Source organism: Streptomyces kunmingensis, from assembly GCF_039533535.1.
GTDB classification, from domain to species: Bacteria; Actinomycetota; Actinomycetes; order Streptomycetales; family Streptomycetaceae; genus Streptomyces; species Streptomyces kunmingensis.
The window spans coordinates 653,498-711,168 of record NZ_BAAATS010000006.1; the positions used below are offsets into that span (position 1 = coordinate 653,498).

Annotated in this window: 45 protein-coding genes, 1 tRNA gene and 1 pseudogene (2 of these 47 running past the window's edge); 19 read left to right on the forward strand and 28 right to left on the reverse strand. The window is 71.4% G+C overall.

What is annotated here, in order from left to right; translation table 11 throughout:
• Positions 1-355: the end of a hypothetical protein gene (locus ABD366_RS11070; protein WP_324767851.1), read on the forward strand. 1,040 nt of this gene lie to the left of the window's left edge; the window shows 355 of its 1,395 coding nt (coding positions 1,041-1,395); the start codon falls outside the window, past its left edge; the stop codon is at positions 353-355.
• An 87-nt stretch (positions 356-442) separates the two neighbouring features.
• Positions 443-1,579 (forward strand): serine hydrolase domain-containing protein, encoded by a 1,137-nt coding sequence (locus tag ABD366_RS11075; RefSeq protein ID WP_324767852.1) that lies wholly within the window; start codon positions 443-445, stop codon positions 1,577-1,579.
• Here ABD366_RS11075 and ABD366_RS11080 read toward each other — a convergent pair.
• On the reverse strand, positions 1,545-2,570 hold the full coding sequence (locus ABD366_RS11080; RefSeq protein ID WP_344441563.1) for an acyl-CoA dehydrogenase family protein: 1,026 nt from the start codon (positions 2,568-2,570) through the stop codon (positions 1,545-1,547). The two genes, ABD366_RS11075 and ABD366_RS11080, sit on opposite strands and share 35 nt — an antisense overlap.
• Positions 2,570-3,724, reverse strand: coding sequence for an acyl-CoA dehydrogenase family protein (locus ABD366_RS11085; protein WP_324768586.1), 1,155 nt, complete (start codon positions 3,722-3,724; stop codon positions 2,570-2,572). The genes ABD366_RS11080 and ABD366_RS11085 overlap by 1 nt, the downstream gene beginning before the upstream one ends.
• A 103-nt stretch (positions 3,725-3,827) precedes the next feature.
• On the opposite strand from ABD366_RS11085, the gene ABD366_RS11090 reads away from it, so the two are divergent.
• From ABD366_RS11090 to ABD366_RS11100, 3 genes are read left to right on the forward strand one after another with little or no spacing between them, the layout of a single operon-like run.
• The gene (locus ABD366_RS11090; protein ID WP_324768585.1) at positions 3,828-4,613 is read left to right on the forward strand and encodes an SDR family oxidoreductase; all 786 of its coding nucleotides are present in this window, start codon (positions 3,828-3,830) and stop codon (positions 4,611-4,613) included.
• 5 nt (positions 4,614-4,618) lie between these two features.
• Complete coding sequence (locus ABD366_RS11095) at positions 4,619-5,254, forward strand: TetR/AcrR family transcriptional regulator (protein WP_324768584.1); 636 nt, start codon at positions 4,619-4,621, stop codon at positions 5,252-5,254.
• On the forward strand, positions 5,236-6,393 hold the full coding sequence (locus ABD366_RS11100; protein ID WP_324768583.1) for an acetyl-CoA C-acetyltransferase: 1,158 nt from the start codon (positions 5,236-5,238) through the stop codon (positions 6,391-6,393). Before ABD366_RS11095 ends, ABD366_RS11100 begins: the two co-directional genes overlap by 19 nt.
• 54 nt (positions 6,394-6,447) lie before the next feature.
• Here ABD366_RS11100 and ABD366_RS11105 read toward each other — a convergent pair whose 3' ends face one another.
• From ABD366_RS11105 to ABD366_RS11135, 7 genes are all read right to left on the reverse strand, one after another.
• Entirely contained in the window at positions 6,448-7,530 is a 1,083-nt protein-coding gene (locus ABD366_RS11105) for an NAD(P)H-dependent flavin oxidoreductase (protein ID WP_324768582.1), read from the reverse strand.
• Complete coding sequence (locus ABD366_RS11110) at positions 7,527-8,288, reverse strand: CoA-transferase subunit beta (RefSeq protein ID WP_324768581.1); 762 nt, start codon at positions 8,286-8,288, stop codon at positions 7,527-7,529. Before ABD366_RS11110 ends, ABD366_RS11105 begins: the two co-directional genes overlap by 4 nt.
• Positions 8,285-9,151 carry a CoA transferase subunit A gene (locus ABD366_RS11115; protein ID WP_324768580.1) on the reverse strand — a complete coding sequence of 289 codons (867 nt, stop codon included), beginning with the start codon at positions 9,149-9,151 and terminating at the stop codon, positions 8,285-8,287. The genes ABD366_RS11110 and ABD366_RS11115 overlap by 4 nt, the downstream gene beginning before the upstream one ends.
• Positions 9,148-9,954: an enoyl-CoA hydratase family protein gene (locus tag ABD366_RS11120; protein ID WP_324768578.1), complete on the reverse strand. Its 807-nt coding sequence runs from the start codon at positions 9,952-9,954 to the stop codon at positions 9,148-9,150. Before ABD366_RS11120 ends, ABD366_RS11115 begins: the two co-directional genes overlap by 4 nt.
• 118 nt (positions 9,955-10,072) lie before the next feature.
• Positions 10,073-11,740: a cytochrome bc1 complex cytochrome b subunit gene (gene qcrB / locus ABD366_RS11125; protein WP_324768577.1), complete on the reverse strand. Its 1,668-nt coding sequence runs from the start codon at positions 11,738-11,740 to the stop codon at positions 10,073-10,075.
• 67 nt (positions 11,741-11,807) lie between these two features.
• The gene (locus tag ABD366_RS11130; RefSeq protein ID WP_344441645.1) at positions 11,808-11,951 is read right to left on the reverse strand and encodes a DUF6886 family protein; all 144 of its coding nucleotides are present in this window, start codon (positions 11,949-11,951) and stop codon (positions 11,808-11,810) included.
• A gap of 3 nt (positions 11,952-11,954) precedes the next feature.
• Positions 11,955-12,692: a FadR/GntR family transcriptional regulator gene (locus ABD366_RS11135; RefSeq protein ID WP_324768576.1), complete on the reverse strand. Its 738-nt coding sequence runs from the start codon at positions 12,690-12,692 to the stop codon at positions 11,955-11,957.
• Positions 12,693-12,861: 169 nt separating this feature from the next.
• Here ABD366_RS11135 and ABD366_RS11140 point away from each other — a divergent pair, with 169 nt between their 5' ends.
• From ABD366_RS11140 to ABD366_RS11150, 3 genes are all read left to right on the forward strand, one after another.
• On the forward strand, positions 12,862-14,103 hold the full coding sequence (locus ABD366_RS11140) for a CynX/NimT family MFS transporter (protein WP_324768574.1): 1,242 nt from the start codon (positions 12,862-12,864) through the stop codon (positions 14,101-14,103).
• A gap of 1,303 nt (positions 14,104-15,406) precedes the next feature.
• Positions 15,407-16,780, forward strand: a complete 1,374-nt coding sequence (locus ABD366_RS11145) for a CpaE/TadZ family protein (RefSeq protein ID WP_344441569.1) — start codon at positions 15,407-15,409, stop codon at positions 16,778-16,780.
• Positions 16,781-16,897: 117 nt separating this feature from the next.
• Positions 16,898-18,370 carry an MFS transporter gene (locus ABD366_RS11150; RefSeq protein WP_324773868.1) on the forward strand — a complete coding sequence of 491 codons (1,473 nt, stop codon included), beginning with the start codon at positions 16,898-16,900 and terminating at the stop codon, positions 18,368-18,370.
• A gap of 12 nt (positions 18,371-18,382) precedes the next feature.
• On the opposite strand, the gene ABD366_RS11155 is transcribed toward ABD366_RS11150, so the two are convergent.
• The 11 genes and pseudogenes from ABD366_RS11155 to ABD366_RS11205 form a co-directional block, all read right to left on the reverse strand.
• Complete coding sequence (locus ABD366_RS11155) at positions 18,383-18,910, reverse strand: hypothetical protein (RefSeq protein ID WP_324773866.1); 528 nt, start codon at positions 18,908-18,910, stop codon at positions 18,383-18,385.
• Positions 18,911-18,982: 72 nt separating this feature from the next.
• Entirely contained in the window at positions 18,983-19,579 is a 597-nt protein-coding gene (locus tag ABD366_RS11160; RefSeq protein ID WP_324773864.1) for an MBL fold metallo-hydrolase, read from the reverse strand.
• Between the two features lie 97 nt (positions 19,580-19,676).
• Positions 19,677-20,010, reverse strand: a pseudogene (locus tag ABD366_RS11165) (beta-L-arabinofuranosidase domain-containing protein); the annotation flags it as partial.
• Between the two features lie 5 nt (positions 20,011-20,015).
• Positions 20,016-22,085: a pectinesterase family protein gene (locus ABD366_RS11170; protein ID WP_324773862.1), complete on the reverse strand. Its 2,070-nt coding sequence runs from the start codon at positions 22,083-22,085 to the stop codon at positions 20,016-20,018.
• Positions 22,086-22,190: 105 nt separating this feature from the next.
• Positions 22,191-23,276 carry an endo-1,4-beta-xylanase gene (locus ABD366_RS11175; protein WP_324773860.1) on the reverse strand — a complete coding sequence of 362 codons (1,086 nt, stop codon included), beginning with the start codon at positions 23,274-23,276 and terminating at the stop codon, positions 22,191-22,193.
• 113 nt (positions 23,277-23,389) lie between these two features.
• Complete coding sequence (locus ABD366_RS11180) at positions 23,390-25,645, reverse strand: glycoside hydrolase family 3 N-terminal domain-containing protein (RefSeq protein ID WP_324773858.1); 2,256 nt, start codon at positions 25,643-25,645, stop codon at positions 23,390-23,392.
• 60 nt (positions 25,646-25,705) lie between these two features.
• Positions 25,706-26,548: a carbohydrate ABC transporter permease gene (locus ABD366_RS11185; protein WP_324773856.1), complete on the reverse strand. Its 843-nt coding sequence runs from the start codon at positions 26,546-26,548 to the stop codon at positions 25,706-25,708.
• On the reverse strand, positions 26,545-27,555 hold the full coding sequence (locus ABD366_RS11190) for a carbohydrate ABC transporter permease (protein WP_324773854.1): 1,011 nt from the start codon (positions 27,553-27,555) through the stop codon (positions 26,545-26,547). Before ABD366_RS11190 ends, ABD366_RS11185 begins: the two co-directional genes overlap by 4 nt.
• Positions 27,556-27,567: 12 nt before the next feature.
• A complete protein-coding gene (locus tag ABD366_RS11195) occupies positions 27,568-28,902 on the reverse strand; it encodes an extracellular solute-binding protein (RefSeq protein WP_324773852.1) in 1,335 nt (444 codons plus the stop codon).
• 128 nt (positions 28,903-29,030) lie between these two features.
• Entirely contained in the window at positions 29,031-30,110 is a 1,080-nt protein-coding gene (locus ABD366_RS11200) for a LacI family DNA-binding transcriptional regulator (protein WP_344441576.1), read from the reverse strand.
• Positions 30,111-30,153: 43 nt separating this feature from the next.
• Complete coding sequence (locus ABD366_RS11205) at positions 30,154-31,152, reverse strand: acetylxylan esterase (RefSeq protein ID WP_324773874.1); 999 nt, start codon at positions 31,150-31,152, stop codon at positions 30,154-30,156.
• 299 nt (positions 31,153-31,451) lie between these two features.
• Here ABD366_RS11205 and ABD366_RS11210 point away from each other — a divergent pair, with 299 nt between their 5' ends.
• Genes ABD366_RS11210 through ABD366_RS11230 form a run of 5 tightly spaced genes read left to right on the forward strand, consistent with a single transcriptional unit; the run spans position 31,452 to position 37,736 of the window.
• A complete protein-coding gene (locus tag ABD366_RS11210; protein ID WP_324773848.1) occupies positions 31,452-32,444 on the forward strand; it encodes an ABC transporter permease in 993 nt (330 codons plus the stop codon).
• An 8-nt stretch (positions 32,445-32,452) separates the two neighbouring features.
• A complete protein-coding gene (locus tag ABD366_RS11215) occupies positions 32,453-33,325 on the forward strand; it encodes a carbohydrate ABC transporter permease (protein ID WP_324773872.1) in 873 nt (290 codons plus the stop codon).
• Between the two features lie 36 nt (positions 33,326-33,361).
• Positions 33,362-35,017, forward strand: coding sequence for an ABC transporter substrate-binding protein (locus tag ABD366_RS11220; protein WP_324773846.1), 1,656 nt, complete (start codon positions 33,362-33,364; stop codon positions 35,015-35,017).
• Entirely contained in the window at positions 35,014-35,706 is a 693-nt protein-coding gene (locus ABD366_RS11225) for a hypothetical protein (RefSeq protein WP_324773844.1), read from the forward strand. The genes ABD366_RS11220 and ABD366_RS11225 overlap by 4 nt, the downstream gene beginning before the upstream one ends.
• Positions 35,703-37,736 carry a beta-galactosidase gene (locus ABD366_RS11230; protein ID WP_324773842.1) on the forward strand — a complete coding sequence of 678 codons (2,034 nt, stop codon included), beginning with the start codon at positions 35,703-35,705 and terminating at the stop codon, positions 37,734-37,736. Before ABD366_RS11225 ends, ABD366_RS11230 begins: the two co-directional genes overlap by 4 nt.
• Before the next feature lie 16 nt (positions 37,737-37,752).
• Here the strand turns inward: ABD366_RS11230 and ABD366_RS11235 are convergent, their stop codons facing one another.
• The 3 genes from ABD366_RS11235 to ABD366_RS11245 all read right to left on the reverse strand — a co-directional run bounded on the left by ABD366_RS11235 (position 37,753) and on the right by ABD366_RS11245 (position 44,010).
• On the reverse strand, positions 37,753-39,735 hold the full coding sequence (locus ABD366_RS11235) for an alpha-glucuronidase (RefSeq protein ID WP_324773840.1): 1,983 nt from the start codon (positions 39,733-39,735) through the stop codon (positions 37,753-37,755).
• The gene (locus ABD366_RS11240) at positions 39,732-42,869 is read right to left on the reverse strand and encodes a glycoside hydrolase family 2 TIM barrel-domain containing protein (RefSeq protein WP_324773838.1); all 3,138 of its coding nucleotides are present in this window, start codon (positions 42,867-42,869) and stop codon (positions 39,732-39,734) included. The genes ABD366_RS11235 and ABD366_RS11240 overlap by 4 nt, the downstream gene beginning before the upstream one ends.
• 94 nt (positions 42,870-42,963) lie before the next feature.
• On the reverse strand, positions 42,964-44,010 hold the full coding sequence (locus tag ABD366_RS11245) for a GDSL-type esterase/lipase family protein (RefSeq protein ID WP_324773836.1): 1,047 nt from the start codon (positions 44,008-44,010) through the stop codon (positions 42,964-42,966).
• A gap of 281 nt (positions 44,011-44,291) precedes the next feature.
• On the opposite strand from ABD366_RS11245, the gene lplAB reads away from it, so the two are divergent.
• Entirely contained in the window at positions 44,292-45,347 is a 1,056-nt protein-coding gene (gene lplAB, locus ABD366_RS11250) for a lipoate-protein ligase LplAB (RefSeq protein ID WP_324773834.1), read from the forward strand.
• Between the two features lie 106 nt (positions 45,348-45,453).
• Here the strand turns inward: lplAB and ABD366_RS11255 are convergent, their stop codons facing one another.
• A complete protein-coding gene (locus ABD366_RS11255) occupies positions 45,454-46,395 on the reverse strand; it encodes an aldo/keto reductase (protein WP_324773832.1) in 942 nt (313 codons plus the stop codon).
• 84 nt (positions 46,396-46,479) lie between these two features.
• Between ABD366_RS11255 and ABD366_RS11260 the strand changes: the two genes are divergently transcribed.
• Entirely contained in the window at positions 46,480-47,172 is a 693-nt protein-coding gene (locus ABD366_RS11260; protein ID WP_324773830.1) for a TetR/AcrR family transcriptional regulator, read from the forward strand.
• Positions 47,173-47,458: 286 nt separating this feature from the next.
• Positions 47,459-48,409: a lytic polysaccharide monooxygenase auxiliary activity family 9 protein gene (locus ABD366_RS11265; RefSeq protein ID WP_324773828.1), complete on the forward strand. Its 951-nt coding sequence runs from the start codon at positions 47,459-47,461 to the stop codon at positions 48,407-48,409.
• Between the two features lie 70 nt (positions 48,410-48,479).
• Here ABD366_RS11265 and ABD366_RS11270 read toward each other — a convergent pair.
• From ABD366_RS11270 to sucC, 4 genes are all read right to left on the reverse strand, one after another.
• Positions 48,480-48,567 (reverse strand) — tRNA-Leu (locus ABD366_RS11270).
• A 168-nt stretch (positions 48,568-48,735) separates the two neighbouring features.
• Positions 48,736-50,316: an aldehyde dehydrogenase family protein gene (locus ABD366_RS11275; RefSeq protein WP_324773826.1), complete on the reverse strand. Its 1,581-nt coding sequence runs from the start codon at positions 50,314-50,316 to the stop codon at positions 48,736-48,738.
• Positions 50,317-50,501: 185 nt separating this feature from the next.
• Positions 50,502-51,398 (reverse strand): succinate--CoA ligase subunit alpha, encoded by an 897-nt coding sequence (sucD, locus tag ABD366_RS11280; protein WP_324773824.1) that lies wholly within the window; start codon positions 51,396-51,398, stop codon positions 50,502-50,504.
• 11 nt (positions 51,399-51,409) lie between these two features.
• Positions 51,410-52,549, reverse strand: a complete 1,140-nt coding sequence (sucC, locus tag ABD366_RS11285; RefSeq protein WP_324773822.1) for an ADP-forming succinate--CoA ligase subunit beta — start codon at positions 52,547-52,549, stop codon at positions 51,410-51,412.
• A gap of 189 nt (positions 52,550-52,738) precedes the next feature.
• Between sucC and ABD366_RS11290 the strand changes: the two genes are divergently transcribed.
• The 3 genes in view from ABD366_RS11290 to ABD366_RS11300 are tightly spaced (at most 15 nt apart) and all read left to right on the forward strand, a layout consistent with a single transcriptional unit that may run on beyond the window.
• Positions 52,739-54,433, forward strand: a complete 1,695-nt coding sequence (locus ABD366_RS11290; RefSeq protein ID WP_324773820.1) for a thiamine pyrophosphate-binding protein — start codon at positions 52,739-52,741, stop codon at positions 54,431-54,433.
• Positions 54,434-54,448: 15 nt separating this feature from the next.
• Positions 54,449-55,717 carry a formyl-CoA transferase gene (frc, locus tag ABD366_RS11295; RefSeq protein ID WP_324773818.1) on the forward strand — a complete coding sequence of 423 codons (1,269 nt, stop codon included), beginning with the start codon at positions 54,449-54,451 and terminating at the stop codon, positions 55,715-55,717.
• Between the two features lie 3 nt (positions 55,718-55,720).
• A protein-coding gene (locus ABD366_RS11300; protein ID WP_324773816.1) for an acetate--CoA ligase family protein crosses the window boundary here: on the forward strand, positions 55,721-57,671 show its 5' portion. Its footprint extends 203 nt past the window's final position; only the first 1,951 of its 2,154 coding nucleotides appear in the window; it begins with the start codon at positions 55,721-55,723; its stop codon lies off the right edge, out of view.

The following is a 57,671-nucleotide window of genomic DNA, read 5'->3' on the forward strand; positions in this document are numbered from 1 at the left end:
CGCCTCCATGTCGGACGCGGTCGACGCGATCGTCGAATCGAAGTTCGGCACGGGTGGCACCTACGGCGACAAGGACGTCTTCACCCGCATCTACAGGGAGGACTACGGACAGCGCTATCTCGCCGAGGCCAGTGAGTACGACGAGCGCGTCGTCGACTGCGCCCGCGACATCTGTACGTACATCCTGGCCACGCACCGCCGCTTCCCCGCGCACACGGACGCCATCCATGTGCCCGGGATCTGGCTCCAGGCCCACCACGTGGAGGGCGATTACTACGAGCGCTTCTTCACCAACGGTCTGACCGACGCGCATCGCGCGCACGACACGCTGTGGGACGGCGAACCGATGAGTTGAGAGCGGCTCGGCGGTCACCCTTCTCGTACGCATGACATCTGTTGTACGTATGACACCTGCCATCGCCTGTTCAGAAGGGTGACCCCGATGTCCGAGACCACTTTGAGCGATGTTCTGGCCCCGCACGTCACGAAGGGGCCGGTGCCGGGGGCCGTGGGTCTGGTGGCCCGCGGCGACCGGGTCGAGGTCGCGGCCGTCGGGTACGCCGACGCCGAGGGCACCACGCCGCTCGCGCGTGACTCGATCTTCCGGCTCGCCTCCCTCACCAAACCGGTCGTCGCGGCGGCCGTGATGGTCCTGGTGGACGAAGGCCGTCTCGCCCTCGACTCGCCGATCGGGCACTGGCTGCCCGAACTGGCCGCGCCGGACGTCGTGCGGGACCCGGCGGGCCCGGTCGAGGACGTCGTGCCGGCGGCCCGTCCGATCACGGTGGAGGACCTGCTGTCGTTCCGTGCGGGCTGGGGCTTCCCGTCCGACTTCTCGCTGCCCGCCGTGCAGCCGGTGTTCGCGCTGATGGACCCGCACGCTCCGCAGCGCCTGCCGGAGCCGGACACCTGGCTCGCCGCTCTCGGCCGTGTCCCGCTGCTGCACCAGCCCGGCGAGGCGTGGCTCTACAACACGTGCTCCGACATCCAGGGCGTCCTCGTCTCGCGGGTCACCGGCCGGCCGCTGCCGGACTTCCTCGCCGAGCGGATCTTCGAGCCCCTCGGCATGCGTGACACCGCCTTCGAGGTCCCGGCCGCCGAGCGCGCCCGCTTCACCAGTGCCTACGTACCCACGGCCGACGGCGGCGCCGAGCGCGTCGACACGCCGGACGGCCAGTGGAGCAGCCCGCCCGCGTTCCCCTCCGGCGCGGGCGGGCTCGTGTCCACGGTCGACGACTGGTGGGCGTTCGCCCGCATGCTGCTCGACGGCGGCGGACCCGTGCTCTCCGCCGGGTCGGTGGGCCTGATGACGACCGACTGCACGACCGCGGCCCAGCGCTCGGCGGCCGATCTGTTCCTCCAGGGGCAGGGCTGGGGCTTCGGCGGCTCGGTCGACATCGCAGCCCGTGACCCGTGGAACGTGCCGGGCCGCTACGGCTGGGTCGGCGGCACCGGTACGGCGGGCTACCTCACCCCCTCGACCGGCACGGTCTCCGTCCTGATGACCCAGCTCGCCCTGAGCGGCCCGTCACCGATGCCGTCGGTCATGCGGGACTTCTGGGCGTACGCGGGCCAGTAGCCGCCGCTGGGTGAGCGGGCCGGGCGAGGACCTGCGCCCGGCACTCGCCCGGCGTGCCCCACGCGCCGCTCAGCGCCCGTGCCTTCGTCAGCCACAGGCTCAGATCGAACTCGGCGGTGTAGCCGATCGCGCCGTGCAGTTGCAGTGCGGTGCGGGCGGCGGTGTACGCGGCCTCGCCCGCGGCCACCTTCGCGGCGGCCAGGTCAGCCGGGCGCATCGTCACGGCCGCGCCGAAGACCAGCGGGCGGGCGAACTCCAGAGCGATCAGGGTGTCGGCGAGCCGGTGCTTCACGGCCTGGAACGCGCCGATCGGCGTCCCGAACTGGGTGCGCTGCTTCACATGGGCGACCGTCCGGTCGAGCAGGGCACGGCCGACACCGAGGGCCTGGGCGGCGGTGGCGAGGCGGGCGAGCGCGGCCGCGTGCAGGACCGCTTCCCGCACGGCGGGCCCGGCGGCAAGGCACTCGCCGCCGGGCAGGGGCTCCGCGTACCGGCGGGCCGCGTCGAGGCCGGGACGGACGGGGCCGTGGCCGGGGGCGGCGCGCAGTGTCCAGGGGTCGCCGTTCTCCACGACGAGCAGTGCGTCGGCCGTGTCCGCGTCCAGGAGGTGCGGTCCTGCCCCGGGCACCTTGAGCGTGGCCAAGGCGTCCCCGGCGAGCAGCTCGCCCAGGAGGCCCTTGCCCGCGTCGACGAGGCCCGCACACAGGGACGCCGCCGCCACCGACTCCGCGTACGGTCCCGGCACCGCATGGCGCCCCAACTGCTCAAAAGCTACGGCGAGTTCTACGGGACACACCCCCGCAGCGTCGCTCTCCTCGGGGACGGCGAGCGTGAACAGGCCGGTGCCGGCGACGCGGCGCCACAGGGCGCGGCCGGGTCCGGGGTCGCCCGCGGCCCAGGCGCGCGCCGCCGCCGGGACGTCCGCCGCGCCGAGCAGCGCGTCGAGGGTGCGGCCGAACTCCCGCTGTTCGGCGTCGAGGAGGAAACGCATCAGCGCCGTCCCTTCGGCAGGCCGAGGAGGCGTTCGGCGATGATGTCCCGCTGGATCTCGTTCGTCCCCGCGTAGATCGGCCCCGCCAGGGCGAAGACGTAACCCTCCGCCCAACGACTGTCCGCCAACTCCCGTTCCAGAACATCGAGTTCGAGCGCCGTCTCGTGGAGCGCCACGTCGTACTCGGACCAGAAGACCTTGTTCAGGCTGGATTCCGCGCCGATGTCCTCCCCGTCGAGGGCGCGTGAGGCGTGGGTCCAGGTGAAGAGTTCGTAGGCACGGGCGCCGATCACGGCGTCGGCCACCCGGTCGCGCAGCGCGGTGTCGTCCGGGTCGCCCGCGTCCCGCCACTGCCGCTCCAACTCCGCGGCGCCGGCGAGGAACCGGCCCGGCGAGCGCAGGGTCAGGCCCCTTTCGCTGCCGGTCGCGGACATGGCGATGCGCCAGCCCTGACCGGGCTCGCCGATGACGTCGGCGTCGGGCACGAAGACGTCGTCGAGGAAGAGTTCGGCGAAGGCCGGTTTGCCGTCGAGGCGCGGGACGGGCCGGACGGTGACGCCCGGCGCGCGCAGATCGAACATCAGGTAGGTGAGCCCGCGGTGCGGCCTGTCGGTCCTCGCGGTGGCGGGATCGGTCCGGAACAGGCCGAACGCCCGGTCCGCGAAGGCGGCCCGCGACGACCACGCCTTCTGGCCGTTGAGCAGCCAACCACCCGGCGCGCGCACGGCAGTTGAACGGAGGGAAGCGAGGTCCGAGCCCGCCTCCGGCTCGGACCAGGCCTGGGCCCAGACGGTCTCGCCGCGCGCCATCGAGGGCAGGATCCGTGCGCGCTGCTCGTCGGTGCCGTAGTCGAAGAGGGTCGGCGCGAGGAGGCTGATGCCGTTCTGCGAGACCCGGCCGGGCGCTCCCGCCGCGTAGTAGGCCTCCTCGAACAGCAGCCAGCGCACGAGCCCGGCGTCCTGCCCGCCGTACCGCTCGGGCCAGGACACGACGGACCAGTGGTCGGCGGCCAGTTCGCGCTCCCACTCCCGGTGCGCGGCGAAGCCCTCGCCGGTCTCCAGGGAGGGCAGCGGCTCGTCCGGCACGTGCGCGGCGAGCCAGGCGCGCGCCCGCTCCTGGAACGCCGCGTCCTCGGCGTCGATCGTCAGGTCCATCGGACTCGCGCCTCCCCGGCTCCTCTTCCCTAACAAGTGTTTGGTAGATTAGCCTCCGGGTCGGACATCCGTCGAGATGCCGCCGCCCGAAGGAGGTACGCGCATGGGCACGCCGCCGCCGTACGAACCCGGTCACCAGCTGCTCGCCGGGCGGACCGCCGTGATCACCGCGGCGGCCGGAGCGGGCATCGGCGGGGCGACCGCCCGCCGCTTCCTGGAGGAGGGCGCCCGCATCGTCGTGGGAGACGCCCACGCGCGGCGCACGGCCGAGACCGTCGAGACCCTGGCAGAGGAGTTCGGCACCGACCGCGTGACGGGCGCCCCCTGCGACGTCACCGCCGAGGACCAGGTGCGGGCGCTGTTCGCGCTGGCCGAGCGGGTCCACGGCGGCCTGGACATCGTCGTGAACAACGCGGGGCTCGGCGGCACGGCCGAGCTGACCGAGATGACCGACGAGCAGTGGGCGAAGGTCATCGACGTGACGCTGACCGGCACGTTCCGCTGCACCCGGACAGCACTGCGGCTGATGAAAGCCTCGGGACGGAAGGGCGTGATCGTCAACAACGCCTCCGTGCTGGGCTGGCGTGCCCAGGCCGGGCAGGCGCACTACGCCGCCGCCAAGGCCGGGGTGATGGCGCTGACGCGCTGCGCGTCCGTCGAGGCGGCGGAGCACGGCATCCGCGTCAACGCGGTCTCGCCGAGCCTCGCCATGCACCCGCACCTCGCGAAGGTCACCTCGCCCGGGCTTCTGGCGGAGCTGACGTCCCGCGAGGCGTTCGGCCGGTACGCCGAGCCGTGGGAGGTCGCCAACGTGATCGTGTTCCTGGCCAGCGGCTACTCCTCGTACCTGACGGGCGAGGTGCTCTCCGTCAGCGACCGGCATGCCTGAGCGGCATGCCTGAGCGGGCAGCGCGCCGCGCCGAACTCCTCTCCGTGGCCGCGGGCGTCTTCGCCGAGCTGGGCTACAGCGCCACCACCGTCCGTGTCATCGCCGAGCGCGCGGGACTGCTCGCGGGCAGCCTGTACTACCACTTCGACTCGAAGGAGTCGATGCTGGAGGAGATCCTGCGGACGTTCCTCGACGCGCTGTGGACCGGCTACGACGCGATCCTCGGCGACCGCGCCCTCGGACCGCGCGAGACGCTGCGGGCGTTGGTCGTCGAGTCGTTCCGGGAGATCGACCGGCACGGTCCCGCGGTCGCCGTCTTCCAGAAGGAGGCCCGGCAGCTGGCCGCGCAGCCCCGCTTCGCGTTCCTCACCGAGGCGCAGCGGGACTTCGAGGACGCCTGGCGCACGACGCTGGAGAGGGGTGTCGCCGACGGCGCGTTCCGGCCCGACCTCGACGTGCGCCTCGCCTACCGCTTCCTGCGCGACACCGTGTGGGTGGCTGCCTCCTGGTACCGGCCGGGCGGCCGGCACACCGCCGACGCCATCGCGGGCCAGTACCTGTCGATGGTCCTCGACGGCATCTCCGTACGTTCCACCATCCCTACAGCGACCAGGAGTCGACCATGGCCGAGGCCTACATAGTGGACGCGGTGCGCACCCCGGTGGGCCGGCGCAGGGGCGGCCTGGCCGCCGTGCACCCCGCCGATCTGGGCGCGCACGTGCTCAGGGCCCTCGTGGAGCGCACCGGCGTGGACCCCGCCGCCGTCGAGGACGTCGTGTTCGGCTGCCTCGACACGGTCGGCCCGCAGGCCGGTGACATCGCGCGGACCGCGTGGCTCGCGGCCGGGCTGCCCGAGGAGGTGCCGGGCGTCACGGTCGACCGGCAGTGCGGTTCCTCGCAGCAGGCCGTGCATTTCGCGGCGCAGGGCGTGCTGTCGGGGACACAGGACCTGGTGGTCGCGGGCGGCACGCAGAACATGTCGCTGGTCCCGATCGCGTTCGCCTCGCGGCAGGCGGCCGAACCGCTGGGTCTGACGGAGGGCCCGTTCGCGGGCAGCGAGGGCTGGCGCGCCCGGTACGGCACGCAGCCCGTCAACCAGTTCCACGGCGCCCAGCTGATCGCCGACAAGTGGGGCATCTCGCGGACCGCCATGGAGGAATGGGCACTGCGCTCGCACCAGCGGGCGGTCCGCGCCATAGACGGGGGGCGTTTCGCGCGCGAGACGGTCGCGTACGGCGATGTCACCGTCGACGAGGGGCCGCGCCGGGACACGACCCTGGAGAAGATGGCGACGCTCGCCCCCGTCGTGGAGGGCGGCACCATCACGGCGGCGTGCTCCTCGCAGGTGTCGGACGGCGCGGCCGCGATGCTCCTCGCATCCGAACGGGCCGTCCGGGATCACGGGTTGACGCCGCGCGCCCGCGTGCATCACCTCTCCGTACGCGGCGAGGACCCGATCCGGATGCTGTCGGCGCCGATCCCCGCGACGGCGTACGCGCTGAAGAAGACCGGTATGTCGCTCGACGACATCGACCTGGTGGAGATCAACGAGGCGTTCGCCCCGGTGGTCCTCGCCTGGCTCAAGGAGACCGGCGCGGACCCGGCGAAGGTCAACGTGAACGGGGGCGCCATCGCCCTCGGCCACCCCCTGGGCGCGACGGGCGTGAAACTGATGACGACGCTGCTGCACGAACTGGAGCGCACGGGCGGCCGGTTCGGGCTCCAGACGATGTGCGAGGGCGGCGGCCAGGCGAACGTGACGATCATCGAGCGCCTGTAGACGGAGGGGGCAGGGACCTGTAGCCGGAGGAGAGGCACAGACCCCTGGAGGCGGCTACACCGATCGCAGCCGCTCCAAGGTCTCCCCCGCCTCCGCCACGATCCGGTCCACCAGTTCGCGGCACGACGGCAGGTCGTCGATGACGCCCGCGACCTGCCCGGAGGCCATGACACCGCCCCGCGGATCGCCGTCCACCATCGCGGACCTGAGCATCATGGGTGTGTTGGCCGCCAGCAGCACCTGGCTCCAGCTCAGGTCCTTGCCGTGCTTCATGGCGAGTCCGTCGCGTACCATCCGCGTCCAGCCGAGCCCGGACACCTTGCGGAACGCCGCCGCGTGCCGCACCGCCCGCAGCAGGGCGGCGGGCCGGCCCGCCCGCTCGAGCCCGGCGACGAGCTCGCTGCGCAGCATGCGGTGCGGCAGCCCGTCGACGGCCGTGGTGACCGTGACGTCCTGGACGCCCGCGGCGAGATAGCACGCCTTCACGGCGTGCGGCACGGTCGAGTCGGACGTGAGCAGGAAGCGGGTGCCCATGGCGATACCGGCCGCGCCGTACGCGAGTGCGGCGACCAGTCCGCGCCCGTCGTGGAAGCCGCCCGCCGCGATGACGGGAATGTCGACGGAGTCGACAACTTGCGGCAGCAGTACGGTCGTTGCCACAGCGCCGGTGTGGCCGCCGCCCTCACCGCCCTGTACGACGACCGCGTCGGCGCCCCACGCCGCGACCTTCTCGGCGTGCCGGCGCGCCCCGATGGAGGGGATGACGACGACGCCCGCGTCCTTCAGCTCGGCGATCAGCTCCTTGGAGGGCGCGAGAGCGAACGAGGCCACCTTCACGCCCTCGTCGACGATGATCCGTACACGTTCGCGCGCATCCCCCGCGTCGGCCCGCAGATTGACCCCGAAGGGCTGGTCGGTACGGGACTTCACCTCCCTTACGGCGGCCTTGAGTTGGTCGATGGTCATGGTCGCGGAGGCGAGCACGCCCAGCGCCCCGGCGTTCGCGGAGGCCGACACGAGGCGGGGCCCGGCGACCCAGCCCATGCCGGTCTGCACGATCGGGTACCGCACGCCGGTGAGTTCGGTGAGCGCCGTCCCGAAGGCCGGGCCCGCCGTCGGCGCGGTCTCACCACTCACGCGGGCACCTCACGATGACGCAGACCCTTGGGGTCCAACTCCGCGCGTATCAACCGCAGTTCCTCACCCGTCGGTTCACGGGTGTACGGGACCTCGGCGGGCAGCACCAGCTCGAAGCCCGTCGCCTCGCGGACCTCGTCGACCGTGACCCCGGGGTGCAGCGAGGCGAGGCGCATCGTGTGGTCCGGGGTGTCGAAGTCCAGCACGGCGAGGTTGGTGACGACGCGCGGCAGGTGATGGAAGCGGGTCGCGGACGGCCCGGCCGCGGCGGCGCTGTCGTAGCCGACGCCGCTCACCATGTCGACCTTGCTCACGAAGACCCGCCGGGAGTGCTTGGGCACCCAGTAACTCGTCGGATTGTTCAGCGTGTTGATCGGCGCTCCACGTACTCCGAGCAGCTGGCGTGTCGGCCGCCGCCAGTCGCCGATGCAGGAGATGTTCTGGTTGCCGAACCGGTCGAGCTGGCTCGCGCCCATCATCACGTGCCGCCGGCCGCCCGCCACGAACTCCAGGTGCTGGCGGTAGGGCAGCCAGCCCTCGCGCTCCCCGTCGGGGCCGATCAGCATGGCCTCGCCGTCCGTCAGCAGCAGGTCCGGCGCGAACGTGCGGCGGGCGAGCCGCGCCCCGATACCGGGGATCAGACCCATGGGACTGGCCAGCAGCTCGCCGCTGCCGCGCCACGCCTCCGCGCAGGCGATCACGCAGTACTCGGCGCGGGACACGGTCCCGGCCGCGGCGCCGTCCGTCGTGGTGGTCATCGGCCGCTCCCGTCTTCGCACTGCTGCCGCCACGTTCCGACCGCGGCCTGGTACGCCTGCTCGTCCCCGTCGAGGAACCGCGCCCGCAGCTCCTCGTACGGTGTGGTCGCGTACAGCTTCTGGAACGCCTCGTCACGGTCGTAGTCGGGGGCGCAGGACGTGAAGTGCGCGCCGTTCGGTGCCTCGACGACGCCGTTGACGCGGTGCCGTTTGATCAGCAGCGACTGCGCGGGCCCGCCCTTCGCCAGTTCGGCGCCGTCCACGATCCGCTCGCAGGAGACGTACGCCGCCTCGGCGGCCCCGCAGAACAGGTCGTCGAAGTACGGGTCGGGGCCCAGGTACTGCCCGTTGCCCGACCGGTCCGCACGGTTCATGTGGACGAGGGCCACGTCCAGGCGCAGGGCGGGCATCGCGACGAACGTCTCCCCGTCCTCGTACGGCGAAGTGATCGTGCGCAGAGCGGGGTTGACGCGCATGACGTCCGAGCCGAGGCCCGCCCGCACCGGCAGGAACGGCAGCCGGTTCGCGGCGGCGCGCAGCCCCCACATGAACATGGCCTCGTCGACCTCCATCAGCTCGATTCGGCCCTGCTCGCGTGCGGCGCGGAAATGCGGCTCCAGGGGGATCGAGTCGAGGGTGGCGAAGGACGCGACGAGCTTGCGGATCTTTCCCGCGGCGGCCAGCAGGCCCACGTCCGGGCCCGCGTACGAGACGACGGTCAGGTCGGTGACGTCGCTGCGCAGCAGGGCCCGTACCAGCGCCATGGGTTTGCGGCGCGAGCCCCAGCCGCCGATCCCGACCGTCATGCCGCTGCGCAGCCGCGCCACCACGTCCTCGGCGGACAGGGTCTTGTCCGTGCTCATTTCGCCTCCTGAGGGGCGGCGCCGAAGGTGGCCCGGACGCGGTCGGCGACGCCACTGAGGTTCGCCTCGAAGGTGAAGCCCTGCTCGTAGCGGTAGCTGCGGTGGACGTCGACGGGGTCGATGCCGTTGAGGGCGGCCTTGGCGAGCCGCAACAGGTAGCCGTCCTTGCGTGCGATCTCGGCCGCCAACTCCAGCGCACTGGAGCGCAGTTGCTGTCGCGGTACGACCTTCCACACCGAGCCGTGCGCGTGCAGTTCGGCGGCGGTCACGGTGCGCGAGGTGTAGTAGAGGGCGCGCATCAGGTGCTGCGGGACCAGGCGGGCCAGGTGGGTGGCGGCGCCGAGCGCGCCCCGGTCCAGTTCGGGCAGGCCGAACGTGGCGTCGTCGCTCGCCACGATCGCGTCGGCGTTGCCGACGAGCCCGATCCCGCCGCCGAGGCAGAACCCCTGCACGGCGGCGACGACGGGCACCTCGCAGTCGTACACCGCGGCGAAGGCGGCCGCGCAGCCCCGGTTCGCGCCGATCAGCGCCGCGTGGCCGCTGTCGCGCTGCATCTCCTTGATGTCGACGCCCGCGTTGAAGCCGCGGCCGGACGCGGTGAGCACGACGCAGCGCGTGTCGGGGTCGCGGCCCGCCGCGCGCACGGCGTCGGCGAGGTCGTACCAGCCCTGTACCGGCAGGGCGTTGACCGGTGGGTGGTCGATGTCGACGACGGCGATCGCCTTGCCCGCCGGCGAACCGTCCGGCGCGCCTTCCAGTGGGCCGTCCGACGAGCCGTCCGCGAACGAGAGGGAGACAGGCATCTGCGACTCCGCCACCTTCCAACCAAACGTTTGTTAGTCAGCTGGGGTGAAGGTAGCAGCGAAGGCCCCTGGGGAACAGACGCTCTCGCCACTCCCCAGGGGCCTTCGTCGGCCGGTCTCAGCGCCTCGACGTGTCCCGTTCGGACTCGTGCCACCCGGCGTGCAGTGCCTGGTACTCCTCCGCGGTGGCCTTCGGCACGTACGTTCCCGGCCCGTACATGGCCTTCGCGAGGCGTGCCCGCACCCGCTGGCGCACGGTGAACTTGCGCGCCACCCCGTTCTCGTCGAGCTTCGGCCCCAACTCGTAGGCCGGAGGCTGCTCGTGGATGTTGAGGGTGTACAACTCGGCGCGCGTGAGCGGCTCGTGGACCTCGATGTACTCGCCGTGCGGCAGCCGCTTGATGATGCCGGACTCGCGGCCGTGCAGGGCCTTCTCCCGGTCGCGGCGCTGCAGCCCGTTGCAGATCCGCTTGGTGACGATGAACGCGAGCACCGGGACGAGGAAGAAGCCGACCCGCACGGCCCAGGTGATGGCGTTGATGGACAGATGCAGGCGCAGGGCGATGATGTCGTTGCCTCCCCCGATCAGGAGCACGGCGTACAGCGACAGCCACGCGACGCCGAGTCCGGTACGGACGGGGTGGTTGCGCGGCCGCTGGGCCAGGTGGTGCTCGCGCTTGTCGCCGGTGACCCACGCCTCGAGGAACGGGTACACCGCGATCACCGTCATGACCAGCGGGAACAGCATGAACGGGAGGAAGACGCCCAGTTGTAACGTGTGGCCCCAGAAGTTGATCTCCCATCCCGGCATCACCCGGATCAGGCCCTCGGAGAAGCCGAGGTACCAGTCGGGCTGGGCGCCGGTCGTGACGAGGTCGGTCCGGTACGGCCCGAACGCCCACACCGGGTTGATCGTCGCGACCGCCCCCATGAACGCGAGCACGCCGAAGACGAGGAAGAAGAAGCCGCCCGCCTTGGCCACGTAGATGGGCATGAGGGGCGCTCCGACCACGTTCTTCTCGGTGCGGCCCGGGCCCGCGAACTGGGTGTGCTTGTGGTAGAAGACCAGGATCAGATGGGCCGCGACCAGGCCGAGCATGATGCCCGGCAGCAGCAGGATGTGGACCGGGTAGAGCCGGGCGATGAAGTCCTCACCGGGGAACTGGCCGCCGAAGAGGAAGAACGACAGATACGTGCCGACGATCGGCACCGACAGGATGGCGCCCTGCGAGAAGCGCAGGCCCGTGCCGGAGAGCAGGTCGTCGGGGAGCGAGTAGCCGGTGAGGCCGGTGACGATGCCGAGCATCAACAGGGTCCAGCCGAACAGCCAGTTGACCTCGCGCGGCTTGCGGAACGCGCCCGTGAAGAAGACCCGCATCATGTGGCAGAGCATCGCCGCGACGAAGACCAGCGCGGCCCAGTGGTGTATCTGCCGGATGAGCAGACCGCCGCGCACGTCCATGCTGATGTCGATCGTCGACTCGTACGCCCGGGTCATGATGATGCCCCTGAGCGGTTCGTAGGAGCCGTTGTAGACGACCTCGGCGCTGCTGGGCTCGAAGAAGAAGGTCAGATAGGTACCGGTGAGAATGAGGATGATGAAGCTGTAGAGGCAGATCTCGCCGAACATGAAGGACCAGTGGTCCGGAAAGACCTTGCGCATCTGGGACTTGGCGAGCTGGTAGATCCCGAGCCGGCCGTCCGCCCAGTCCGCGAGACGCTCCCCGCTTCTCGGAGGGCTCGCCCGTCGGCCGCCGTTCTGGGTGCGCTCGATGCCATCGCTCATGCGACTCCCCCTCGAAGCCCGGTGAGGCACAGTCAGCGTAGAGCGCGTGGGGGCGGCCCGACAGGGGTCAGCGGGGCGTTGCGTTGTGCAGGCGGATGCCGCTGAAACTCAGGGTGCTGATGGTGACCGCATCCCGGAAAGTCCACAGGTCATTGACCAACCGCCTTTGCTTGTCGGCTTCTTGATGGGCAGTCAGCCTTCCCGGGCGCAGGCCTCATTCCTCGCCTGACTCCGCCTGCTCCGCCTGCTCCGCCTGCTCCGCCTGCTCCGCCATGCGTGCCATGGCCGCCTCCACGGTCTCGGTGTGTGCCCATGCCGCCTTGGTGGCCGCCTCCGGGTCGCGGCGCGCGATCGCCTCGGCCAGATCGTCATGGGCACAGGCGCCGGGCAGCTCGGGCGCCCAGCTCGGGAGCAGTGACGCGATGCTGTCCCGCACCGACGCCGTGATGCTCTCGTACAGGTCGGTCATCAGAGGGTTGCCGCTCGCCGCGACGACCGCCCGGTGGAACTCGAGGTCCCGGTCCACGAACGCGGCCGGATCGTTGCCCTCGTCCGCCCGCCGCCGGGCCAGCAGCGCGGAGAGGATGCGGGCCAGATCGTCCTCGCCCCGGTGCACGGCGGCGGCGGGCGCCGCTTCCCGCTCCAGGGCGAGGCGCACCTGGAGTACGTGCTTCAGCTCGGCGCGGCGCAGTCGCCGCCGCAACGCCGCGTTGAGGTCGCTGGCGGCCCGTACGTACGTCCCGTCGCCACGGCGCGCCTCCAGCAGGCCGGTGTGGCACAGCGCCCGGACGGCCTCGCGCACCGTGTTGCGCCCCACCCCGAACGCCTCGACGAGCTGCCCCTCCGCCGGAATCCGGTCCCCGACGGCCCATTCACCGCTCTCGATGCTCCGCTCGATCCGCCCGATGGTCCGCTGGACCAGGGTGGCGCCGGTGCGGGGTGTCTCGGACAAGGCGGGGCCTTTCTCGTACGGGAGGGGACGCGGCGCGACCGGACATCGGGGTCGGGGTCGGGCGGCTCAAATATCCCACATCTACCGGCAGCCCGTGGCCCGCTTTGCTAGGAAAGGTTAGCAATCCAGCCCCTCTGCGCTCGAAACATGGGATGTTACGTTGGAGCACATGCCGCACAGCGCCGACCCGTCGACCTCAGCTCAGCCCGCCTCCCGCACCACGTCCCGGACCGTTCCCTCGCAGGCCGCGGGCGGACTGCTCGCCGCGGGCATCCTGCTGATCGCCATGAACCTGCGGCCGGGCGTCGTGGCCGTCTCCCCCGAACTCGACGCCGTACGGCACTCCACCGGGCTCAGCGGCTCCCTCGCGGGGCTGCTCACCACGCTGCCGATCCTCTGCTTCGGGCTCCTGGCCCCGTTCGCGGCGAAGCTCGCGCGACGGATCGGTATGACGCGGGCGCTCGGCGCGATGATGGCCCTGCTCACGGGGGGTATCGCGGTACGGCTCGCGCCCGGCCTCCCCGCGCTCTTCGCCGGCACGGTGCTGATCGGCGCGGCGATCTCCCTCTCGAACGTGCTCGTCCCCAGCGTCATCAAGCGCCACTTCCACCATCGCACCGGGCTGATGATGGGCCTCTACTCCGTCGCCCTGTTCTGCGGCGCGGCTCTCGCGGCCGGGGTGACGGTGCCGCTCGGCGACGCGCTCGGCCTCGGCTGGCGCGGGGCGATCGGTGTCTGGGCGGTGCTGTCGGCGGCGGCGTTCCTGTTCTGGCTGCCGCAGTTGCGCCGCGCGGACGTGCCGGCCGCCGCGACCGGTACGGCGGCCGACTCCCGTACCCCGCTGCGGCGTTCGCGCCTCGCCTGGCAGATCACGCTGCTCATGGGGCTGCAGTCCCTGGAGTACTACGCGTGCGCGGCGTGGATCCCCGCGATGCTCACCGAGGAGGGCATGTCCAGCACGCAGGCCGGCTGGATGCTGTCCCTGATGAGCCTCGTCGGCATCGCCGGTTCGCTCGCCTTCACCGCGCTCGTCGGACGGGCCGGAAACCAGGTGGCGTTCGCCCTCACCGGCACCACGCTGTTCTTCGTCTCCCTCATCGGCTTGATCGTGGCGCCGGTCGGCGGCGCCTACGCGTGGATGCTGATGCAGGGCTTCGGCTCTGGGCTGCTCATCAGTACGGCTCTCGCGGTGATCGTGCTGCGCTCCCCCGACGCGGCGCGCGCCGCGGAGATGTCCGGAATGGCGCAGGGCGTCGGCTACCTGCTCGCCGCGGCGGGCCCGTTCCTGCTCGGTGCGCTGCACGACGCGACGGGCGGCTGGACGGTTCCGTTGACCCTGCTCGCGGCGCTGTGCGTGCCGATGGGGATCGCGGGGGTCGGGGCCGGGCGGGCACGGCAGTTGGAGGCGTGACGCCCAGGGCTTTGCCACTGCTACGGGTGAGGGGAGATAGGCTTTCGCGGCCGGGGGTCCGTTGGAGGCCACGCCTGGCACAAGTGAAGGCGCACTGACTCGTAGCCGGGGGTCTGCCGATGATGTTCGACGTGGGGGCGTGGATGACTGGTCCGCTGGTGCCGACCCGGGCTGTCGCCCGGCAGGCGTGGTGACCCCCATGGAGACCAACGGCGAGAACGCGGTCCCGGACCGCGTCAAGACCCCCCTCCCGGTGCGCCGCCGCGACGAGACCCGCCTCAACCCGGGCACGGTCCGCCCCCGCCCGCCGAAGCCCCGCGCGCAGAACTCCGCCCCACGCCCCAGCACGGAGGCCCCGGCACGACAGCCCCGAGCGGAGACGCCGGTGCCACGCCCTGCGGAGACACCCGAGCCGCTGCACACGGAGGCTCCGGCACCCCTGCACACGGAGGCTCCGGCACCCGTGCCTACGGAGACGCCGGTACCGCTGCACACGGAGACGCCGGCACCCCTGCACACGGAGACGCCGGCACCCCTGCACACGGAGGCTCCGGCACCCGTGCCTATGGAGACGCCGGTACAGCTGCGCACGGAGGCTCCTGCACCTCTGCCTACGGAGACGCCGGTACCGCTGCACACGGAGGCTCCGGCACCCCTGCACACGGAGACGCCGGTACCGCTGCACACGGAGGCGGCCGAGGCTCAGCCGCCTACCGAGACTTCGGCCCCGCCGCTCACGGAAGCGCCCGAGGCGCACCCCCGGGCTGAAGGCTCCGCGCCACCGCTTACGGAAACCTTCGCGCCGCAGCCCCTCGCAGACACCCCCGCGCCGCCGCGCGCGGAAGCCCCCGAATTCCGGTCCCGAGCGGACGCCTTCGCGCCGCCACAGACGGAAGTTCACGCCCCACAGCCGCGTACGGACTCCTCCGCGTCGCCGCTGGAGGCCCTCGCGCCCCAGCCGGGTGCGCAATCCGTCCCGTCGCCGCTAGCAGGGGCCCCCGAGCCACAGCCGCCTGTCGACGCCTTCGCGCGCCCGGTCACAGACACCCCCGCGCCCCAGTCCCACGCAGGCGCCTCCTCCCCGCCGCTCGCCGACGCCCCGGCACCCCGGTCCCGTCCAGACGCCTTCGCACCGCCGCTCACGGAAGCGCCCGCGCCGCCCGTGGACAGAGGCGTTGCGCCGCAGCCCCCCATAGACACCACGCCCCGCCCCATTCCGGGGACGCAGCCCCGACCGGCGCCGGCCCCCGGGGAGACCGCCGCACCGACGTCCCGTGTCGAGCCCGCCCCGCAACCGCTCCCGGTGCAGCCCCAGCCCGCCCCGCAGCCCCGCGGAACCGTCACTGCGACCCCGCCCCGCATCGACACCACCCCGCGGCCCCTCCCCGTATCGCAGCCGCCTGCCGCCGTACCGGCGTCGGACCTCAACGGCGCCCAGCCGCAACCCCGTACGCACGTCGCCGCCCCGGCGCCGAGCATCGACACCACGCCCCGCCCCATCCCCGGGACGCAGCCCCAGGCAACCCCCCAGTCGCTCCCCGTACCGCCGCCCCAGCAGCCCGCGCCCGGGCACGGAGTCGCCGGGGCGCAGCCGGGTGGCGTGGGGGCACCCCCGATGCCGCCCGCACCACCCGCGGCCAGCGGCTCCGCACCACCCGCGGCCAGCGGCTCCGCACCACCCGCGGCCAGCGGCTCCGCTCCGCCCGCGGCTCGCGCCTCCGTGCCGGCCGTCCGCCCCCGGCCGGGGCTCGCGCTGCCCGCCCCCGAGCCCGTGCTCACCGTCGACCCGCGCCTCACGCAGGCCACGGGCAAGCCGCAGCACGGCGACTCGGTGGCCCGCCGCTCCGGGCAGTCGTTGCGCCGGCTCGCCCGGCCGTCGGCCCAGGCCGGCGGTGAAGAGGCCCGCTGGACAAGGGAGTTGCAGCACCCGGTGACCAAGGGCCGGGTCGTCGCGGTGACCTCGATCCGGGGCGGCGTCGGCAAGACGACCACCGCCGCGCTCGTCGCCCGCACCCTCCAGCGCGTCCGCCAGGACCCCGTACTGGCCCTGGAGGCGGACGCCGCCCTCGGCACGCTCGCGGTGCGGCTCGGTGCCCAGTCCGTCCGCTGGTCCGCCGCCGAACTGGCCCAGATCCTGAAGCCGTCGATGCATCTCCTCGACATCACCGGCTACTTGGTGCCGCTCCCGGACGGCGGCTGGCTGCTGCCCGCGAGCCAGGGCCGGGTCGGCCCCCCGCTCGACGTCACCACCTACCGCACCGTCACCCTCGCGCTGCGCCGCCACTTCGCCATGACGGTCGTCGACTGCGAGACGCTGCCGGGCGATGTCGCGCGTACCGCCATGGACACCGCGCACGCCCGCATCATCGTCGCCCCGATGACCGCCGAGGGCGTCGGCGGCACCCGCGTCGTCCTGGACTGGCTGGCCGGTCTGCCGCATTCCACGCTGCCGTCCACCGTCGTGGCCCTCACCTCGGGCGCCCCGGACCAGAACCTCGACCTGGCCGTCGCCACCGCCCACCTCCGCGAGACGGGCGTCGGCGTGGTCCACCTGCCGTACGACCGGCATCTCGCCGCGGGCGGCCCGATCCGCACGGAGCTGCTCGCCTCGGCCACCCGCGGCGCCGCCGCGGAGCTGGCGGCCGAGGCGGTGCAGCGCGCGGTGCGCAGCCGGTGAAGGTCTCGTGAGCAACCCCGGCGGCCCGTGATCCCGGTCGATCGCAGGCATTGACGTACCCCTCTCCCGCTGCGATCTTGGCAAGCGCTTTCCAGCGCCTGGCGTCGAGGGGGACGTATGAGGGACAGGGAATCCACCGCACAGGCCCGCACCACGGACCCGCCGCGGGAGCGGCGTCGCGCGCTGTTCTCCGGGCATCACACCCACCTCTGGGGTTTCCTGCTCGCGGGCTGGCTGGTCAGCTACGCGGACCGCACGGTCACCGGCCCGGTCGTCTCCTGGATGATCGAGAACAAGGCCGGTTTCATCGGCGACGCGTCGAACCCGGCGACGCTCGGCGGCCTCATCGGCTCGATGTTCTTCACCGGCTACATGCTCACGCAGTACGCGGGCGGCCGGCTCGGCGACCGGTACGGGCACCGCGAGATGCTCGTCGTGTCCCTGCTCTGGGCGGGTCTGCTGACGCTGGCGTCGGGACTGACCGGCGGCCTGATCGGGTTCGTCGTCGCCCGCGTGCTCACCGGCCTCGGCGAGGGCGTCTTCTACTCCAACGACCGTGTCCTGGTCATCGATCACACGCCCCCGGCCCGCCGCACCATCGGCCTCGGCGTCGTCCTGTCGGGCCTGTCCATCGGTCTGACCGTCGGCATCGTCGCCACCCCGCATCTGATCGACCTGGGCGGCGCGTGGGGCCTCGGCGACCGGGCGTGGAGCATGCCGCTGTACGTGTTCGGAGTCGTCTCCCTGCTGGTGGCGGCGGCCACGTGGAGGTTCTTCCGGGCGCGCGGCGACCGCCCGTTGCGTCTGGGGCCTCCGGCGCTGCGCCTGATCGGTTACTCGGTCCCGGCGGCGGCCGCCATCGTCGCGCTCTTCGTCCTGGCGGACGAGTTCAGCTGGCCGGAGTGGCTGACGGCGGTCGGTTCGGGCGTGCTGTTCCTCGTCATGGTGACGATCGTGATCCGCGGCATCGTGCGCACCGGACGCTCGTCCCGGCTTCTCAACCGCAACGTCTGGCTGATCTACCTCAGCTTCATCGCGGTGATGTGGAACCTGTGGTTCTTCTCGTTCTGGTCGGTGCAGATCGTCGCGGAGAGCGCGCACAGCAGTCTCGGCGCCGCCGCCCTGACCGCGGCGTTCAACGCGGGCGCGGGCATCATCGGCTTTCCCGTCGGCGGCTGGATCGCGGACCGGCGGGTGCGCGCGGGCAAGGGCCGCAAACCGCTGGCGGTGACGTGCGCCGCGGTGCACACGGTCCTCGCGGTGGCGTTCGGCGTGAGCCTGCTCGACGGGCGCCCGTCGCTGCTCCTGCTGGGCCTGATCCTGTTCTGCTCCGGCCTGTTCTTCAACGCGCTCCAGCCCATCGTGCACAGCCTCCTCGGCGACCTCGCCGCCGACGAGGACCGGGGTTCGCTGTTCGGCCTCTTCAACCTCGTGGCCGAGATCGGCGCGGTGGCCAGCCCCGTCGTCAGCGGGGTGCTGCGCGACGCGACGGGCAGCTGGGCGCCGGGCGTGTTCACGGCCGCCGGTGTGATGGCGGTGTCGGTCGTGCTGTACGCGATGGTGAAGGAGCGGATACCGGCGGTCGCCTGACCCCGGGCTCGCTCAACAGCCCTGCTCGATCGGCTCGAACGTGACCTTCGCGCGCGCGTCCGCCTCGTTGACCTCGCTGTAGGTCGCGGGGCGGACGCGGTACCAGACGTCGTCCTTGGCGGGCTTGCCGTTCACGTCGTCGAGCCGGACGCACCAGCGTTCCTGGCGGACGACGCGCGTGTACGTCTCGGTGCCCTTGCGCACCTTCTTGCAGTCCTGGTGCCTCTCGGTGGAGTACCAGGTCTTGGTGCGGCCCTTGCTGCGCCGGGTGTGCTTGACCTTGCGGGTGTCGGTCGCGCACTTCTTCACCAGGTGCGGCCGTGTGCCCTTCGTGGTCCGCCGGGTGACGTGCCGTACGGAGTCACGCACTCCGGCGATCTCGACCGGCCTGTCCTCGCGCTGCGCGGCGGAGGAGTCCTCGCCCTTCGCCGGACCGGCGTGCGCCGACGACCCCTTGTCCGCACCGCCGCCGCACGCCACGAGCACGGTCACGAGCACCATCGTCAGCCCGGCGAGTGCCGGACGCCGCTTCCAGGACATAGCTCCTCTTGGTGTACATGCCGTCAGGGTTGGGCAGCGTAGCCGATCATGGACGGCCGCCGGCTCCCGGGGTCAGAGGGGCTCGCCGGGGCGAAGGAAGCGGTAGTCCGTGTCGGTCTCCTGCGCGAGCCATCCGTTGACGCTGCTCAGACCCCGCTCGTTGATCTGCGCGTCGTGCACGGCGAACGCCCGTCGCGGGCCCACCGAGTTGACGAAGTCGATCGCCTGCGCCGTACTCAGCCACGAGCCGTGGACCGGGACGAGAAGCGTGTCCACCGGCCCCTCGGGCACATGCAGCGCGTCACCGGGGTGGTAGACGGCGCCGTCCACGACGTAGCCGAGGTTCGCGCAGTCGGGCTCTCCCCCGTACACGGTGGCGTGCCGGCCTCCGACCGCCCGGACGTGGAAGCCCGCCACGGTGAACTCCGCGCCCGCGCGCACCCGTTGGGGGTTCAGGCCCGGGAGGTCGGATTCGACCGGGGCGTGCACGGGCACGCCGAGCGCCCGCAGGCGCAGGACGTCCACGTGGTCGGCGTGTTCGTGCGTCACCAGGACGGCGTCCGCCCCGGTCAGGGCGGACGGCTCGCTCCAGATCCCCGGATCGACGACCAGCACGCGCCCCTCGTGTTCGAGCCGTACACAGGCATGGGTGTACTTCGTGATCCGCATGAGGAGGGACCGTAGCGCCTCTGCGGACCGGCCTCACCTCTGCGCCGCCTCAGGCCTGGTACGACGCCCGTCGCGCCGTCGCCACGATCTTCGTGGCGTCGGCGTGGACGTCGCTGAGCGTCGACGCGATGACGCCGGGCTCGCCCCAGAACTCGCGGTTGCTGGTGCCCCCGATGGCGTACATGCGGGGCGGCACGACCATGTCCCAGAAGTTGCGGACGGCGTCGCGGTAGCGGCGCTCGCCGGTCTCGTCACACAGATCGCCTCGACGATGCCGCCGAACTCGCCGCTGGAGAAGATCCCCCACATCCGTTGCAGGGTGGCCGCGGGCAGCCGGGAGAGCCGCGCGTACGTCCAGTCGCACAGGCCCTCGCCAGGTCGAGCGCTTGCGCGTCGCCGGTGGCGGTGTGCGCGTCGAGGAGGCCGCGCAGTGGCCCTACCCGGCGGTCGGCGTCCAGCCGCCGAGCCAGTCGGCGACCTCCTGCCCCGCGGCCTGCGCGTCGCTCAGCTGCGGCCGGTCGGCACTCGCCGAACCCGCGCCCGCCCCGGTGTTCTTGTACTCGGCGAACCGGTCGTCCTTCCAGGAGAAGCCGCCCATGTCCGTCCACGGTGTCGACTTGATGGCCGCGCTCAGCGTCGAGTTGCGGACGGTGGCCTGCGGGTCGAGGGCCGCGTTGCCGCCCGCGTGCCAGTTGCGGCCCAGGTAGAAGCTGCCGTTGGTGACGTCACCGCTGATGGTGGTGCGGTTGATGAGGATGCCCTTGTTCGCGGCGGCGGTGCTGGGCGCCGCGACGTACCCGGCGGACGTGCCGTTCCACCGCTTCTTCAGCGTGATCACGGACTTGTCGATGACGGCGGTGGCGCCGCCGAAGATGAAATCGACGTTGCCCACGACGTAGGAGTTCGTCATGTAGACGCGCTTGCCGGAGCCGTCGACCAGCAGGGTGTCCTGGTCGCCGCTGACGATGACGCTGTCGAGGAAGACCTGGTCGGCGTTGGTGCGCAGGGCCACGGCCTGCCCGGCGATGGACTGGTTGGCGCCCTCGTCGAAGTCGTTGGTGACGCTGAGGTTGCGCAGCTGGCTGTCGGCGCCGAGGACGTGCACGGTGGCGCTGCCCGAGGTGCCGTACGTCGAACCGTCCGGCTTGGTCGACCCCGCGGCGTGCCCCTCGACGATGACGGTGTCCTTGCGACTGGAGCCCGTGCCCCGCAGGGTGACGTGCGGCTTGTTCGAGGGGATCGTCACCGTCTCGCGGTACGTGCCCGGCGCGATCAGGATGTCCACGCGCGCGGTGTTGCCCGTGGGCACGGCGTCGACGGCGGCCTGCACGGTCTTGTACTGGCCGCTGCCGTCCTTGGCGACGGTCAGCGTGGTGGCCGCCGCGGCCTTGGCCGAGACCGCGGTACCGATCGAACTCCGCGGCCCCGCACCGGACTTGAGCAGTGCCGGCACGTCGGCCGCCTTGTCGAGCGTGTACGCGTAGAAATCCTTCGGACTAAAGGCGCTGCCCCCGCTCTCGTTACGGCCGCTGGTCCCGGAGAAGACACTGCCGCGCTGCTCGATGGTGGCGGTGGCGTCCTTGGTGACGGGGTTCTTCATGCCCTGGAAGTAGCTGTTCTCCAGGACCATCCTGGTCCGGCCCCGGGAGTAGTTGCCGTAGGACGAGGTGATGGCGGTGTTCGGGTCGTCCTGGAGGTAGTTGTTGTAGAGGTGCGCGTGGGCGCAGTTGTCGGTGGACGGGTTGCGCTGCTCGGTCTCGCGGATCCAGTTGTGGTGGATGGTGATGTCGGTGACGAGGTTGTCGGTCCAGCCGATGCCGAAGGCCTTGTTGTCGTTGCTGAGCTTGTTCCAGGACACGGTCACGTTCGTGCTGTCCTTACGCACGTCGATGAGGCCGTCGGCCATGCGCCGCAGGTCGTTGTGGTCGATCCAGACGTGGTGCGCGCCGTCCATCTGGATGGCGTCGAAGTCGTGGTCCTTGTCGTTCCACGTGCCCTGGTAGGTGTCGCGGATCGTCAGATTGCGGATGATCACGTTGTGCACGCCGGTGCCGAGGAAGAAGCCGCCGCCGACGATCTGTCCCGAGGTGCCGGAGCCCACGATCGTCTTGTCGGAGGCGACCTTGATCTCCTTGCCGACCGGGCTGATGGTGATGGCTGCCGCGACGACGATGACGTAGGGCTCGCTCGCGGTCGCGTACTTCTCCAGGTCGGCGGCGGTCTTCACGGTCACGGTCCGGCCGTCGCGTCCGCCGTACGTGCCCTTCTGTCCCTGGGACTCGACGGACGCGAAGCCGTCGGCGACATCGGCGGCCCAGGCGGTGGCCTGCGCGGTGGCGGTGTCGGTGGCATCGGCGGTGGCGGCCGAGGCCCGGTCACCGCCGTCCGCGCCGAGGACGCCGCCTCCGTAGGCGAGGGCGAGGGCGGCGACCGCCGCGAGCGGCGCTCCCGCGCCGAGGACGGTGCTGCGTTTACGGTGCCGGGCCTTGCTGCGGGCGTTGTTCATCTGCGGCTGCACTCCGTCGGGGGGGTGGGGGTCGCCCGTGCCGGATGACACGGGCCGGTGTGCATGCAGTCGCCGTACGCCCCCCGAAAGGTTGCCGCCGATACGTCAGGTACCTGCCAGCGCGGAGCGGATCGCGTCGTAGGCGGGCTTGCGCCGGAGGTTCTCGTCCCAGGGGAGGGCCGCGCCCTGGCCCGGGAAGGTGGACGGGATCCACGAGTGGCCGTCGGAGTAACCCCACAGCGTGATGCCGACGCAGCGCCTCACGGCGAGGCAGGCCTCGGTCACCTGCCGGTACCAGTCGGCCTGTTGGGCCAGTTTCGTGGCGTCGTACGGCAGGATCATGCGGATGTCGAGCTCGGTGATCGCGACGTCGAGGCCGAGGTCCGCGAAGCGCTGGATGTTCTGCTCCATCTGGTACGGGAAGCCGTACTGCAGCGCCAGGTGGGCCTGCATACCGAATCCGTCGACGGGGACACGGTCGGCCTTGAGCTGCTTGATGAGCGTGTAGTACGCGTCCGACTTCGCGCCGGTGCCTTCTACGTTGTAGTCGTTGAGGTACAGCTTGACCTTGGGGTCGGCGGCGCGGGCCCAGCGCAGGGCGTCCGCGATGTAGCCGGGGCCGAGGGTCGTGTAGAAGAGGTTCTCCCGGTACGTGCCGTCCTCGTTCATGATCTCGTTGGCGACGTCCCAGGCGAAGACCTTGCCCCGGTAGTGCTTCACCACCTGGGTGATGTGGTTCTTGAGGATCGCGCGCAGTTCGTCGGCGGTCCAGGTGCCGGAGGTCAGCCAGCCCGGCAGCTGGCTGTGCCACAGCAGGGTGTGGCCGCGCAGCTTCAGGCCGTGCGCCTTGGCGTACCGGACGATCTCGTCGCCGGCCGTGAAGTCGAAGACGCCGCGCTGGGGTTCGGTGGCGTACCACTTCATGCCGTTGCCGGGGGTGGTGGAGTCGAACTCGGTGCCGAGGAGGTCCGCGTAGTCGGTGTCGGCGAGTTCGGGGTTGTCGACGGCCGAGCCGAAGTAGCGGCCGGTGCGCTCCGCCAGGTCGCCGAGCGTCGCCGTCCGGTGGTGGTGGGGGGTGTCCGCCTGGGCGGAGGGTGCCGCGGCGAGGCCGAGCAGCAGGGCCGTGGCGGCGGCGAGTCCGGCCGCTCTGACGCGGGTCCGGCGTGCGGGAGTACGCGGGGTGGATCGCATGGTGGATCTCCTCGACTCGACTGGATGGGGTCTGCCGATGGACGGCTGGGGTCTGCGGAGGGACGGCTGGGGTCTGCGGAGGCACGGCTGGGCGTGCGTGGGGCGGCCCCCGGCTACTTGACGCGCGTCTCGCACCGCAACCGGCGCTCGTGCCCGACCTCGCGCACCGGTCCCGTCAGGGTGAGCGGCACGGTGTGGTGTACGAGGGTGCTGGAGGCGGCCACGCGCAGTTCGAGGGCGCCCGGTTCGACGACGCGGCGGCCGTCGGCGCCGGTGTAGGCGGCCAGGTCCGCCGGGAACGTGGCGTGGACCTGCGCGGACTGACCCGCGTCCAGCGGGACCCGGGCGTAGCCGACGAGCCGGATCTCCGGGCGGGCGACCGTGCCCACCGGGTCGTGGAGGTAGAGCTGGACGACCTCGGTGCCGGGGCGCTCGCCCGTGTTGCGGACGGTGAGCCGGAGCGTCGTCTCGCCGTCGGTGGACAGTTCGGGGGTGTCGCACTGCGGGGCGGACCACTCGAACGTCGTGTACGACAGGCCGTGCCCGAACGGGAAGAGGGCGCTGGGGTCGACGTTGCTGGGGTCGCCGCGCAGGCCCAGCGGCGGGGCGAGGTAGGGGGCGGGCTGGCCGCCCGGGGTGCGCGGGACGCCTACGGGCAGCCGGCCCGACGGTTCGACGCGGCCGGACAGGACGCCCGCGACGGCGGAGCCGCCCTCCTGGCCGGGGAAGAAGGCCTGGACGACGGCGGCGGCCCGGTCCGCCCAGCGGCCAAGCGCGTACGGGCGGCCGCTGAGCACAACGAGCACGACCGGCGTACCGGAGGCGAACACCTCGTCGAGCAACGCGCCTTGCTCGTAGGGGAGTTGGAGGTCCTCGGCGTCACATCCCTCGCCCGACGAGCCGCGTCCGAACAGGCCCGAACGGTCGCCGACGACGGCCAGGCACACGTCGGCCGCCGCCGGATCGTCGACGAACACGGCGTCCGGCAGCTCCACGGGCAGCGCCTCGGCGAACGTCGGGACGTCGACGCCCGCGGGCAGCTCGGGGTGATTGACGCCGACGTGCCGCGGGAACGTGTAGCAGCCGAGCATGGCGGCCTGTTCGCCGGCGAGCGGTCCGACGACGGCGATACGCGGTCCGCCGGTGAGCGGCAGAACACCGGAGTCGTTGGCGAGCAGCACGACGGACTCCTGCGCGACCTTGCGCGCCAGGTCGCGCAGGTGGGGCGGGTTCAGGTCCACGGGTCCGTCGTCGACGGCGGCCGGCTCCTCGTCGGGGTCGAGGAGGCCGAGCTCGCACTTCTGTGTGAGGACGCGCAGGGCGGCCCGGTCGAGCTGCTCCTCGGGAAGGTGCTCGGCGTCGGTGAGGCAGCGGGCGATGGGGAGTTCGACGTCCACGCCGGCCGCGAGGGCGAGCCGGGCCGCGTCCGCCGCCGAACCCGCGACCTTGTGGGCGGACTCCAGGAACGAGAGGGCGAAGTAGTCCGAGACGACGGTCCCTCTGAACTGCCACTGCTCACGCAGGATGCCGGTCAGCAGGGGCACGTGGGCGTGGGCGGGCAGGCCGTCGAGGTCGTTGTAGGCGGGCATCACGGAGCGGGCGCCGCCCTCGCGCACCGCCATCTCGAACGGAGGCAGGATCACATCGGCCAGCTCGCGCGGGCCCAGCGGGGCGGGCGCGTGGTTGCGTGCGGCGCGCGAGGCGGAGTAGCCGGCGAAGTGCTTGAGGGTCGCGACGATCCCGGCCGCCTCCAGACCGCGTACGTAGGCCGTGCCGATCGTGCCCACGAGGTACGGGTCCTCGCCGATGGCCTCCTCGGTGCGGCCCCAGCGCGGATCGCGGACGACGTCGAGGACGGGGGCGAGGCCCTGGTGGATGCCGACCGCGCGCATCGACGCGCCGATGCCCTGTGCCATCTCGGTGATCAGCGCCGGGTCGAAGGTGGCGCCCCACGCGAGGGGCGTCGGGAAGACGGTGGCCTGCCAGGCGGCGAAGCCGGTCAGGCACTCCTCGTGGGCGAGGGCGGGCAGCCCGAACCGGTTCCCGGCACGGATCCGCCGCTGGAGCGCGGCCAGCCTGGCCGCGCCTTCCGTGGGTTCGAGGGGGACGGTGCCGAAGGGGCGGGTGAGGTGGCCGAGGCCGTACGGCAGCAGGGCGTCGAGGACGGCGCTGTGGGCGGCGTAGGCGTGCTGGCCCGGCGCGACCGCGGCGCTGCCGGTGTCGATCTCGGCGCCCAGCCACACGCTGGACAGCTGGGCGGTCTTCTCCTCGGTGGTCATCCGGGCGAGCAGGTCCGCCGCCCGGACGTGGGCGGGCAGGGTGGTGTCCTGCCAGGGCTCGACCAGGGAACTCCTCCAGGGCTTGACCATGGAACTCCTCGGGTGCGGGGTGGTGTGCGGCGACGGCGTCGTCAGCCGTGAAGGGGTGCGTCAGCCCTTGGTGGCGCCCGTCGTGATGCCGCCGATCAGCTGCCGTTCGGCCACCGCGTAGAAGGCGAGGGCGGGCACCATGGCGAGGACGAGGTAGGCGAAGACGCGTGCCATGTCCGTGCCGTACTGGCCCTGGAACTGCTGGACGCCGACGGGGATCGTCCACCAGGCCGGGTCGCTGAACACGAGCAGCGGCAGCAGGAAGTTGTTCCAGCTGCCGACGACGGCGAGGACCGAGACGGTGCCGAGGGCGGGGCGCGCCATCGGCAGCAGGATGCGCCGGAAGAAGCCGAACGGGGAGCAGCCGTCGAGCGTGGCCGCCTCCTCCAGTTCGCCGGGGATCGCGCGGAAGAAGCCGCGCAGGACGACGATGGTCATGGGCAGCCCGAACGCGGCCTGCGGCAGGATGACGCCCCAGGGGTTGTCGAGCAGTCCGAAGGTGCGCAGCAGCACGAACAGGGGCAGGATTGCCACGGCGAACGGGAACATCAGCCCCATCGTGAACAGGGTGAACAGCAACTCCCGTCCACGGAAGGCGAATCGGGCGAGCGCGAACGCGGCGAGGGCCGCCGCGCCGACGGTGAGCAGGGTCGTGCCGACGGCGATCAGGGTGGAGGAGCCGAGGGCCCGCCAGAACGCGCCGTCGCCGAGGAGGGCCGTATAGTTCCCGGTCACCCAGGGCGAGGGCAGCCCGAAGGCGTTGTCGGAGAGCTGGTCGGTGGATTTGAATCCGGAGACGAGCGCGTAGAGCAGCGGCGTCACCATGACCACGCCGACCAGCCACACGGTCACGTACAGCGGGACCGAGCGCAGCCGGCGGCGCGCGGCCGGGGTCGTCCTCATCGGGACGCCCGCTTCACGGTCGCTCGCACGGGGGTCGTTCGCATCGTGGTGAGGGCTCCTTCGGTGTCGCGGCGCAGCACGAAGCGCTGGTAGGCGAGGGCGAAGACGAGGCTGATGAGGAACATGGCGATGCTGATCGCGCTGGCGTAGCCGACCTGGTAGCGCTTGAAGCCGAACTGGAAGAGGGTGACGGCCATCGTCTCGGAGTGGTGGTCGGGGCCGCCCTGGGTCACCACCCACACGAGGTCGAAGAGCTGGATGGCGCCGATAACGGACAGGAAGACGCTCATCCGGATCGTCGGTCCGAGCAGCGGCAGGGTGAGGTACCGGAACCGCTGCCAGGGTCCGGCGCCGTCGATGCGGGCGGCTTCGTGCAGCTCGGCCGGGATGCCCTGGAGGCCGGCCAGGTAGAGCATCATGTGGAAGCCGAAGTACTTCCAGGTCATGACGAGGAAGAGGGTCGGCAGGACGGTGTCCTGGCCGGCGAACCAGAGTCCGCCGACGCCGTCGAGGCCGATCGCGCCGAGCACCCGGTCCGCGAGTCCGCTGTCGGGCGCGAAGATCATGCTGAACAGGACGCCGGTGACGACCTCGGACAGGACGTACGGGGCGAAGAACAGCATGCGGTAGACGGCGCGGCCGCGCAGCCGCTGGTTGAGCACGACGGCCATGGCGAGCGCGAACGGGAGTTGCAGTCCGACGGAGAGCGCGACGAGCAGCAGCCCGCGCCACAGGTCGCCGAGGAAGACCGGGTCGTCGAGCAGGCGGCTGAAGTTGTCCAGGCCCACGAAGTCCGAAGGCGCCCCGAATCCGCCCCAGTTGAAGAGGCTGACGTACAGCGCGTACAGGATCGGCGCGAGGACGAGCAGCAGGAACAGGACGAGGGCCGGGACCGTGAAGAGGACGGCGGTCAGCCAGTCGCGGGCCCGGCGGGCGAGCGGACGGGGCGCGGTGTGCACCGGGGGCACGGCGGGTGCCGGCGGCGCGGCGGTGGTCGTGTCGGTCATCTGCCGACCCGTCTACTGGCTCTTGGCGACCTGGGTGACGGAACGGGTCACCTGCTCGGGCGACTTGGAGCCGGCGATGAGCGCCGCGACCGAGTCGTTGACCTCCTGGCCGACGGCCGGAGGGTAGGCCTGGTCGAGGTAGAGCTGGAAGCCGGTGGACTTGTTCAGCATGGCCAGGACGGCCTTGAGGTTGGGGTCGGTGAGCGCGTCCTGCGCGTCCTTGTTCACCGGGATGATGCCGGTGCCCTTGACGAGGAGGCGCTCGGACTCGGCGCTGACGAAGTACTTCAGGAAGTCGACGGCCTCCTGCGGGGCGCCCTTGCGCAGGGCGTATCCCCCGCCGCCGCCGAACACGTCGGTGCCTCGGCCCTTGCCGCCCTCGACGGCGGGGAACGGGAAGAAGCCGAGGTCGTCGCCGATGCCCTTGCCCGCGGCGGCCTGTTCCCTGGGGGCCCACTGGCCCATCAGTTCCATCGCGGTCTTTCCGTTGCCCATGGTGGCGGCCTGGCCGGTCGGCGAGGAGTAGGGGGCGCCGAGGAAGCCCTTCTGGAACGGGGCGAGGTCGACGAGGTCCTCGAGGTGCTCGCCCGCCTTGACGAACGCGTCGCCGGTGAAGTCCTTGGCTTCGGCCGCCTGTTGCATGCCGTCGACACCGGCGAGGCGCATCGCCAGATACGCCCAGTAGTACATGCCGGGCCACTTCTCCTTGCCGCCGAGCGCGATCGGGGTGATCCCGGCGGCTTTCAGGGTGCGCACCGTGTCGAGGAAGGCGACCCAGGTGGTGGGCGGGGACGCGATCTTGGCCTTCTTGAAGAGCGCCTTGTTGTACCAGAAGCCGACGGCGCCGATGTCGTTCGGGACGGCGTAGGTCTTCTTGTCGAACTCGTAGGGCTCGCGGGACGCGGGCACCAGTGTGTCGATCCAGGTGCTCACGGAGTCGGTGAGGTCTTCGACGAGGCCCGCGTCGACCTGCTGCTTCAGGACGCCGCCGCCCCACGTGTGATAGACGTCCGGAAGCTTTCCGGAGCTGGTCAGGGCCGTGAGCTTCGACTTGAACGCGTCGTTCTCCAGCGTCACGACCTTGATCCGCACGTCGGGGTGCGCCGCCTCGAAGGCTTTGGCCCGGGCGTTCCAGAGGCCGCGCGCGGGCTCGGACGTCGAGATGTGCCACCACTCGACGACGGTCCGGCCCGAGCCGTCCTTGGCCCCGGAGTCGTCGGAGTCCCCGCAGGACGTGAGGACGGCGACGCCGAGCCCGGCCACGGGGACGGTGCCCAGAAATCTGCGGCGGGACAGACCTGACGCGGCACCGGACGCGGGCAGAGGAGCTCGTTCGGAGGCTGGCATGGGCGCACCTTCCGGAAGTGGACCGAAATATATCGGGAGCTGGCCACGGAAGTTACGGACGCACGAAGGGGGTGTCAACGCCCTTGACAGGAATGGCAGTTGACACCCCCCGGTGAGGCGGCGGCCCGCTACGTCCGGCGCGGAGCGGCCGTACTGGCCCTGACCACCAGCTCCGTCGCCAGCTCGACCCGGGGAGACGCGGGCTCCACCGACCGCGCCAGATCGAGCACCGACCGGGCCGCCAGCTTGCCCATGTCGGCCAGCGGTTGACGGACCGTGGTGAGCGGCGGCGCCGACCACCGCACTTCCGGAAGGTCGTCAAAGCCGACGACGCTCATGTCCTCCGGTACCCGGACGCCGCGCCGCCGCAGCGCCTCGATCGCGCCGAGCGCCATCTGGTCGCTGCTCGCGAACACCGCGGTGGGCGGTTCGGGCAGGTCGAGCAGCTGGTTGCAGCCGGTGAACCCGGACTCGTGGTAGAAGTCGCCGGGCACGATCAGGGCGTCATCCACCGGCACACCCGCCACATCCAGGGCGGCCCGGTAGCCGTCGAGCCGGGCCCGTGAACAGAGCAGCCGTGGCGGCCCCTCGATGAAGCCGATCCGCCGGTGCCCGAGGGCGATCAGGTGCTGCGTCGCGGCCATCCCGCCCGCCCAGTTGGCGGCGCCGACGGTCGGCGCCTCGGTGGCGGGCGAACCGGCCGGGTCGATCACCACCAACGGCACGCCCAGGCGCCGCAGTTCGTCGTGGAGGCCCGGTTCCAGGACCGACGTCACGAGGATCACGCCGTCCGAGGCGCGGGCCCGCAGATTGGTCATCCACTGCCGCGCGGCTCCCGCCCGGTCGTGTATCGCGGAGACCACGGTGCCGACGCCCGCGTCGTGCGCGACCTCCTCGACCCCGCGGATGATCTCGACCGCCCAGGGACTGTCGAGGTCGTTGAAGACCAGGTCGAGCAGGGCCGCCCGGTCGCCGGGCGCGGGCGGCCGGCGCCGGTAGCCGTGCCGGTGCAGCAGCTCCTCCACGCGGGCGCGGGTGGCCGGTGAGACGTCGGAACGCCCGTTGACGACCCGCGAGACGGTCGGTACGGACACCCCGGCCTCCCGCGCGATCTCGGTGATCGTCACCTTGGCCGGCCCGTCCGGGCTCCGCGTGGCTGCCTTGCGCTGGGCGCCTTCCCGGGCCACGTTCCCCACCTCCGTCGACATGTGTGCCCGGAAGATCTCCGGGGGCTTTCCGGAAAACCGTAAGTCATACGGCCGCGGACTCCAGAATCCCGCGCAGCCACGCCAGTTGGCGCCGCACGTGCACCGCGTCGCCGCCCTCGTGCCCGTTGAACGGGTAGGCGTGGATCTCCCGCTCGGGGTCCTGTCCGGTCAGCTCGCCGTAGCGGTGGTATGCCGCGAAGGCCCCGCTGGGCGGGCAGACCGTGTCCCGCAGGCCGACACCGAAGTGGGCGGGCGCCTGTGCACGACGCGCGAACGAGGCGCCCTCGACGTACGAGAGCGTGCGGTACGCGGCGCTCTCCGCGCCCCGGTGCACCGCGAGGTAGGCGGCGATCTCCCCGTAGGGCCCGGCGTCGGTGAGGTCGAGCGCGCGCCGGATGCCGCACAGCAGCGGCGCCGTGACCAGGGCCGCCGCGAGATCCGGAACGAGTCCGGCGACGGCTAGGGCCACTCCCCCGCCCTGGCTGTTGCCGGCCGCGGCGACCCGGTCGCGGTCGACGCCCGGCAGTGCTCGCAGCGCGGCGACCGCGCACACCGCGTCGGTGATCAGACGCCGGTAGTGGTGGTCGTACGGGTCGAGCAGTCCGCGCACGATCGGGCCCGGGCCGCCGGGCGCCTGGGCATGCGGGTCGGGGGTGGCGCCGCCGTTGCCGTACTGGTCGCCCTGGCCGCGGTTGTCCATGAGCAGATGCGCGTAGCCCGCGTTCGCCCAGGTGAGGCGCTCGTGCGGGAGTCCGCGGCCGCGGCCGTACCCGGCGAACTCGACGACGCCCGGCAGGAGTTGAGGCGCCCCGGCCGGGCGGCTGTACCAGGCGTGGACCGGGTCGCCCGCGAAGCCGCGGAAGGTGACGTCCCAGCTCTCGACGAGGCGCAGCCCGTTGTCGGCGGGGCGGGCGCGGATCAGCGGTTCGGGGTGCTCGGCGGCGTGCAGCGTGGCGGCCCAGAAGGCGTCGAAGTCGGCTGGTTCGTCGAGTTCGGGTCGATGGCGCCGCAGAGCGTCCAGGGGCAGGTCGAAGGCGGGCACAGGCACCTCACAGACGGAGCAGGGGTCAACTCCCGTTGCTGCGGGCCCCATTGACAGGGGTCGGGAGCGGCTTCTAGGTTGCGGCGACGTTACCGGAAGATTCCCGGAAGTTCTCGGCCACGCTTCTGCCTGCTTCTGCTTGCCTCGGCCATGCTTCTGCTTGCTTCGGCCATGCTTCTGCCCGGCGAGGGCCCCGCGACCCGGCCCGGGTTCTGCCACCCTGCCCGGGCCCCGCCCCCGGCCCGCCCCCGGCCCGGGCCCGGCTGCCTCTGTCCCGCCCGTGTGACGAAAGGCCCTGCATGAGCTCCTCCACCATGACGGGCAAGCGGCCCCGTCCCGGCACCTCCCAGGACCCGCCGCGCGCGCGACGCGAGCGGCTGCCGTCCGGCCGCCGCCCCTGGCGCCAGGCGCTGCGCCGGGACTGGCAGTTGTACTCGCTCGCCGTGCTGCCGATCCTGTTCTTCCTGGTGTTCCGCTACCTGCCCATGATCGGCAACGTGATCGCCTTCCGTCGCTTCGAGCCGGGCGGCTCGATCCTCGGCGAGGAGTGGGTGGGCCTGCGCTATGTGCGGATGTTCCTCAGCGACCCCACGTTCTGGCAGGTCTTCCGGAACACGCTGTGGATGGGGCTGCTGACCCTGCTGTTCTGCTTCCCGGTGCCGATCGTCCTGGCGCTGCTGCTGAACGAGGTGCGGCGCCGCTCGCTGAAGCGGTTCGTGCAGTCGGTCTCGTATCTGCCGCACTTCCTGTCGATCGTGATCGTCGCGGGCATCACGATGCAGATGCTGGCCACGGACGGGCCGGTCAACCATCTGCTCACGGCGTTCGGCCACGATCCGATCCGGTTCATCCAGGAACCCGGCTGGTTCCGGACGATCTATGTCGGCTCGGAGGTCTGGCAGACGGCCGGCTGGGGCACGATCCTCTATCTCGCCGCGCTGAGCACGATCGACGAGGACCTGTACGAGGCGGCCCGGATCGACGGCGCTAACCGCTGGCAGCAGACCTGGCACGTCACCCTGCCCGGCATCCGCCCGACCATGATGACGCTGCTGATCCTCAACATCGGTACGTTCATGGCGGTCGGCTTCGAGAAGATCCTGCTCCTCTACAACGCGCTGACGTACTCGAAGGCCGACGTCATCTCGACGTACCTGTACCGCACCGGTGTCGAGTCGAACTCGTTCAGCTACGCCGCCGCCATCGGGCTCTTCGAGGCGGTCATCGGCCTCGTCCTGATCACCTCGGCGAACCAGCTGTCGCGCAGGAGCGTGGGGACGAGCCTGTGGTGAGCGCTTCCGTGCACCGGCCGGGCCGCGGCTACCGGATCTTCCAGGGCGCCAACGGGGTGATCCTCACCCTGGTCGTGGCCGTGACGCTCTATCCGTTCCTCACCATCATCGCCCGCTCCTTCAGCGGGGAGCGGCAGATCCGGGCGGGCGAGGTGACCCTGTGGCCGAAGGGCTTCAACCTCACCACGTACAAGATCGTCTTCCAGGACGACGTGTTCTGGCGCAGCTACGGCAACACCGTCCTCTACACCGTGGTGTCCACCGCCGTCGCCATGGTCCTCACGACGATCTACGCGTACGTCCTGTCGAAGAAGGAACTGCGCGGTCGCGGCCTGCTGGTCGGCGTCGCCGTGTTCACCATGTTCTTCACCGGCGGGCTGATCCCCAACTACGTACTGATCACCGGCCTCGGCATGAAGGACTCGATCTGGGCGATCGCCCTGCCGAACGCCATCAGCGTCTTCAATCTCCTCGTGATGAAGGCCTTCTTCGAGAATCTGCCGACCGAGCTGGAGGAGGCCGCGCAGATCGACGGCCTGAGCACGTACGGGATCCTGCTGCGGATCGTGCTGCCGCTGTCGAAGGCGGTCATCGCGACGATGGTGCTCTTCTACTCGGTGTCGTTCTGGAACTCCTGGTTCTCGGCGTTCCTCTACATGGACAGGACCGAGCTGATGCCGGTCACCGTCTATCTGCGCAACCTCATCGCGGGCGCCACCACGGGCGGCAACGCCGGCGCCGCGACCGATCAGCTCTCGCAGGCTGCCGCGAACATCCAGTCGGTGACCATCGTGCTCACGGCGCTGCCGATCCTCGCCCTCTACCCCTTCGTGCAGCGGTACTTCGTCTCGGGCGTGATGCTCGGCGCGGTCAAGGGCTGACCCCCAGCAACAGGCGTTCCTTACAAGGGAGTTCATGTGTCGAATCACGGCCAGTTGTCGAGACGGTCCCTGCTCGCCGCCGCGGGTTTCGCGGGTCTCGCCGCCCTCACCGGATGCGGCGGCGGCGAGGACGGCGGCGACGCCAAGGACCTGTCGAAGAAGCAGGACGGCGCGATGAGGACGTACCGCGCGGGCGAGCAGTTCAAGGCGACAAAGGCGCTGTCCCTGTCGCTGCTGCACAACAACAACCCGGTGTACCCGACGAAGAAGGACTGGCTGTTCTGGAAGGAGGTCACCCGGCGCACCGGTGTCACCCTTGAACCGGTCGACGTGCCGCTGAGCGACTACGAGAAGAAGCGCAGCCTGCTGATCGGCTCCGGGGACGCCCCGTTCCTGATCCCGAAGACGTACCACCCCTCCGAGGTCGCGTTCGTGTCGTCGGGCGCGATCCTGCCGGTGAGCGAGTACGTGCACCTGATGCCCAACTTCCGGGACAAGGTCAAACGCTGGAACCTCCAGCCGGAACTGGATGCGATCCGCCAGTCCGACGGCAAGTACTACCTGCTCCCCGGCCTGCACGAGAAACCCAAGGCCGGCTACTCGATGGCCTTCCGCACGGACGTCCTCGACAAGATCGGCGTGAGCCTGCCGACGACGTGGGACGAGGTGCACGAGGTTCTGAAGGCGCTCAGGGCGGAGTATCCGGACCGCTACCCGTTCACCGACCGGTGGAGCACCAACACCGTCTTCCCCGCGGCCGCCCTGCTCAGCTACCTCGGCCAGGCGTACGGGATCCGGGCGGGCTGGTCGTACGACAACATCAGCTACGACGCCAAGACGGAGAAGTTCGTCTTCACCGGGGCCACGGACGGCTTCCGGCAGATCCTGGAGTTCCTGCGGGGGCTCGTCGCGGAGAAGCTGGTCGACCCGGAGAGCTTCACCCAGTCCGACGACGAGGCGGTGAAGAAGCTCCTCGGCGAGAAGTCCTTCGCGATCAGCGCCAACCCGCAGGAGCTGGTGCAGAACTACCGCTACAACCTGGAGCGGCAGGTCAAGGGCGCGAAGATCGAGATGGTGCCGGTGCCGCTCGGCCCGGCCGGGGAGATCGTGCTCGGCGGCGTCCGTCTGGAGAACGGCGTGATGATCTCCAGCGAGGCACTCAAGAGCGACACCTTCGTCGCGACGCTGCAGTTCGTGGACTGGCTGTTCTACGCGGACGAGGGCCAGAAGCTGTGCAAGTGGGGCGTCGACGGCGTCACGTACACCCAGTCCGGCGGGAAGTACCAGCTGAAGCCGGGCATCAGCCTCATGGGCTCCGACCCGAAGGCGCCGAAGGATCTGCAGAAGGACTACGGCTTCTTCAACGGCGTCTTCACGTACGGCGGCAGCTGGGACCTGGTCTCCTCCTCGTTCGGCCCGGACGAGAAGGCGTTCCAGGACGCGATGGCCACGCGCGAGCAGACGCCGGTCGATCCGCCCCACCCGCTGCAGTCCGCGGAGCAGGAGCAGGCCTCGCTGTGGGAGACCCCGCTCAAGGACCACGTGAACCAGAGCCTGCTCACGTTCGTGCTCGGCAAGCGGCCGATATCCGAATGGGACGACTACGTCACCGAGCTGAAGGCCAAGAACATGCAGCAGCTGGTCGATCTGCACAACAAGGCCCACGAGCGGTACCAGAAGGAGAACGGATGACCGGCGCCGTCCGGCGCCCCGCCCGCGCCTTCGGCGAAGGCCCGCTCTCGCGCGGCTGCGCGCTCGTGCACACGCTGCTGACCGTCGAGGTCCTGCTCCTTGTCACGCTGGCGCCGGGCGGCGTGGGGCTGTTCCTCCTGGGCGGCGACCCGGGAAATCTGCCGCTCGCCGCGGTGTGCCTGGTACCGGTCGGCCCGGGTGTCGCGGCCGCCCTGTACGCGTTGCACCACCGCACCGGCGACCTCACCGAGCTGCGTCCCGCCCGCGCCTACTGGCGAGGGCTCCGCCTCAACTCCCGCGCCGCGCTGCGCATTTGGGTGCCGCTGCTCGCCTGGCTGACGGTCATCGCGTACACACTGACGCACTTCGCGGCGACCGGGCTGCCCGGCTGGTGGGCCGCGCTGCTCGCGGCCGTCGGGGCGGGAGCGCTGCTGTGGGGTGCCCACGCGTTCGTCCTGACCGCCCTGTTCACGTTCCGTACGGTCGACACCGCCCGGCTCGCCGCGTACTTCCTGCTGCGGCACGGGCGGGCCACGCTCGGCGCGGCCAGCCTGCTGATCGTCGCCGGCGCCGCCACGCTGTGGGCCACCGAGGTGCTGCCCCTGCTGCTCGCGCCGCTGCTGCTCCTGTCGCTGCTGCACACCGGCCGCCCGATCATCGCCGAGACCCAGGAGGACTTCACCGTATGAGCGGCCTGCCCGAGACCCCCAAGATCCCGTACGGCGGTGACTACAACCCCGAGCAGTGGCCCGAGGAGGTGTGGGACGCCGACCACCGGCTGTTCGGCCGGGCGGGGATCGACACCCTCACGGTGGGCGTCTTCGCCTGGTCGCTGCTCCAACCCGCGCCGGACACCTACGACTTCACGGTCCTCGACCGGATCCTGGACCGCGCGGCGGCGGAGGGACGCCGTGTCGTCCTGGCCACCGGCACGGCCGCGCTGCCGCCCTGGCTGGCGCGGGCGCACCCGGAGGTCAACCGCACCGACTTCGAGGGCCGCCGGCACGGCTACGGGCAGCGCCACAACTTCTGCCCCAGCTCACCGGCGTACCGCCGGCTCTCCACCGCGCTCGCCGGCCGGATCGCGCGGCGCTACGCGGACCACCCCGCGCTCCTCGCCTGGCACATCAACAACGAGTACGGGGGCGCCTGTTACTGCACGTTGTGCGCCGACGCCTTCCGTGGCTGGCTGCGGGAGCGGTACGGCTCGCTCGACGCGCTCAACGACGCCTGGTGGTCCACGTTCTGGTCGCACCGCTACACGGAGTGGGCCGAGATCGAGCCGCCGAGCGCGCTGACCGAGCACTGGCGCGGCCCCGACCACACCGCCTTCCAGGGCCTCACGCTCGACTACCGCCGGTTCACCACGGACGCGCTCCTCGGCTGTTTCCTCGCCGAGAAGGAGGCCGTGCGGGAACACAGCCCGCACACCCCCGTGACCACCAATTTCATGGGCATGTTCCGGCCCCTCGACTATCACCGCTGGGCGCCGCACCTCGATTTCGCGTCGTGGGACAGCTATCCGCCGCTGGACGCGCCACCGACCCGGTCCGCGCTGGCCCATGATCTGATGCGCGGCCTGAAGGACGGCGCCCCGTTCTGGCTGATGGAGCAGACTCCGTCGACGACGGCGTGCCGCGACGTCAATCCGCTGCGCCGGCCCGGCGAGCTGCGCCTCGCGAGCTGGCAGGCGGTGGCGCACGGCGCGGACGCCGTCCTGTACTTCCAGCTGCGGGCCTCGCGCGGCGCGTGCGAGAAGTACCACGGCGCGGTGATCGGCCACGCGGGCCGCGACGACACCCGCGTGTTCAGGGAGGTCGCCGAGCTGGGACGGGAGTTGGCGGAGGCCGGGGCGCTGTCGCTCGGCGCCCGGACCCCGGCCCGCACCGCGCTGCTCTTCGACTGGGACAGCTGGTGGGCGCTGGAGATGTCGGACGGCCCGTCGCGGCTCGTGAAGTACCTCGACGTGGTGCACGACTACTACCGGGCGGCCCGGGCGGCGGGCGCGGACGTCGATGTCGTCCCGGTCACCGCGGACCTGGATCCGTACGACGTGGTGCTCGCGCCCGTGCTGCACCTGGTCAAGGGTGATCTGGCGGCCCGTCTGGAGGCCGTGGCAGAGCGGGGCGGGACCGTGCTGACGACGTTCCTGTCCGCGCGCGGCGACGAGCACGACCGGGCGTTCCTCGCCGATGTGCCGGGCCCGCTCGGGCCGCTCATGGGCGTACGGGTCGACGAGTGGGACTCACGGCCCGCCGGCGTCACCGGGCGCGTGCGGCTCGGCGCGGACGAGGTGGCGGCCCGGCTGGTCTTCGAGATCGTCGTCCCCGTGGGCGCCGAGCAGGTCGGTACCTATCTGTCCGACTTCTACGCGGGCACGCCCGCCGTCACCCGCAACCGCTTCGGCGAGCGGGGCGGCGAGGGCTGGTACGTGGCGACGCGGCTCGATGACGCGGGCACCGACGAGGTGGTGCGCCGGGTGCTGGCGCGGCACGGGCTGACCGGCCCGTACGCGGACGCGGCGGCGGCCGGTGTGGAGACGTCGGCCCGTGTCACGCCGGACGGCACCCGGCTGCTGTTCCTCCTCAACCACGCCGGCACGGAGGCGACGCTGACCGCGCACGCGACCGGCACCGACGTGCTGACGGGCAAGCGCTACGAGAAGGGCGAGCCGCTCGTCCTCGACCCGCTGGGCGTGGTGCTGCTCCGCCTGGAGTGACCCTCCCGCGAGGGTCTCAGTGGATGCGGCGCCCGCCCGCGTCCGGCACCCCGGACTTGCGCAGGAAGTAGCTGTTCACCTGGTCCCGCCACTCACGGGCGCCGCGCAGCTGCTCCTCGTACCGCTCCGCCACTCGCCGGTGCCGGGCGGGCGCCACCAGATCCGCGAGCGACTGCCAGGTCCGCCGCGCGGCCTCGACCTCCTCGACGCCTTCGAAGTGGGTGTCGTAGATGTGCTGGATCACCGTCTTGCCGCTGTGCAGACGATGGCCGTAGGGCACGTGGTGGAAGAAGAGGAGCAGTTCGTCCGGGCAGCTCTCGGGGGTCTCGTACGTCTCGGACCACGGTTTGGCGTACTGGGCGGCGTAACCGGTCCCGGTGGCCAGGCTGCGGTCGACGCCGATGCCGTCGCGGTCGGCGAAGTGATAGGTGCCCCAGGGGCTGTACTCGTAGCCGTCGATACCGGGACCGTAGTGGTGCCCGGGCTGCACCATGAAGCCGCTGCCGAGAGGCGCGGTGTACTTCTCGTACGTCGTCCACGAGTCGCGCAGCACGGCCCGCAGTCCGGACCGCAGGCGCGCCGGGTCGGCGCAGCGGTCGGGCGTGAACGTCAGCTCGATCCATTCGTCGAGGAGTGCGTCGGGGTCGGCGTCGGGCTGCCAGGCCAGGCGGCCGAACGCGTACAGGTTGAACTGGGCGAGGGGGTGGCCGGTCCAGAACGGATCGTCTCCCGCGTTCGAGACGGCGACCAGGCCGCCGCCGCGGGCGAGGCGGCCGATGTCCGGGCCGTCGGCCCCGTCGGGCCGGAACCGCAGCACCTCGGACCATGCGGGGGCGAGCGCGCAGACGTGCCGCTGCTGCCCGGTGTACTCCTGGGTGGCCTGGAGCTCGACGGCGACGCGGGTGCGGGACAGGGCGCCGATCACCGGGGAGACCGGCTCGCGGACCTGGAAGTCCATCGGGCCGTGCTTGACCTGGAGGATCGCGTTGTCCCTGAACCGGCCGTCGAGCGGGGCGAAATGGTCGTAGGCGGCGCGCGCCCGGTCCGTGGTGCGGTCGCGCCAGTCCTGGCGGTGGTCGTAGACGAAGGCCCGCCAGTGGACGGTGCCGCCGTGCGGGGCGAGCGCGTCGGCGAGGAGGTTGGCGCCGTCCGCGTGGCTGCGGCCGTGGGCGAAGGGCCCCGGCTGCCCTTCGGAGTCGGCCTTGACGACGAAGCCGCCGAAGTCGGGGATGTGCGTGTAGACGTGCTCCGCCGCCTCCCGCCACCAGGCGCGGACCGCGGCGTCGTGCGGGTCGGCGGTGTCGAGGCCGCCGAGGAGCACGGGCGCGGCGAAGCTGACGGAGAGGTGGACGCGGATCCCGTAGGGGCTCAACTCCCGGGCGATGGCCGCTACTTCGTCGATGCGGTCGGTGAGGAGGTGGGCCTCCGTCTCGTGGACGTTGACGTTGTTGACGCCGAGGGCGTTGATGCCGCAGGCGGCGAGGAGGCGCGCGTAGGCCCGTACCCGGGCGAGGTCGCCGCGCGCCCGGCCGTCCCGCCAGAACAGCGAGCCGCCCGCGTAGCCGCGTTCGACCTGCCCCATCACGGGGTGCACGGCCACGTTGTCCCAGTGGTCGAGCATGCGCAGGGCGAGTGCGGGCCGGTGCGTCTGCGCGGGCGCGGCGGTGAACGCGGCGTCGCCGAGCCGTACGACATGGAAGAAGCCGTGGAGGAGCCCGGCCGGGTCGGTGGCGGCGACGGTGGTGCGGGAGCCGTCACGTTCCAGGGTGAAGCCCTCGGGCCCCGCGTCACCGCCGTCGGCGATCCGCAGCAACAGGTCGCAGGAGACGGCGCCGCTGTGTCCCGCCTCGGCGGCGAACTTGGCGTGCGCGGCGGCGACTTCGTGCCGCACGGTGTCGACGAGCGGCCCGTCGCCGAGGACCTGGACGGGCCGCGTACCGACCGCGCGCAGCGCCTCGTCGGGCAGCCACGCGGGGTCTACGTCGAGGAGCTGGGTCACGACTGCGCCACGTCCAGCGCGCTGATCCCGACCGCGCCCTGGGGTGTGCCCGGACGGCCGCTGACGATGTCGAGCCGGAGCCGTCGGCCGCGGACGGCGTCGAAGGTGATGACGGTCGGCTCGCCGGACGCCGCGGCCCACTCGATGTCGGCGTCGGGCACGGGGACGTACCGCTTGCCGTCCCACACGGACACGGCGACCGTCTCGGGCAGCGTGTGCCGGGCGTCGACGGTGAAGGAGATCTCGACCCGGCCGATCGTCCGCTCCTCCTCCCACTCCACCGAGACCCAGTCGCGCGGCCGGGCTCCGTCGAAGGCGGGCAGCAGGGCGGTGGCGGCCTTCTGGAAGGCGTTGGACCACTGGGTGGCCGCGTCACCGTCGAGCATCGCGGCGGGCAGGGTGGAGGTGGCGCCGGAGTAACTGGCGTCCGCGAGCGGGTACTTGGGTGCGTCGGGGCCCGGGTCGGGAGTGAAGGGCCGGGTCGGGGTGACCGGCGCGCCGGCCGGCCCGGTGACCCGTACGGACGCCTTGCCGGAGCGCAGTCCGTCGGCCCGCGCGGTGACGGTGAGCGCGCCGGGCCTCGTTCCCGAGCGGACCATGGCGAGCGCCAGTCCGTGGAAGGCGGTGCGCGTACTGGCCTGGTACCGCTCGGCGCTCTCCTGCCGCCCGTTGTCGAGTCCCGCCAGGTGCCCGCCGTCGACGGTGAACTCGACGAGGTGCTCGGCGTCGGGCACGACCACGCCGCGCGCGTCGACGATCTCGGCCGTCACGAAGACCAGCGAACGCCCGTCCGCGGCCGCGGACTTGCGGTCGGCTGTCAACCGCACGGCGTGCGCCTTCCCGGCCGTGCGCAGGACGTCCGTCGCCACCGTCTTGCCGCCTCGCCGCGCCACCGCCTTCAGCTCGCCGGGCGCGAACGGCACCTTCCACGTCAGATGCAGCTTGCCCGCGCTGCCGTTCGGGCTGGTGTAGCTGCCCGGGTAGGCGCCGGAGGTGACGGTCTTGTCGTCGCCGGTCGCCTCCGTCGTCTCCAGGTACGCCCGGCCGTCGACGGTCTTCTTCTCGTCGAAGGAACGCACGCCGAGCGAGCGGCCGTTGAGGAAGAGTTCGACGTCCGCGACGTTCGCGTACGCCCACACCTCCACCTCCTCCCCGTCCTCATGCGTCGTCCAGTCCATCGGCAGCAGATGCACCATGGGCTCGTCCGACCACTGGCTGCGGAACAGGTGGTACATGTCCTTCGGGAACCCGGCGGTGTCGACCGCGCCGAAGAACGACGCCTTCACCGGGAACACGTCGTACGGGGTGGGCTCGCCGATGTAGTCGATGCCGGACCACAGGAACTCGCCCGCGAAGAACCGCCGGTCACGGTCCTTCTTCAGGCCGTACTCGCCGCTCATCGTCCACGAGGCGAGGTTGTTGTCGTACGAGGACGTGGCGCGCCGCCCGGGCGTGTGGTTCTCCCCCGTGTTGAGGTGCTGGGGCTCCTGGTACGTGCCCCGGCTCGACGTCTCCGAGGACGACTCGGACTCGAAGAGGAAGAGGTGCGGGTAGCGGGCGTGCAGCGCGTCGACGGAGACGGCCGTGTTGTAGTTGAGACCGAGGCCGTCCAGCTTGCCGAGGATCAGATCGGCGGGCGATCCGACGGCGGGCAGCGAGCGGTACTTGTCGGAGCCGATGACGACGGGCCGCGTCGCGTCGAGCGCCTTGACGGCGTCGACGAGGCGCTGCGCGATGGCGATGCCCTCGGTGCGGGTCGAGTCGGGGATCTCGTTGCCGATCGACCACATCAGAACGGCCGGGGAGTTGCGGGCGGCGCGCACCATCTCGGCGATGTCGGCGTCGCTGTGCTCGTCGAAGAAGCGCCCGTAGTCGTAGGTGTTCTTGCCGGTGCGCCAGCAGTCGAAGGCCTCCACGAGCATGATGAGGCCGAGGTCCTCGCAGGCCTCGATCACCTCGGGCGCGGGCGGGTTGTGGGAGGTGCGCAGGGCGTTGACGCCCATGCTCTTCATCATCCGCAGCTGGCGCCGCACGGCATCGGGGTGGACGGCCGCGCCGAGCGCCCCGAGGTCGTGGTGGAGGTCGACGCCCTTGATCTTCGTGTGGGTGCCGTTGAGCGAGAGCCCGTCCTCGGGGTCGAAGACGGCGTGGCGGATGCCGAAGCGGGTGCGGTACGTGTCGACCGTGCGGCCGTCCACCCGCAGATCGGTGACGAGCGTGTACCGGTGCTCCGGCGTCTCGATCGACCACAGCTGCGGGTTCCGCACGGTGAGGCGGTCGTGGGAGGTGCCCGGTCCGGCCGCCGTGACGCCCTCGAGCACGGACTCGGTCCGCGCGACGCGTCGCCCCTTGGGGTCGCGGACGGTGGAGACGACGGTGACGTCCCGCGCCGCGCCGGTCTCGCCCACGACCGTGGTGCGCACGTCGACCGTCGCGTACCCCTTGTCGAGCGTGGCGGCCAGGCCGGGCGTCGTCACGAACGTGCCCCAGCGCTCGACGTGCACCGGCTCGGTGACCACCAGCCGGGCATGGCGGTAGATGCCGCTGCCCGAGTACCAGCGGCTGCTGGGCAGCCGGTTGCGGACCTCGACGGCCAGGACGTCGGGGGTGCGGCCGTCGGTGTGCACGAGGTCCGTGATGTCGTACGCGAAACCGGTGTAGCCGTACGGGTGGTTGCCGACGAGCGTGCCGTTGACGTAGACGTTCGCGTCCATGTAGACGCCGTCGAACTCGACCGAGATCCGTTTGCCCGCGTAGCCGCGCGGCACCGTGAACGTCTTGCGGTACCAGCCGAGACCGCCCGGCAGGAAGCCCGTGCCGCTGGTGGTGTTGTGCTCGGTGGTGGGGGTCTGCTCGATGCTCCAGTCGTGCGGGACCGCGACCGTGCGCCAGTGCGTGTCGTCGAATCCGGGCTGCTCGGCGTCGGTGTAGGCACCAGTCGGATCGGCGATCCCGCCGGGGTCGACGAGCGCGAAGCGCCAGCCGTCGGTCAGCTCGACGGTGCGGCGCCCGACGGTCCCGGTGCGCTCGGCGGCCCCGATGCGCTCGGAGGCGTGCGCGGCCGGCGCGGTGAGCGCGCCGGCGACGGAGGTGGCCGCGCCCGCGGCCAGCACGGTTCTGCGGGTGACAGGCATGAGCGGGTCCCCTCGAAGCGAACATGTTCCACCAGAAAGCCACTGGCGTGCGGTAACGGATCCTTCGACTTCGAACAGGCATTAGTCAAGGCCCTTACGGAATTCCGTCCGTGAGGCTGCCGTTGCCCGCGAGGTTTTCCGCCACCGCGCGCGCGAGCAGCAAGTGGCCGCGGTCGCCCGGATGTACGCCGTCCACGAGGTGCTCCGCGGTGAGCAGGTCGCGGCCGGGCAGCAGGACGAGCCGCTTGTCGCCCCCGTCCACGGCATCGCGCGCGGCCCGCTCGACCGCGTCCCGCAACTCGGCCAGGGTGGCGCCGAGTTCGTTGGGGGCCGCCTCGGCCTCCGGCCGGAGCGCCGGGGAGAGCACGAGCAGCGGGACGTACGGGTGGCCGGCGCGGACGACGGTGAGGAACGCGCGGAGCGTCTCGTACAGCAGCGGCGCCGAATGCGGTGTCCGGGACCAGCAGTCCGTCCCGAACGCGATGGTCAGCAAGTCGGCTTTCAGAGAGGCGAGTTGTTGTGCGGAGGCGAGTTCGCCTCGGGCGGCGCCCGCGTATCCGAGGTTCACGTCCTCCACGCCGAGCGCCCGTCCGGCGACGGAGGGCCAGGTGAAGTGCGGGCGCGTGGCGGCCCGGCCCTCCGCGAGGGAGTCGCCGTACACGAGCCAGCGCGGGCGGGGCGGTGCCGGTTCGAGCGTTCCGTCGCCGCGCACGCGAAGGTCCCGGATCAACGGCCGCAGCCTTTCGGGGAGTTGCACGGTGTAGGTGCCGTCGGGGCGCGGCAGCGGCAGCCGTGCGACATGGGCGCCCGGGTCGGCCCGTACATCGACGCCGCCGATCACCGTGAAGACGGGCGGCATCCCGCGGCGGCCGTCCGCCTCCGAGGGCTCCTGCGCCTCGTAGGCGACCTCGACCGCGGTGACGCCGCGCGCCGTGAAACGCAGCCGCACCCCGGCCGGCATCCGGGCCCGTTCCCAGGTGTCGGCGGGCAGCCGGTCCCGGTCGGCCGGGTCGGCGCGCACGGGCCGCCCGTCCGGCGCCCACCAGGCGGCGCCGCGCACGAACTCCCTCACCGCGGGGCGAGTGACATCAGGCCCGCGGACCTCGATGGTGTGCGGGATCTCGCGGTGCCGGTCCATCATGTCGCTCCTCCGGAAGGTGACCTGCCGCCGAGGGGGCGGCCTGCCCGATGCCGTGCGCGGTGCGGACGCTGGGGGACGATGCGGGAGATGTGATGACGTGTCAAGGGATGACGGGACGGGTAGGCGGACGGGCGGTCGAGAACCGGAATGTCCGGCATGCGGATAGCGTTGACCGCATCGAGGAAGCTCTACGGATTCGGCAGCGTCCGCGGACCGGGAACGGCCGGCGGACCGGGGACTGCCGCGGGCTCGGAACAGTCCGGGGCGGAAGGCGGCGCACAGTGCACGGCGAGTACAAGATCCCTGGCGGCAAGCTCGTCGTCGTCGACGTCGAGGTGGCGGACGGCGTGCTGCGCGATGTCCGGGTGGCGGGCGACTTCTTCCTGGAACCGGACGACGCGCTCCTGGCGATCAACGCCTCGCTCGAAGGCGCCCCGGCCGACGCGGACCAGGCGACGCTCGCCTCCCGCGTCGACGCGGCGCTGCCGCCCGGCACCGCCATGCTCGGCCTGACCACCGACGGCGTCGCCACGGCCGTGCGCCGCGCGCTCGCCCAGGCCACCGACTGGCGCGACTACGACTGGCAGCTCGTCCATGACGCCCCGCAGTCCCCCGTGCTCCACATGGCGCTGGACGAGGTGATGACGGAGGAGGTCGCGCTCGGACACCGCCCGCCGACCCTGCGGGTGTGGGAGTGGGACCGCCCGGCCGTGATCATCGGCAACTTCCAGTCGCTGCGCAACGAGGTGGATGCCGAGGGCGTGGCCCGGCACGGGGTCACCGTGGTGCGGCGGATCTCCGGCGGCGGCGCGATGTTCGCGGAACCGAAGTCGACGATCACGTACTCGCTCGCCGTCCCCGAGTCCCTGGTCTCGGGCCTCTCCTTCCAGGACTCGTACGCCTACCTCGACGACTGGGTGCTCGGCGCGCTGGCCGACATGGGCATCAAGGCCTGGTACCAGCCGCTCAACGACATCGCCACGGACGTCGGCAAGGTCGCGGGCGCCGCCCAGAAGCGGATCGTGGCGGGCGCGGGCGCCGTGCTGCACCACGTGACCATGTCCTACGACATCGACGCCGACAAGATGGTCGAGGTGCTGCGCATCGGCCGCGAGAAGCTGTCCGACAAGGGCACGAAGAGCGCCAAGAAGCGCGTCGACCCGCTGCGACGGCAGACCGGACTCCCCCGCGAAGAGGTCATCGCCCGCATGATCGACTCGTTCCGCGGCCGCTACGGGCTGACCGACGGCGGAGTGAGCGAGGCGGAACTGGCCCGGGCGCAGGAACTCGTCCGTACGAAGTTCGGCACGCGGGAGTGGACGGCGCGGGTGCCGTAGAGCCCGGCTCTGGGGGCCGACGCGAGGCGGGTCCTAGAGCCCGCTCTGGGGGGGCCGACGCGAGGCAGGTCCCAGAGCCCGGCTCTGAGGGCCGGAGCGAGGCGGGTCAGTCGAGCGCGATGTCCCCGGAGCGCGTCGGGACGGCGTCGAGTGCGGCGAGCGTCGCCTCGTCGAGGGTGAGCGCACCGGCGTCGACATTGGCCCGCAGGTGCTCCGGGTCGGCGGTGCCGGGGATGAGGAGCACGTTCGGCGCGTGGTGGAGCAGCCACGCCAGGCCGATCTGCGCGGGGGTGCTGCCCTGGGCCCGGGCCGCTGCGATGACGGCGGGTTCGTCGGTCACCTTCGGCATACCGGCGAAGGCGCTGCCGAGCGGGAAGTACGGCACCCAGGCGATGCCCTCGGCGACGCAGAGCTCCAGCATCTCCTCGTCGCCGCGCGCCACGAGGCTGTAGGCGTTCTGCACACAGGCGATGCCCGCCGGGAGCCCCCTGCGCAGTTGCTCGGGAGTGACACTGCTGAGGCCGATCTCGCCGATCTTGCCCTCGTCGCGCAGGGCGGTCAGCACGGCGAGCTGGTCGTCCATGTCGACGAGCTGGTCGCCCTCGGCGCGCAGGCCGGGGCCGGTGTCGGCACGGCGCAGGTTGACGAGGGGGATCCGCTCCACCCCGAGGCTCTTGAGGTTGTCCTCGACGCCGGCCCGCAACTGCTCGGGCCGCTGCGCGAGGCGCAGCGGGATGGGGCCGTCGGCGTCGGGTTCGGCGCCGACCTTGCTGACGACAAGGACGTCGTCCTCGGGGCGGAGCGCTTCGGCGATGACCTCGTTGACGAAGCCGTGCCCGTAGAACTGGGCGGTGTCGATGTGGTCGATACCGAGCTCGACGGCTCGGCGCAGCAGGGCGACGGCGGCGCCGCGGTCGCCCCGCAGCCGCTCCAGCTGCATGGCGCCGAAGCCGACGCGGGAGACGGTGCGCCCGGCCAGCGAGCCGGGCCCCCCGGCGCGGGCCGCTCCGGTGGCTGTGAACTGGTCGGATCGGTTGATGGAAGCCATGACAGTTCCGCCCTCGTGAGACGATGGGGTAAACGGAGGAACCTCCGTTACCGAGACCGTAGCACTAAACGGAGGGCCTCCGCTTTGTCCGCGCCCGATTCCGCGCATCCCGGCCGCCACGCGGCGGCTGACGCCTGCCCGGACACCGCACGTCCGGACACCGCACGTCCGGACACCGCCCGTCCGGACACCGCTCGCCCGGCGGCAGCTCGTCCGGCTGCCGCTCGTCCGGCCCGGGCCGACGCCCGGCGCAATCGCGAGAAGCTCCTCACCGCCGCCCGCACCGTCTTCGCCTCGACGAACGAGGGCGCGCCGCTGGAGGCCATCGCCCGCGAGGCCGGCGTCGGGATCGGCACGCTCTACCGTCACTTCCCCACCCGCGAGGCCCTCGTCGAGGCCCTCTACTCGGCCGAGCTGGACGCCGTCGTCGACAGCGCGCCCGTGCTCCTCGACGAACTCCCGCCCGAGGCCGCGCTGCGCGCGTGGGTGGAGCGGTACGCCGCGTTCCTCGCGACCAAGCGCGGTATGTCCGACACCCTGCGCGCGGGCTGGGCCTCGGGCAGCATCGCGACCCCGGCCACACGGGAACGGATCACGGCGACGATCGCGATGATCCTCGAAGCGGGGGCGAGGACGGGCGCCCTGCGCGCGGACGTGGAGGCCGAGGAGGTCACGATGATGCTCCTCGGCGTGTTCCTCTCCACCCAGGCGGTCAACTCCCCGGAGCGGACGAGCCGGCTCCTGGGCCTCGTGGTCGACGTCCTGCGCCCGGCCTGAGCCGCAGACGAGGCACGACCCAGAGGGACGAGACCCGAAGGGATGAGACCCAGGGGACGAGACCCGAGGGGGTGAGACCCGGGGGGGGGGACGAGACCCAAGGGGACGAGACCCGGGGAAGACGGGACCCGGGGGAACGAGACCCGAGGGGACGAGGCGGGCGCGACCCATAGGGTTCGCGCCATTTCGCGCGGGTTCGCCTACGGCGGCAACCTTCGGCCCGGCGGCGGCAACGACACAGTGAGCCGCTCATCGGAAACTCCCGGACCCCCGAAGGAGACGTTCCATGACCGTTCCCCGCTTACCCAGAATCGCCGCGCTTGCCGGCGCCCTGGGCCTGGCCGCCGCGAGCGTCCTGGCCCTGCCCGGCACGGCCACGGCACATGGCGTGGCCCTGACGCCCGGATCGCGCACCTACCTCTGCTACAAGGACCTGCTCGCCCATTCCTCGACCCAGATGCCGGCCAACCCCGCGTGCAAGGCGGCGGTGCAGGCGGCAGGCACGACACCGCTGTACAACTGGTTCGCGGTGCTCGACTCGAACGCGGGTGGCCGCGGCGCGGGCTACGTCGCGGACGGCAAGCTGTGCAGCGCGGGCGACCGCAGCCCGTACAACTTCTCCCCGTACAACGCCGCTCGTACCGACTGGCCGGTCACCCACCTCACCTCCGGCGCCACCATCCAGGTGAAGTACAGCAACTGGGCGCATCACCCGGGCTCGTTCCATGTGTACGTCACCAAGCAGGGCTTCGACCCGGCACAGCCGCTGGACTGGGCGGACCTGGAGAAGGTGCAGACCGTCCAGAACCCGCCGAACAACGGAGGCCCGGGCACCGAGGCAGGCCACTACTACTGGAACCTGCAACTGCCCCAACGCACCGGCCGCCACATCATGTTCGTCCAGTGGGTCCGCTCCGACAGCCAGGAGAACTTCTTCTCCTGCTCCGACCTGGCTTTCGACGGAGGAAACGGCGAGGTCACGGGCCTGTCCGACCAGAAGCAGTCGGCGACCCAGGTGGCCGCGATCGGCGCGGGCACGGCGAACAGCCAGGCGGACGCGGTGCACGCGGGTCACCACGAACACCACGCGGTGACAGCGGCGGCATCCGACCCGCAAGAGGACGCGGCGTCCGCCATCGATCACGTCGGCACGCTCGCGGCGACCAGCGCCGTGGCCCTGCTCGGCGGCACGGTCCTGCATCTGCGTATGCGGAAGCCGCGTACGGACGGACGCTGAGGGCACCCATACAGAAATCCCCAGGTCAACGTTGCGACCTGGGGATTTCAGTGAAGCAAGGGTTGTTCAGTGGTGTCCGAGGGGGGACTTGAACCCCCACGCCCGATAAAGGGCACTAGCACCTCAAGCTAGCGCGTCTGCCATTCCGCCACCCGGACAAGGTGTCTGTCGTTCGCGGGGTGTTCCCCGCGGCGACATGGACAACAATACCAAGGTTTCGGAGTGGCTTTCACCTGTGTATCCGCGCCCGTGACCTGCGGCTTTACATTCTCACCGTGTGTGACAGGGCGGCCACGCGGCGGGAGTGGCCGGGCAAGGAGGCGAGGTCACGGCATCAGGTGGTACTCCGGGAAGTTGCCGGGCAGCCGCTCCCCCGCCGGTCCGACGGTGACCGCCCTGATCAACAGCTCGCCACCGACGAAGGCGCCGCGCCAGGACGCCCCGAACCCGCCGAACAGCTCCTCCCGGTCGCCGCGGGAGCGCGGCTTGCCGTGACCGACCTTGAAGGCGCGGATCTGCGGAACGAGTCGTTCGTACGTCTGCTCGTCGTCGGTGGAGAGGGTGGCCACCAGGGCGCCGTTCGAGGCGTTCATGGCGGCGAGCAGCTCCGCCTCGGTGTCGACCAGGACGATCGTGTCGACCGGGCCGAAGGGTTCGGCGTGGTGCAGGGGTGAGGACGGGGGTGGGTTGAGGAGCGTGACGGGGTGGACGTACGCGCTGGTGTCCTGGCCCGGCAGGAAGCGCGCGGGGTCCGCAGAGGAGCGGTGGAGGGGGACGGCGCCGCGGTCGATCGCCTCGGCGACCTGATCGCTCAGCTCCTTGGCCTTCGCCGCGTTGATGAGCGGACCGAAATCCAGCTCCGGGTAGGGGTCCGACGGATCGGCCACGGCCAGCGGGTGGCCGACGCGCAGGGTGCGTACGGCCGGCAGGTACGCGGCGAGGAACGCGTCGAAGGCGTCGCGCTGCACGACGAAGCGCGGGTAGGCGGTGCAGCGCTGCTTCCCGTAGTCGAAGAGCTTGGGGATCGTCGCGGTCAGCTCGGACCAGCCGGTGAAGTTCCAGATGCCCCAGGTGTTGAGTCCTTCCTGTTCGAGGATATGGCGCTTGCCGAGGTCGGCGACGTCCGTGGCGACGGAAGCACCGGTGTCGCGCCCGCCGACGAAGGACACGCAGCCGATCTCGGGCGCCCGCACCAGCGCCTGGGAGAGCTGCCCGCCGCTGCCGCTGACGAGCGTGACGGGAATGGCCTCGCGGGCGGCGAGGGCGCAGGCCAGGGTGAGGCAGGAGACGCCGCCGTCGGTCGGGGCCTTGGCGATGACCGCGTTCCCCGCCAGTGCCTGTACCAGCACTGCGTGAACGAGCACGCTCATCGGGTAGTTCCAGCTGGCGATGTTCGACACGGGGCCGGGCAGCGGGGTGCGCTCGCCGAGCATGGTGTCGATGCCGTCGACGTACCAGCGCACGCCGTCGATGGCCCGGTCCACGTCGGCCTGGGCGAGCCGCCACGGCTTCCCGATCTCCCAGACGAGGAGGAGGGCGAGCAGTTCGCGGTACTGGGTGAGGGCGTCGAGGGTGGCGGCGACGCGGGCGCGCCGCTCGGCGAGGGGGATGTGCCGCCAGGCGCGGTGCTGGTCGAGCGAGGCGCGTACGGCCTGGTGGGCGGTGGACGCGTCGAGGCGCGGCGGACCGGCGATGGGTGTGCCGTCGACGGGGGTGGTGGCGGGCAGGGGGCGGCCTTCGGCGTGCCAGGCGCCGTTCCAGAGGTTGAGGACGCGGTCGTCCCGGAAGGCCTCGGGTGCGACTGCGAGGCAGCGTCGCCAGGCGTCGTCCCAGGAGGTGCCGGCCTTGAGGGTGGTGGGCGTGGTGGGCGTGGTGGGCGTGGTGAGGGTGGTTGGGGTGGTTGCCATTTTTCGATCTCCGCTCACGGTGCACAGTCGGGGCGGGGCGTGGGTCATGGCTTTTCGAGCTGAGGGCTGTCGTGCTGAGGGCTCGTCGCGCTGAGGGCTGTCGTGCTGGACGGGAGGTGCCCGGTGGGCACCTCCCGTACGCCAAGAGGGCTAGGGAAAGGGCCGGTTGACGTGTATGAGACGCGTCACTGCCCGTCCCGCTCCCGGTCCGCGAGCCGGTCCAGGACGAGCCGGGCCGTCTCCGTCGGGGTGGATCCGACGCGTACGCCGACCGCCTCCAGGGCCTCCTTCTTGGCCTGCGCCGTGCCGGACGAGCCGGAGACGATGGCGCCCGCGTGGCCCATGGTCTTGCCTTCGGGGGCGGTGAATCCGGCGATGTAGGCGACGACCGGTTTGGTGACGTGGGCGCGGATGTGGGTGGCGGCCCGCTCCTCGGCGTCACCACCGATCTCCCCGATGAGGACGACGAGGTCGGTGTCCGGGTCGTTCTCGAAGGCGGTGAGGCAGTCGATGTGCGTCGTGCCGATGACGGGGTCACCGCCGATGCCGACACAGGTGGAGAAGCCGATGTCCCTGAGCTCGTACATGAGTTGGTAGGTGAGCGTGCCCGACTTGGACACGAGTCCGATGCGGCCGGGCTTGGTGATGTCGGCGGGGATGATGCCGGCGTTGGACTGGCCGGGCGTGATCAGGCCGGGGCAGTTGGGGCCGATAACGCGGGTGCCCTGACGGCGGGCGTACGCGTGGAAGGCGACCGCGTCATGTACCGGGATGCCCTCCGTGATGACGACGGCGAGCGGGATGCGCGCGTCGGCGGCCTCGACGACGGCGGCCCTGGCGAAGGCGGGCGGCACGAAGACGACGGTGGTGTCGGCTCCGGTGGCCTCGACGCCCTCGGCGACGCTGCCGAAGACGGGGACGGCGCGGTCGTCGAAGTCGACGGTGCGGCCGGCCTTGCGGGGGTTGACGCCGCCCACCACGTTCGTGCCCGAGGCGATCATGCGGCGGGTGTGCTTCATGCCCTCGGCGCCGGTCATGCCCTGGACGAGGACCTTGCTCTCCTTGGTGAGGTAGATGGCCATGTCCCGGCTCCTTATAGGGGGTTGGCGGTCAGGGCGAGGTCGGCGGCCTGCCGTGCGGCGCCGTCCATCGTGGCGGCCTGCTGGATCAGCGGGTGCGCGCGGTCGTCGAGGATGGCGCGGCCACGGGCGGCGTTGTTGCCGTCGAGGCGGACGACGAGCGGCTTGGTCAGCCGGACGCTGTCGAGGGCCTCCACGATGCCCTCGGCGACGGCGTCGCAGGCGGTGATGCCGCCGAAGACGTTGACGAGGACGGATTTCACGGCCGGGTCCAAGAGGATGACGTTCAGTCCGTCGGCCATGGTGCGGGCGGAGGCGCCGCCGCCGATGTCGAGGAAGTTGGCGGGACGGGCGCCGCAGCCCGCGACGACGTCGAGGGTCGACATGACGAGTCCCGCGCCGTTGCCGATGATGCCGACCTCGCCGTCCAGCTTCACGTAGTTGAGGCCCTTGGCCGCCGCCTCGGCCTCGAGCGGGTCGTCGTGCGTGACCTCTTGCGCGCCCCAACGCTCGCGCCGGAAGCGGGCGTTGTCGTCGAGGGTGACCTTGCCGTCGAGCGCGAGGATCTGCCCTGCGGCCGTGCGCACGAGGGGGTTCACCTCGACGAGGACGGCGTCCTCGCGGGTGAGTACGCCCCACAGCCGGACGAGAACGTCGACGGCTTGCGCGGGCAGTCCGGCGGCATCGGCAATCCGGGCGGCCTTGGCGGCGGTGACGCCCTCGGCCGGGTCGACGGGGATCCGCGCGACCGCTTCCGGCCGGGTGGCGGCGACCTCCTCTATGTCCATGCCGCCCTCGGCGGAGGCGATGGCGAGGAAGGTGCCGGCCGCGCGGTCGAGGACGTAGGAGACGTAGAACTCGCTGTCGATGTCGACGGGTTGGGCCAGCATCACCGTGTGTGCGGTGTGGCCCTTGATGTCCATGCCGAGGATCCGGCGTGCCGCCAGCTCGGCGGCGGCCGGGTCCTCGGCGAGCTTCACGCCGCCCGCCTTGCCACGGCCACCGGTCTTGACCTGCGCCTTGACGACGACGCGGCCGCCCAGCCTGCGCGCGATGGCGCGGGCCCGCGTGGCGGAGTCCGTGACCTCGGCCTGCGGCACCAAGATGCCGTGTTCCGCGAAGAGTTCCCTTGCCTGGTGCTCGTACAGGTCCATTCCGGCTCCTGATCTGAAAGTGCCGCACGCCCCCTGGACACCACTCATCGGATGCGGGATAACAAGGTTCATACAGTATTCGTCGACTGTATGCAATGTACGAGCGACGCACGAGAGCCATGCCGGAGCCGTGCCTGTCACGCCTCCGACCTGCTCTTCCACTCCCCTATGAAGGGACGGGACTTCGTCATGCCCCAGTCCGACGCGGACAACGGCCAGGAACAGATCTCCGGTGGACACCTCGTCGCCAAGGCACTCAAGGCCGAGGGTGTGGAGGTCATCTACACCCTGTGCGGCGGCCACATCATCGACATCTACGACGGCTGTGTCGACGAGGGCATCGAAGTCGTCGACGTCCGCCACGAACAGGTCGCCGCGCACGCCGCCGACGGCTACGCGCGCATCACCGGCAAGCCCGGCTGCGCCGTCGTGACGGCCGGCCCCGGCACCACCGACGCCGTCACCGGCGTCGCCAACGCGTTCCGGGCCGAGTCACCGATGCTGCTCATCGGCGGCCAAGGGGCCCACACCCAGCACAAGATGGGCTCTCTGCAGGACCTGCCGCACGTCGACATGATGACCCCCATCACCAAGTTCGCGGCGACCGTGCCGGACACCGCGCGGGCGGCCGACATGGTGTCCATGGCGTTCCGCGAGTGCTACCACGGGGCGCCCGGCCCCTCCTTCCTCGAGATACCCCGCGATGTGCTCGACGCGAAGGTGCCCGTGGACAAGGCGCGCGTACCGGAAGCCGGCCGGTACCGGGCCTCCACCAAGTCCGCCGGAGACCCGGAGGCCGTCGAGAAGCTCGCCGACCTCCTCGTGCACGCCGAGAAACCTGCGATCCTGCTCGGCAGCCAGGTATGGACGACGCGCGGCACCGAGGCCGCCATCGAACTCGTCCGCGCCCTGAACGTGCCCGCCTACATGAACGGCGCCGGCCGTGGCACCCTGCCGCCCGGCGACCCGCACCACTTCCAGCTGTCGCGCCGCTACGCCTTCTCCAACGCCGACCTGATCGTCATCGTCGGCACGCCCTTCGACTTCCGTATGGGCTACGGAAAGCGGCTCTCCCCCGACGCGACCGTCGTCCAGATAGACCTCGACTACCGCACCGTCGGCAAGAACCGCGACATCGACCTCGGGATCGTCGGCGACGCGGGCCTCGTCCTCAAGCAGGTGACCGAGGCCGCCTCCGGACGGATCAACGGTGGCGCGGCCAAGCGCAAGGAGTGGCTCGACGAGCTGCGCGCCGCCGAGCAGACAGCGCTCGAGAAGCGGCTGCCGAACCTGCGCTCCGACGCCTCCCCCATCCATCCCTACCGGCTCGTCAGCGAGATCAACGACTTCCTCACCGAGGACTCGATCTACATCGGCGACGGCGGCGACATCGTCACCTTCTCCGGGCAGGTCGTGCAGCCCAAGTCGCCGGGCCACTGGATGGACCCCGGTCCGCTCGGCACGCTCGGCGTCGGCATCCCCTTCGTCCTCGCCGCCAAGAAGGCGCGGCCCGACAAGGAGGTCGTCGCCCTGTTCGGTGACGGCGCCTTCTCCCTGACCGGCTGGGACTTCGAGACGCTCGTGCGCTACGACCTTCCCTTCGTCGGGATCGTCGGCAACAACTCCTCGATGAACCAGATCCGGTACGGCCAGAAGGCCAAGTACGGCGACGAACGCGAGCGCGTCGGCAACACCCTCGGCGACGTCCACTACGACAAGTTCGCCCAATTGCTGGGGGGTTACGGCGAAGAGGTCCGCGACCCCGCCGACATCGGCCCGGCCCTGCGCCGCGCGCGCGAGTCCGGCAAGCCGTCGCTGATCAACGTATGGGTCGATCCGGACGCCTACGCCCCCGGAACCATGAACCAGACCATGTACAAGTAGTGAGGTGCCCCCGCGATGACTGACACGACCGACACGACGGCCGGTACGCCTGTCGCGTCCAAGGCTCTGCAAGGCATCCGCGTCCTCGACATGACCCACGTCCAGTCGGGGCCCTCCGCCACACAGCTCCTCGCGTGGCTCGGCGCGGACGTCGTCAAACTGGAGGCGCCCTCGGGCGACATCACGCGCAAGCAACTGCGCGACCTGCCCGACGTCGACTCCCTCTACTTCACGATGCTCAACTGCAACAAGCGGAGCATCACCCTCAACACCAAGTCGGAACGCGGCAAGGAGCTGCTGACCGAGCTCATCCGCCGCTCCGATGTGATGGTCGAGAACTTCGGGCCCGGCGCCGTGGACCGGATGGGGTTCACCTGGGACCGCATCCAGGAGATCAACCCACGGATCGTGTACGCCTCCATCAAGGGCTTCGGCGAGGGCCCGTACACCAACTTCAAGGCGTACGAGGTCGTGGCGCAGGCGATGGGCGGATCGATGTCCACCACCGGCTTCGAGGACGGGCCGCCGCTCGCCACGGGCGCCCAGATCGGTGACTCCGGCACCGGCATCCACGCGGTCGCCGGCATCCTCGCCGCCCTGCTCCAGCGGGAGAGCACCGGGCGCGGCCAGCGCGTGAACGTCGCCATGCAGCACGCGGTCCTCAACCTGTGCCGCGTCAAACTCCGCGACCAGCAGCGCCTCGCGCACGGCCCGCTCGCCGAGTACCCGAACGAGGACTTCGGCGACGAGGTGCCGCGCTCCGGGAACGCCTCGGGCGGCGGGCAGCCCGGGTGGGCCGTGAAGTGCGCGCCCGGCGGACCCAACGACTACGTGTACGTGATCGTGCAGCCGGTCGGCTGGCAGCCGCTGAGCGAGCTGATCGGGCGCCCCGAACTGGCCGGCGACCCCGAGTGGGCGACCCCCGAGGCGCGGCTCCCCAAGCTCAACAAGATGTTCCAGCTGATCGAGGAGTGGTCCTCGACGCTGCCCAAGTGGGAGGTCCTGGAGAAGCTCAACGCCCACAACATCCCGTGCGGTCCGATCCTCTCCACCAAGGAGATCATCGAGGACGCCTCGCTCGTCGCGAACGAGATGGTCGTCGAGGTGGAGCACCCGCAGCGGGGCTCCTTCACGACCGTCGGCTCCCCGCTCAAACTCTCCGACTCCCCCGTGGACGTCACCAGTTCCCCGCTGCTCGGTCAGCACAACGAAGAGGTCTTTGTCGGCGAACTCGGTCTCGGCGACGAGGAGTTGCGCCTTCTCAAGTCGAACGGAGTGATCTGATTGATGGCCGAGGACCGTGAGCTGACGGTACGCGCGCTGCTCGACGCCGTACGGGCCGAGGGACGCGCGGCGCTCACCGCACCGGAGGGGAAGGTGATCGCCGACGCGTACGGGATCGCCGTCCCCGGCGAGGAGTTGGCCACCGATGTCGACCAGGCGGTGGCGGCCGCGGCGCGCTTCGGCAAGCCCGTCGTGCTGAAGATCGTCTCCCCCGACATCCTGCACAAGACCGACGCGGGCGGAGTCGTCGTCGGGGTGGAGGGGCCGGCCGACATACGTGCCGCGTTCCACCGGATCATCGACAACGCGCGCGCGTACGCGCCCGATGCCCGCATCGAAGGCGTACAGGTGCAGGAGCTGCTGCCGACAGGGGCGGACACCCAGGAAGTCATCGTGGGGGCGGTCACCGACCCGACGTTCGGCAAGGTCGTCGCCTTCGGGCTCGGTGGCGTGCTGGTGGAGGTGCTGAAGGACATCACCTTCCGGCTCGCCCCGGTCGACGCCGACGAGGCGGTCGGCATGCTCGACTCCATCGGCGCGGCCGAGGTGCTGCGCGGGGTGCGCGGCGCGCGCGGCGTCGACCGGTGGGCGCTGGCCGAGCAGATCCGGCGCGTGTCCCGGCTGGTCACGGACTTCCCGGAGATCGCCGAGGTCGACCTCAACCCCGTCATCGCCACCCCGGAGGGCGCGGTCGCCGCCGACATCCGGGTGATCCTCGCCGAGGGCGCGCCGAAACCGCGGCGTACGTACACACGCGAGCAGATCCTGACGACGATGCGGCGACTCATGCAGCCGCGCTCGGTCGCCGTGATCGGTGCCTCCAACGAGCAGGGCAAGATCGGCAACTCCGTCATGCGCAACCTCATCGACGGCGGCTTCTCGGGAGAGATACATCCGGTGAATCCCCGGGCCGATGACATTCTGGGCCGCAAGGCGTACAAGAGTGTCACGGACGTCCCCGGTGAGGTGGATGTGGCGGTCTTCGCGATCCCCGCCAAGTTCGTGGCAGCGGCCTTGGAGGAGGTGGGACGCAAGGGCATCCCGAACGCGGTGCTCATTCCGTCCGGCTTCGCGGAGACCGGTGAACAGGCCCTCCAGGACGAGATCGTGGCCATCGGCGAGCGCCACGGGGTGCGCCTCCTCGGGCCGAACATCTACGGCTACTACTCGACGTGGCAGGACCTGTGCGCCACGTTCTGCACGCCGTACGACGTGAAGGGCGGCGTGGCTCTCACCTCGCAGTCCGGCGGCATCGGGATGGCGATCCTCGGCTTCGCGCGCACCACCAAGACGGGTGTCTCGGCGATCGTGGGGCTCGGCAACAAGTCGGACCTGGACGAGGACGATCTGCTCACCTGGTTCGGCGAGGACCCCCACACCCGGTGCATCGCCATGCACCTGGAGGACCTCAAGGACGGGCGTGCCTTCGTGGAGGCCGCGCGGGCGACGGTGCCGAAGAAGCCCGTCGTCGTCCTGAAGGCCGGACGGACGGCCGCCGGGGCGAAGGCCGCCGGATCGCACACGGGCGCCCTCGCCGGCGACGACGCCGTCTACGACGACATCCTCAGGCAGGCCGGTGTCATCAGGGCCCCGGGCCTGAACGACATGCTGGAGTACGCGCGGGCGCTGCCCGTGCTGCCCACTCCGCAGGGCGACAACGTCGTGATCATCACCGGCGCGGGCGGTTCCGGTGTGCTGCTGTCGGACGCGGTGACGGACAACGGGCTGCATCTCATGGAGATCCCGGCCGACCTGGACGCCGCCTTCCGGAAGTTCATCCCGCCCTTCGGGGCCGCGGGCAATCCCGTCGACATCACGGGCGGCGAACCGCCGTCGACGTACGAGGCGACGATCCGCCTCGGCCTGGAGGATCCGCGCATCCACTCGCTCGTGCTCGGCTACTGGCACACCATCGTCACCCCTCCCATGGTCTTTGCGGAGGTAACGGCCCGCG

What these genes read in the sequence shown, in the direction of transcription:
- ABD366_RS11075 (WP_324767852.1), top strand. Translation starts at nt 443, where the DNA reads ATGTCCGAGACCACTTTGAGCGATGTTCTGGCCCCGCACGTCACGAAG.
- ABD366_RS11080 (WP_344441563.1), bottom strand. Translation starts at nt 2,570, where the DNA reads ATGCGTTTCCTCCTCGACGCCGAACAGCGGGAGTTCGGCCGCACCCTC.
- ABD366_RS11085 (WP_324768586.1), bottom strand. Translation starts at nt 3,724, where the DNA reads ATGGACCTGACGATCGACGCCGAGGACGCGGCGTTCCAGGAGCGGGCG.
- ABD366_RS11090 (WP_324768585.1), top strand. Translation starts at nt 3,828, where the DNA reads ATGGGCACGCCGCCGCCGTACGAACCCGGTCACCAGCTGCTCGCCGGG.
- ABD366_RS11095 (WP_324768584.1), top strand. Translation starts at nt 4,619, where the DNA reads ATGCCTGAGCGGGCAGCGCGCCGCGCCGAACTCCTCTCCGTGGCCGCG.
- ABD366_RS11100 (WP_324768583.1), top strand. Translation starts at nt 5,236, where the DNA reads ATGGCCGAGGCCTACATAGTGGACGCGGTGCGCACCCCGGTGGGCCGG.
- ABD366_RS11110 (WP_324768581.1), bottom strand. Translation starts at nt 8,288, where the DNA reads ATGACCACCACGACGGACGGCGCCGCGGCCGGGACCGTGTCCCGCGCC.
- ABD366_RS11115 (WP_324768580.1), bottom strand. Translation starts at nt 9,151, where the DNA reads ATGAGCACGGACAAGACCCTGTCCGCCGAGGACGTGGTGGCGCGGCTG.
- ABD366_RS11120 (WP_324768578.1), bottom strand. Translation starts at nt 9,954, where the DNA reads ATGCCTGTCTCCCTCTCGTTCGCGGACGGCTCGTCGGACGGCCCACTG.
- qcrB (WP_324768577.1), bottom strand. Translation starts at nt 11,740, where the DNA reads ATGAGCGATGGCATCGAGCGCACCCAGAACGGCGGCCGACGGGCGAGC.
- ABD366_RS11140 (WP_324768574.1), top strand. Translation starts at nt 12,862, where the DNA reads ATGCCGCACAGCGCCGACCCGTCGACCTCAGCTCAGCCCGCCTCCCGC.
- ABD366_RS11150 (WP_324773868.1), top strand. Translation starts at nt 16,898, where the DNA reads ATGAGGGACAGGGAATCCACCGCACAGGCCCGCACCACGGACCCGCCG.
- ABD366_RS11155 (WP_324773866.1), bottom strand. Translation starts at nt 18,910, where the DNA reads ATGTCCTGGAAGCGGCGTCCGGCACTCGCCGGGCTGACGATGGTGCTC.
- ABD366_RS11160 (WP_324773864.1), bottom strand. Translation starts at nt 19,579, where the DNA reads ATGCGGATCACGAAGTACACCCATGCCTGTGTACGGCTCGAACACGAG.
- ABD366_RS11170 (WP_324773862.1), bottom strand. Translation starts at nt 22,085, where the DNA reads ATGAACAACGCCCGCAGCAAGGCCCGGCACCGTAAACGCAGCACCGTC.
- ABD366_RS11175 (WP_324773860.1), bottom strand. Translation starts at nt 23,276, where the DNA reads ATGCGATCCACCCCGCGTACTCCCGCACGCCGGACCCGCGTCAGAGCG.
- ABD366_RS11180 (WP_324773858.1), bottom strand. Translation starts at nt 25,645, where the DNA reads ATGGTCAAGCCCTGGAGGAGTTCCCTGGTCGAGCCCTGGCAGGACACC.
- ABD366_RS11185 (WP_324773856.1), bottom strand. Translation starts at nt 26,548, where the DNA reads ATGAGGACGACCCCGGCCGCGCGCCGCCGGCTGCGCTCGGTCCCGCTG.
- ABD366_RS11190 (WP_324773854.1), bottom strand. Translation starts at nt 27,555, where the DNA reads ATGACCGACACGACCACCGCCGCGCCGCCGGCACCCGCCGTGCCCCCG.
- ABD366_RS11195 (WP_324773852.1), bottom strand. Translation starts at nt 28,902, where the DNA reads ATGCCAGCCTCCGAACGAGCTCCTCTGCCCGCGTCCGGTGCCGCGTCA.
- ABD366_RS11200 (WP_344441576.1), bottom strand. Translation starts at nt 30,110, where the DNA reads ATGTCGACGGAGGTGGGGAACGTGGCCCGGGAAGGCGCCCAGCGCAAG.
- ABD366_RS11210 (WP_324773848.1), top strand. Translation starts at nt 31,452, where the DNA reads ATGAGCTCCTCCACCATGACGGGCAAGCGGCCCCGTCCCGGCACCTCC.
- ABD366_RS11225 (WP_324773844.1), top strand. Translation starts at nt 35,014, where the DNA reads ATGACCGGCGCCGTCCGGCGCCCCGCCCGCGCCTTCGGCGAAGGCCCG.
- ABD366_RS11230 (WP_324773842.1), top strand. Translation starts at nt 35,703, where the DNA reads ATGAGCGGCCTGCCCGAGACCCCCAAGATCCCGTACGGCGGTGACTAC.
- ABD366_RS11240 (WP_324773838.1), bottom strand. Translation starts at nt 42,869, where the DNA reads ATGCCTGTCACCCGCAGAACCGTGCTGGCCGCGGGCGCGGCCACCTCC.
- ABD366_RS11245 (WP_324773836.1), bottom strand. Translation starts at nt 44,010, where the DNA reads ATGATGGACCGGCACCGCGAGATCCCGCACACCATCGAGGTCCGCGGG.
- ABD366_RS11255 (WP_324773832.1), bottom strand. Translation starts at nt 46,395, where the DNA reads ATGGCTTCCATCAACCGATCCGACCAGTTCACAGCCACCGGAGCGGCC.
- ABD366_RS11265 (WP_324773828.1), top strand. Translation starts at nt 47,459, where the DNA reads ATGACCGTTCCCCGCTTACCCAGAATCGCCGCGCTTGCCGGCGCCCTG.
- ABD366_RS11275 (WP_324773826.1), bottom strand. Translation starts at nt 50,316, where the DNA reads ATGGCAACCACCCCAACCACCCTCACCACGCCCACCACGCCCACCACG.
- sucD (WP_324773824.1), bottom strand. Translation starts at nt 51,398, where the DNA reads ATGGCCATCTACCTCACCAAGGAGAGCAAGGTCCTCGTCCAGGGCATG.
- sucC (WP_324773822.1), bottom strand. Translation starts at nt 52,549, where the DNA reads ATGGACCTGTACGAGCACCAGGCAAGGGAACTCTTCGCGGAACACGGC.
- ABD366_RS11290 (WP_324773820.1), top strand. Translation starts at nt 52,739, where the DNA reads ATGCCCCAGTCCGACGCGGACAACGGCCAGGAACAGATCTCCGGTGGA.
- frc (WP_324773818.1), top strand. Translation starts at nt 54,449, where the DNA reads ATGACTGACACGACCGACACGACGGCCGGTACGCCTGTCGCGTCCAAG.